This is a genomic window from Candidatus Zixiibacteriota bacterium, assembly GCA_020853795.1.
Lineage (GTDB): Bacteria > Zixibacteria > MSB-5A5 > CAIYYT01 > CAIYYT01 > JADJGC01.
The window spans coordinates 1-57,671 of the sequence record JADYYF010000042.1 but is presented as its reverse complement, the minus strand read 5'-3'; the positions used below and the strand labels follow the sequence as shown (position 1 = coordinate 57,671).

Here is a 57,671-nt window from a genome sequence, read left to right as displayed (position 1 = left end):
GCAATTGCAGACGCATCGTCCGGACGCCATCTATGCCTATCCGAACATGCTCGCCGTCATTGCCGAGCAGATTCGCGAGTCTGGCGCTCACGTGCCGCCGGTGCTGCGCATCATCACCACTGCCGAACCGACGTATGATTGGCAACGCGAGCTGTTTCGTGCGGTCTTTGCCTGTGATACCTACGAGCGTTATGGCGCGCGCGAGATCGGCACCGTCGCTGCTGCGGGGCCGGAACACAACGGAATGGTCGTCTTCGAGCCGACATACTACTTGGAGGTCCTTGACGAGCAAGGCCGGACAGTCGCGGGGAACGGCATGGGCGAGCTGGTGGTTACCGATCTCTACAATCTTGCCATGCCGCTGATTCGATACCGCACTGGCGATTTGGTCAAGCTCGAAGCGGCATCTCCCGCCGCCGAATCCAGTTGGCGGCGGATCACGGCGGTCGGCGGCCGCGTGGTTGATTTGATCATCCGTCCGGACGGTGCGCGAATCGCCGGGGAGGCGATCATCATGGCGCTTCGCACCAGCGGCCTGCAACAGAAGGTGCAGGTTGTGCAGACCGCGCCGCAGGCGTTTCGGGTCCGCCACTTGTCCGGTGCAGTGATCGCGGATGACGTTAAGAGCCGCTTTCGATCACGGCTGGAAGGGCTTCTAGGGGGAGCAGTGACGATTGATTATCAGGCGGTTGGGGAGTTGAAGTACGACAAGTCCGGCAAGTACCGTTATGTTACGAGCGAGTGCAATGTCCGCCGTTAGGCCTATCAGTGAGCGCTTGAATGGCGTGCGCATACTCATTGTTGCGCCGTCGCTCAACATCATGGGCGGCCAGGCCGTGCAGGCCGACCTCCTGCTGCGCAACTTCCGCCGAGAAGACGTCGCTGCAGATTTCCAGCCGCACGATCCGGTTCCGTGGTGGCCGCTGAACTATCTGACGCGCATCAAGTATCTGCGTACGGTGATCGTCTCGGTCTTCTACCTTGGCGGGCTGCTGCAGCGCATTCCGCGTCATGATGTCATCCACGTCTTCAGCGCTTCGTACTTGTCGTTTCTGCTGGCGCCGGCGCCGGCGATTTTGATCGCCAAGCTCTTCGGCAAGAGGTGCATTCTCAACTACCGTTCCGGTGAGGCCGACGACCACCTTACGCGCTGGCGGCGAAGCTGCCATCGGATCATTCGCAAGGCCGACCTGATCGTTGTGCCTTCAGGATACCTGGTCGAAATCTTCGGCCGGCACGGCTTTCGAGCGGAGGCGATCTTCAACATCTCCGACTTCAACATTTTCAAATTCCGCGATCGCGCGAGCGTCGCGCCACGGGTGCTGGTGGCGCGCAACCTCGAACCGCTGTACGATATCGAAACGGCTCTGCGCGCGTTTGCCCGCTTCCGCGACCGCTATCCACAGGCCACAATCAAGATTGTCGGCAGCGGCTCCGACGAGAAACACCTGCGCCGCTTGGTTGCCGAGGAAAGAATCGCGGGAGTGACCTTCACCGGTCGAGTCGAGCGCGAAGCCATGGCCCGTCTGTTCGACGAAGCCGACATTTTCCTGAACGCCTCTGTCATCGACAACATGCCGGTCGCGATCATTGAGGCTTTCTACTGCGGCCTGCCGGTCGTCACGACCAATGCCGGCGGCATTCCGTATGTCGTGCGCGATCGGGAGAACGGCCTGCTGTGCGCAATGCGTGACGACGATGCGCTGGCGCAGGCACTAGTTACAGTTATGGAAGATTCGCAACTGCGTGCGGCAATCATCGCCGGCGGCCGCGCCGACGCTGCCCGCTTCAGCTGGGAGCAGGTGCGCGAGCAATGGGCCGGCGTCTACTTGAAGGTGCTTGGCCGAACATGAGCAAATTCGCCAAAGTGCTGCGCAAGGTCGCCGCGGGCAATTTCCGTGAATTGACGTTTCGGGCGCGCGAACAACTGAACCGCCGGCGCGAACGCCGACATCATGCTGCCGGGCGTTCGTGGTTCTGTCCCGAGAACTATCGTGAGATTTTCACGGAAGCGTTCTCGCGTACTTACGGTGGCGTCGAGAGCCTCGATCTCCGGCAGGCGCTGCGAGACAAGGACCCAGCTCGCTTCTTTCCCGGGTTCTCGCGATCGACCGAGTTTCCGGAATTCGTCCGTCGTCACGCGCCGGATGATCAGGCCCGAATCCAGGATTATGCCCATAGCATTCTCCAAGGCTCCTTTCCGGTTTTTCACCGGCCGCCGATTTCTTATGGATCGCCGACCTCGTGGAATTTCGACCCCGACGCGCGTCGGTCGGCGCCGGAGGCGTTTTATGCCGAGGTTCCGTATTTAGACTCCGATCTTGCCGGCGATTCGAAGATCATCTGGGAGCTGTCGCGCCTGCAGTTTGTGTATGACTTGGCGCAAGCCTACCTCCTGACTGGCGAAGAGCAGTTTTCGGCGCACTTTTGGACATTATTGTCCGATTGGAACCGACACAATCGCGACTATCACGGGATCAACTTCTGTTCCGCGCTCGAGTTTGCGTTTCGCGCACAGTCGGTCGCGTGGGCGGTCTTCGCCTTCCGCGGGAGCGAGTCGGTCACGCCTGCGGTGGCGGCGGACGCGTATCGGCTGCTTCATATAAGCGGCCGCTTCCTGCGTGATCATCTTTCGGTCTATTTCGCGCCCAATACGCATCTATTGGGTGAAGCCTACGGCCTATACCTCCTCGGTACGGTGTTTCCCGAATTTTGCGAAGCCGCCGAATGGCGCTCATGTGGCCGTCGGCTGCTCCTCCAGGAGCTTGATCGCCAATTCACTCACGACGACCTGCACGCGGAAATGACGACCTGTTATCATGCCTATGCGCTGGAATTTACACTGTCGTTCCTCCTTCTGGCCGAGCGCAACGGCGATCCTCTGCCGCCGGCTGTCCGCCGACGGTTGACGGGAATGGTCGAAACCCTGCGCCTTCTGCAGCGCCCCGACGGCCGCTGGCCGGCGATCGGCGATGACGATGGCGGCCGCCTTTACTTTCTCTCGCGGCCGGCGGCCCAAGACTACTCGCCGATTCTGACCGCCGCCACCCGTTATCTTGGCATTCATCAGGCGGATGAAGCAGTTTCACTCGAAGCCTTCTGGCTTGCCCCCAAAGCGGAGACGGTTGGAAGCGGCGAACAAATCGCATCAGCACTGCTGAAGGACAGCGGTCTGTTAGTGTCGCGTGCTCAAGACTGCTATTCGGTGTTCCAGTTCGGCCGGTTTGGCTATCTGGATTCGCCGCATTCGCACGCCGATCACCTGCACCTGGAGATCGCTGTCGGCGAAGATGCGCTGTTAATCGACCCCGGCACGTATAGCTACACCGGTAATCGGGCCGGCCGCAATCAATTCCGTTCGTGCCTGGCCCATAACGGTCCGCGCATTTTTGGCGCCGAGTATTACGATCCGGAGGACGTATTTGCCTGGACAGCCCAGCCGGCTTGTCGACTGTCCGCCTATTTGCGCTGTGACGCGTCGGAATACTTCCGCGCCGCATATTCGGTAAATCTTGATGGCGGGAACTTGGTCGAGTTGGAGCGCGCGGTGATTTTCCTGAGCGAAGGCGGCTGGCTGGTAGCCGATTCTGTAATTGCGCAGAAGCCGGTGCAGGCGGCCTGGGATTTTCGTGCCGCGCAACCGATACAGTGGAAGGAAAAGACCGGCATCATTGCCGGTCGGCGATCCAGCCTGACGATACTTCCTTTTGGTCTCTATTCCTGCGATGTCGAGATGACCAATTCCTGGGTACCAATCGATTATGGCCGCGGACACTGGGGCGGATCGTTGCGCGTCATTGCCCACTTCGCCAGAGAGACTCACCTCGGCTGGGTACTGCTTCCCGGAGCTGCTGCTCCCGGCCGTCGAAGCGGCGCAGAACCGGCACAACTCTACGAACGAACGCAAACCAACGCCCCGGAAAACGAGGCCGAGCAGTTCTATCTTTTCCGCTTCGAAGAAAGCCCGGACCAGCGCCTTGATACCGACGCGGAATTCGGCTATGCCTCTTTCGGCCCGCTGGAAGCCGCGCACATTGTCCTTGTCAACGCTTCACGACTGAAGTTCAATGGAGGCGAGCTCTTTCGCGCAGCTCATCCGCTGCAGTATGTCGACCTGACCTTCGACGGTGCCGTCTGGGTCTTGCGCGTCAGTCGTGCCGACGGCATCATCGCACCTGACCCGTCAATGAGTCGCATCGTTACCGTTGGGAACGAGGCATAGCAATCATGTGCGGAATTTGCGGACTGGTTTACAAAGATCCTGATCGGCACGTTGAGCCCGACACCGTTAAGCGCATGACGGCAAAACTCGTCCATCGCGGCCCCGACGACCACGGCTACTACTTCGACCGCAACGTCGGTTTCGGTCACCGTCGCCTCTCCATTGTTGATCTGGCGGGAGGACATCAGCCGATGACCAATGCCGACGAGACGATCTGGATTGTTTACAACGGCGAGATCTATAATCACCGCGATTTACGCCGCGACTTGGAAACCCGGGGTTATCGCTACCGCACGCTCTCCGACACCGAGACGATCATAAACACCATTGCCGCCGACGGCAGCGCCGGACTGCACAAGCTGCGCGGCATGTTTGTCTTTGCGCTGCATGATCGGCGCGTCAATTCCGTCTTCATCGCGCGCGACCGGCTTGGAATCAAGCCGCTCTACTACGTCGACACACCGGAATTTTTCGGTTTCGCGTCCGAAATCAAAGCCTTGCTGGAGCTGCCGGGAATCTGCCGCGAGTTGAATCACCGGGCACTCCTGCAAGTATTGGCGCTCAAGTACACCTGCGACGACACGACGCTCTTCTGCGGAATCCATAAACTCGAACCAGGCCACTATCTGGAGCTCAAGGACGGGATCGTCAGCATCGTCCGCTATTGGGATTGCGGGCAGATTCAAATTGACCCGGCCATCTCCGAGCAAGACGCTGCCACACGCTTACGCGAACTGCTGGACGAATCGATCAGTCTCCGGTTAATGGCGGACGTGCCGCTCGGCATGTTTCTCTCCGGCGGAATCGACTCCACAATAATCGCCGCCCGGATGGCCCGGATGGTCGAACGTCCGATCGCAACCTTCAGCGTTGCTTTCGCGGAACGAGAGGCTAACGAGCTTGAGTACGCCCGACTCGCTGCCCGCCACGCCGGTGCCGATCAGCACGAAGTGACGATGTCGACCGAGGACTTCTTTCAGCTCCTCCCGCGCATGATTTATCACGAAGACGAGCCGATGGCTCACCCGTCATCGGTCGCGCTCTACAAAGTCTCTGAATTGGCCGGCAAACATGTCAAGGTGGTATTGACCGGGGAAGGTTCCGATGAGCTCTTCGGCGGCTACGAGCGGTACTATCAGACCTTGTACAACTTCCGCGCCGATCGTCTGCTGCGCTGGGTGCTGCCGGCCTCGCTCCGACGTCGGGTGATCCGGCCGATGATCGACGCGCTGCCGTACAAGCTGCCATATCGCAACAAGGCCGTCCGCACGGCGATGTATCTCGATGCCGATTTGGAGTCGCTACTGCTCGACAACTATTCAACCTTCTCGCGCGCCTGGCTGAAGCGGCTTCTGTCCGGCCCCTTGTGGCAGGGCATCGACCCCGGGACCGTCTATGCGGCCTACTTCGAACACCACTCTCGCTCCAGTTCTGATTCGCCGCTCGCGCGCATGCTCTACGCCGATGTCAAGACCTACTTGGTGGAACTGCTGATGAAGCAGGATCAGATGTCGATGGCAGCCTCAATCGAGTCACGCGTGCCGTTTCTCGATCACAAACTGGTCGAGTTCGCGTTTCAACTGCCCGATCACATGAAGATCAAACGCTTTAACACGAAGCGAGTTCTCCGACAAGCCTTCAGGAAAGACATCCCGCAAGCGATCCTCACTCGTTCCAAAGCCGGCTTTCCGGTTCCGATCCGACGATGGTTTGCCGAGGAGTATCATGATGCAGCTCGGCAAATGATCCTGGGCGATGACTCGCTCTGCCTCGAGCTCTTCGACCGCAGCGTCATCGAGCAGATGTTCCAACTGCATCGGGCAGGGAAGTACAATTACTCCGATCAGATTTGGACCCTTCTGAATCTCGAGATCTGGCACTCAATCTTTTTCAAAGGCTGCACTCCGGAAGCCATAAGGATTTGTCCGTGAGAGTCCTCTGGATCAAGTCTGACTTTCCGCTGCCCGCCGATACTGGCGGCAAAATTCGCACGAAGCACCTGCTGGTCGAACTCGCCCGGCGCGCCGACGTCACCTTTCTCTGCTATGTCCCGCCCGACCATCCGAAGCGGTATATCGACGAATTGGAAGCGACCGGCGTTCGCGTGGAGGCGATTCCGCGCGGGGAGGAGATCAAGTCCGGCCCCGGTTTCTATTTCCGCGTCTTGCGCAATCTGACATCACAGCGGCCTTACATTGTCAAGAAATACATGTCTCCGGAAATGACTGCGCTCGTCCGCGAATTGGGGACACCTGACAGGCACGATGTCGCCCTCTGTGATTTCCTGGAGATGGCCTGGTGCGCCGAGCACGTCCAAGGCCTGCCGACGGTGCTCTTCGAGCACAACGTCGAGACCATGATCTGGCGACGGTACCACCAAGTGGAGTCAAACTTTCTGAAGCGGCTCTATTTTGACTACGAGCAGGGAAGAGTCGCACGGACGGAACGTGCGGCCTGCGCCGAATTTGACGTAGTACTGACAGTATCCAGGGATGACGGCGAACTTCTGAAGCAGGACTTTGGTCTGAAAACATACACGATGTTGCCGACCGGCGTCGACGTGGAGTATTTTCAACCTCAGACCGGCGAGATCGCTGGACGCCTGGTGTTTTGCGGATCGATGGATTGGATGCCGAATATCGACGGCTTTTGGTGGTTCTATCGGTCAATCTACCCGCGAATCCGAAAGGCCTTCCCTGCAGTATCCTTTGCAGTTGTTGGGAGGCGTCCCGGACCGGAGATAGTGGCCACTACGCACGCCGACAGAGACACTTTGGTTACCGGCACAGTTGATGATGTGCGTCCGTATGTCGCGGCGGCGCAGCTCTATCTGGTACCACTGCGGGTCGGCGGCGGGACAAGAATCAAGATCTATGAAGCGATGGCCATGAAGAAATGCGTCATCTCCACCTCGATCGGTGCCGAGGGACTGCCGTTAGTCAATGGCGAGCACCTGGTTATCGCCGACGGCGAGGAGGCATTTGCCGATGCCGTCAAGGAATTGTTGCTTGACGCCAACAAACGTAGTAGAATTGCCGAAGCCGGATACCGGCTGGTGACGGAACACTATTCCTGGAGCCGGGCCGCGAGTGTGTTGTATGACGCCCTGAAAGCGCTGGTGGCGTCCAGAACTTCGTCCTGAATTGCGGGGGCAATGAGGCGGTCATGAGAATCTCGATCTTCGGCATGGGTTACGTAGGTGCGGTCACGGCGGCCTGCTTGGCGAAAGAGGGGCACCGCGTCATCGGCGTCGAAATCAGCAAAGACAAGGTCGAGCAGATCACTGCGGGCAAAAGCCCGCTCGTTGAAGACAAGATCGTTGAGATCATCAGCGATGTGGTGCGTCAAGGTACGCTCTCCGCGACTATGGACGCGCGTTCTGCGATCAACGAGACCGATGTCTCCATGATTTGTGTCGGTACGCCGTCGCGTCCGAACGGCGACGTCGACCTCACGTTCGTTACCCGGGTCAGCGAGAAGATCGGCCAGGTGCTGAAGAATAAGTCGGGCTTCCATACCCTGATTTATCGTTCGACAATTCCGCCCGGCACAACCGAAGAGGTGGTCATCCCGATTTTGGAGGAACATTCCGGCAAGCGCGTGTATCTCGATTTTGATGTCTGCTTCAATCCGGAATTTCTGCGCGAGGGCTCGGCCGTCGACGATCTCTATCATCCGCCCTTTACGGTCGTGGGCGTTCAATCCGAAGGTGCCGCGGAGGTTGTCAAGCAGTTGTTTTCCTTCGTGAACGCACCGTTTGAAGTCACAACGATCCGCACCGCCGAGATGGTCAAGTATGTCTGTAACGTGTTCCACGCGCTCAAGATCTGTTTTGCCAATGAAATCGGCACACTGGCACGCCGATTCGGAATCGACGGCCACGAAGTGATGCGCTTGTTCGCCCTGGACACCAAACAGAATATTTCGCCGATGTACCTCAAACCCGGTTTCGCTTATGGCGGCTCCTGTCTGCCCAAAGATGTGCGCGGGTTGTTGTATCAAGCTCGGAAGATGGACTACGCGGCGCCGCTGATTGCGGCCATTCCGCCGTCCAACGACCAGCAGTTGGACGAAGGTTTTCAACTGGTGACTTCATTCAAGAAGAAGAAGATCGGCTTTCTCGGACTGGCGTTCAAGGGCGGCACTGATGATTTACGCGAATCGGCGTTGGTGCGGCTCGCCGAACGCCTGATCGGCAAAGGCTATGAACTGCTGATCTATGATCGTCACGTCAATCTCGCGCGCATCTTCGGCTCCAACAAGGCGTTCATCGAGAAAGAAATTCCCCACATCGAAAAGCTGTTCGCCACCTCGATCGACGAAGTCGTGTACGGGTCGGAAGTCATCGTTGTCGGTAACTACGACCCCGAGTACGCCTTGGCCCTCAAGGCCGCGCGCGACCGCCGGATTGTCGATCTGGTGCGCATCAGCGACAACCCCGCGGCTTTGGGTGACAATTATCATGGTATCTGCTGGTAGCGACACGATCCTGGTTACGGTCGTCTTGCCCGTGCGTAATGAGGGGCGCTACATTCAATCAGTTCTCGAGGATCTGGCGGGGCAGTCGCTGTCGCTCGATCAGGTCGAGGTTCTCGTCGTCGACGGCTCCTCCACCGACAACACCAAGGCCGTCGCCGAAAACTATCGCACCGTTTTTCCTCACTTTCGAATTCTCGACAATCCCGGTCGGCTGGCCTCCAAAGCGCGCAACATCGGCGCCTGCGCCGCCCAAGGCAAGTACATCGCATTCGTCGACGGGCACTGCCATATCGTCTCGCCGACGATGCTGGCCGATATGGTCGCGCTTTTCGAGAAGACTGGCTCGGATGTCCTCTGTCGCCCGCAGCCGCTGACCATGAGCCCGCAGTCGACGTTCCAGAAGGCTGTTGCCTTGGCACGCGCCTCCACCTTGGGCCATGCACTTGACTCGACCATCTACTCCAATCGCGAACGCCCGGTGCGGGCCGCCTCCTCCGGCGCCATGTATCGCCGCGAGGTTTTTAAGACCATCGGCTACTTCGACGAATCGTTCGATGCCTGTGAGGACGTCGAATTCAACACTCGCGCCGACAAAGCAGGACTGGAAGCATACATCTCACCGAAGCTGACTGTCGAATATGTTGCCCGTCGTAATCTGGCCTCGTTGTTCAAGCAGCTCTATCGCTATGGCTTGGGTCGCTGGCGGCTCTACCGCAAACACCCCAGCACGCTGGGAGAAGGCGCCCTGATCACGGCTGCCTTTACCTTCGGCGTTATCTTCTTTCCGCTCACTTGGATGCTCTCACCCAAGCTCGGCGCTCTGGCAAGTGCGATCGTTGTTCTCTACTTGTTAATCGTGTTGATCACATCGCTGCTCATCGTCCGCCGCAAGGCCGCCGGATGGCTGATCTTCTACTTGCCCACCATCTTCTTCGTCATTCACTTCGCCCTCGGCTATGGTTTCCTGACCGGCATCATGCGCAGCCGCACCTGAGCAAAGGGCCAAGATGAGCGCCGGCAAGTTCGTCGTCATGTACGTCATCGGCTCGCTCGGCAACGGCCGCGCCGGCACCGAACGCAGCCTCCTGACACTTGCCTCGTCGCTTGATCGTGCTCGCTTCGAGCCAATCATCGTCAGCCTGCAGGACTGCGAATTTGTCCGCGCCGGCGATGCGCAAGTCGAGACCCACTGTCTCGACCTCGACCGGATGTTTACCCCGAAGTTCCTGCGTCAACGTGCCAAGCTTGCTGTCCTGATGAGCTCGCGCAACGTCGCCGTTGTCCAGACCTTCTTTACCGAGGCGCACCTGGTGGGCGGCTCTGCCGCGCGCCGGGCACAGGTGCCGGTCATCATCTCTTCCCGCCGCAATCTTGGCTATAGTTTCGGTTGGAAGGAACGGTGCTACCTGCGCCTCGCCAATCGCTACCCCCATCGCTTTCTGGCGAACTCCGAAGCTGTAGCTGACTCCATTGCCTGCCTCGAGCATCTGCCGCGCGACCGCTTTGATGTTATCTACAACGGCGTCGACCTTGCGCCGGTGCTGCACGGTTCGCGTCCCGCACGGCCAATTGTCATCATGACGGCAAACCTCCGGCCAATAAAGGCTGTCGACACCTTGATTGATGCCGCAAGGATCGTGAGTGTGAGTCGTACCGATGTGGCATTCAGGATCATCGGCGATGGGCCGGAACGAGGTCGTCTGATGGCGCGGGCTGAAGCGCTTGGGGTTGGCGGCCAAGCGCAGTTTCTTGGAAGCCTGAACGATGTCCGTGCCGAGATAGCCTCCGCCACGATTGGTGTCTTGACTTCACGCTCGGAGGGGTTCTCGAATTCAATCCTTGAATACATGTGCCAGGGGCTGCCGGTGATCGCAACCGACGTCGGCGGCAATCGGGAAGTCATCGACGACGGCCGCACTGGCTGCCTGATTCCAGTCGACAATCCCGCCGCCCTCGCAGAGAAGATTCTCTACTTGGTCAACCACCCCGAGATAGCCGGCGAAATGGGGCGGCGGGGCCGTGCCTTGGTGATGGAGAAATTCTCGCTGCAGTCAATGGTTCGCAATCACGAAGATTACTACTGCCGCCTGCTGGCTGCGGCTGGTCGGTGAGTTGCGCCCGTGAGCGTTCCCTCCCTGTTGCACTTCATCTGGTCACAGCGCGCACTGCGCTACTTGGCCGTAACCGTCTCTGTCCTTTTCGTCCTGGCGATCCTTTACGCTCTTTTCGCGCACGATCTCATCCGCTCGGCTTACGAGGCCAGCGTGGCTGGGCACAAGACGGTCGCGTTTATTGATTTTGCCCGGCACGATCTGCCGTACTATCTGGCGCGTGCCGACCTGATCTTCTGGCAATATCTCTTCGTCGGGATCCCGCTTACTGTCTTGTTCTGGTACGGCTTGTGGCGTGTATCCAAATGGTTGCTGGCGCAGTCGAGTATCGGTGTGGAGCGCCCTGATTCCGCCGCTTCATTCCGCTACGATTGGCTGGTGGCATGCTTCGCCTATTGCGTGCTCACGGCGATCTACTTCTTCCCGACACTCGGCACGATCAACACCGCCCTGATCGGACCGCCGGAAGACAACCTTGCCGGCTACTGGAGCTTGTGGTGGGCTAACGACCAAGTACTGCTCGGCCCGCAATCGTTGAGCTTCAGCAATTCCATCTACTTCCCTGAAGGGTCAACCCTCTACTACTTCGCCTGGTCGTTCTACAATCTGTTGTTCACCTTCTTAATGCGATTGTTTTTCGATGGCGTGACCGTCTTCAATCTGGTGTTGCTTCACGGCTATCCGCTGGCCGGGCTGGGAGCATTCCTGTTGGTCAAACGCGTGACCGGCAACTCGGCTGCCGCGCTGGTTGGCGGGTTTTTGTTCGCCTTCAATCCCAACCATTTCCAGCACTCGCAACACCATATCCACATCAACTCAATTCAATTCATACCGTTCTTTGTCCTGACCTTCTGGGATGCTGTCCGGTTTCGCAAGACCTCCAGCCTCGTCTTCGCCGCGGCGTTGTTCCTTCTGAACACACTCTGCGACTGGACTTACATGATCATGGCGGGCTACTTCATGGCGTTTGCCTATCTCTATCTGGCGCTGTGCAATCGTCGTTGGTGGTTAGGTGATTTTATTAAGCGCTCAGTCGTCATCGTCGGTGCCACCGTGTTGCTGCTCTCACCGTGGCTGGTACCGATGGTGAAGATTGCGCTCTCAACCGCCGAGTCGGATGTTGGCGGCCGCAACACATTCGTGACGGACTTTGGCGGTCTCGTCGTGCCGGGTTTGGCGCACCCGCTCGGTGACTGGGAGCCAATTCGGGCAGCGAATACCAGCTACACCGGTAACCATCACGAGGCCGCCGCCTACCTGGGAATCATTACGATCCTGCTCGTTCTGTCGGCAGGCCGGCAGATAGTTCGGGTGGCGGCGCGTTGGTGGCTGGGATTCACCGCGTTCGCGGTACTGGCCTTGGGCCCGCAACTGCATCTCTTCGGGAAGTCGCTGCCGATCGGCCTGCCGTATACCGTCATCGCCTACATCCCGTTCCTGGCAAATCTCCGCGCACCGGCGCGCTTCATCGTCTATGTCTACTTGTTCTGGGCAGTTATCGTCGCCAATGCACTCTCGATTCATTGGCGTTGGCTTAGCGGCTCTTCCAAAGGCCGCCTGCTATTTGCTGCTCTTGTTGTCTTGCTTGGAGTTGACTTTTTCTCAGTCTGTCGTGAGACGACACCGGTCACGTCGCCCTCGATCCTCGTACCTCGCGCTGACGAACCGGCGCCGCGCGCATACATGAATCTGCCGAACGACTACGTGCCCACCATGTACTACATGATGCAACAGACCATTCACGGCATTCCGATCGTTGAGGGCGCAGCCACCCGCAAGATCGGCCGGTCGCTGATCGACCGTCTTGATTTCGCGGACCTCGACCACCAGCAACGACAACTTGACTCTGCCGGTGTCACGCATGTCGTCGTCCACAAGTATCTTCTTCCCGACACCGCAATGACGGCAACGTATTATCGGGCGAAATATGCCACCTTGCGTGAGGACGACTCCTGTCTGGTGCTGCTGGTCAATCGGCCACTGTAGCAGTGCGTCCGAAGGACGCCTCCCGAGTTATTTTGATTGCCGATCGCGTTGTTTGACTTCAAAATCTGACTTGTGAACTTTGTCAGACCTAAGGTTTTGCTGATTCTCGTGACCGCGCTGTTCCTCGTCGCAGCTATGGCGGTACCCGCATCGGCAGTGACCGGCTTCGGCTTCGGCGCCAAATTGGGCCAGGTCACGGAATACGACAACCCGGATATCAAGATCTCGAACTTGAAATTCGACGACTTCAAGTTCTTTGGTGTCTTCGCCAAGTTCGGACGCAGTGCTTTCGACCTGGAGGTTGGCTTCGAACGTTTCGATGACCGTGAGAAGCTGGAGCTGTTTGGGGAAGAAGTCGAGGCGGAGACCAAGGACTGGATCGTACATACGACGGGGAAGTTCGTCTTTGCGTTTCCGCTGCTAAAGCCTTTCGTCGGCGCCGGCGTGGCTTCGCACTCGGTTAGCTACCGCTACTCCGGTCCGTTGGGCGAGTATGAGGATGTGACCATATCGATTCCCGCCGATAAAACCCACTTTGGCTACCATCTTGTGGCCGGCGTCAAGTTGGATATGCGTGCCCTTCCGGTCGACCTGTTTGTGGAAGGGAAGTTCCAGAAGGTCAACAGCAATCCCGACACCGATTTTACTACACTTTCGGCCGGCATCAGCGTCGACTTCCTCTGAAGCGGCGCTGCCCGGCAAGTCCGCCAAGATTTTTTGTGATTGTTTCGCGGCTGTAATCTGATTAGGTTTGCGCGGTGTAAAACCGGGTGAAAACATGCCGCAAATCGATCTGCATAAGACCTATCGCAATCTCGGACGTTATCGCCAAATTGTTGCCGTTCTGGTGAAATACGGTTTTGGCGAAATCCTCGACCGCATGAATATCATCGGCTACCTGCAGATCGGCAGCCGCAAGTTGTTCGCGCGCCAGCACGAAATCGCCTCGCTCAACTGGGCCGAACGGATCCGCCGGGCGCTCGAAGAATTGGGGCCAACCTTTGTCAAAATGGGGCAAATCCTGTCGACGCGTCCCTTTCTGATTCCCGCCGAACTGACCCTCGAATTGACCAAATTGCAGGACCGGGTGGCGCCGTTTGAGTTCGCAGAAGTCAAACGGATCGTTGAGCATGAGTGGGGACGGCCCATCGATGAGGTGTGCGCCACCTTCGACGAAGATTCGAGCGCATCCGCGTCGCTCTCGCAAGTCCATCGCGCTACGCTGAAAGACGGTTCGCCCGTGGCTGTCAAAGTGCAGCGGCCTAACGTCTCGGAGATTCTGGAGAAGGATTTGGCGATTCTGCGCGACCTGGCCGGCTTGCTGGCGCGATACGTGCCGGAGACGCGCCCGTTCGACCCGGTCGCCATCGTCGACGAAGTCTGGAAGACTGCGCGGCAAGAGGTCGACTTCGGCGTCGAGGCGCGCAATCTCGAAATCTTTGCCCGCAATTTTGCCGACGACAGCCGTATCGTTCTACCGGAAATCCACTGGGAATTGTGTACCAGCAAGGTCTTAACGACGAGTTATATCGACGGCATCAAGATTTCCGAGATCGACCGGCTCCGTGCCGCCGGTATCGATCCAGCGGAGATCACCCGCATCGGCGGCCAAATCGTCGCCCGGCAAATCTTCGAGCACGGGTTCTTCCATGCCGACCCGCACCCGGGCAACCTCTTTGCCTTGCCGGGGAATCGTATCGCTGTCGTTGATTTCGGCATGATGGGACGCCTCTCCCGCAGCTCGCTGGAACTGGTTTCCGATTTGGTGGTGGCCGCTACCGGCGACGATTCGCGCCGCCTGGTGAGGGTTTTGCAGAATCACGAACTTCTCACCGACGACATCGTGCCCACCGTCCTGGAGAGCGACCTGTCGATGTTTCTGCACCGCTACAATGGGGTGCCGCTCGCCAAGCTGGATATGCGCTCGATGCTGCTCGACGCCTATCGCATCATCACCGCCCACCACATCAAGTTTCCACCGGAGTTGCTGATGCTGGGCAAGGCGCTCGGCACCTACGAGGAAGTCGGTCGCAAACTCAACCCCGAGTATAATCTCGTCTCAGAACTCAGCCCCGCGATCAAGAAGCTGGCCTCGCGCAAGTTCGAGCCACGCCAAATCGTTTCGGAGATCGGTTCTTACTTCGCCGACCTGCGCGAGTTGATGATTAACGTCCCGTTTGAAATGCGGCGGATCGCCCGCAATCTTCGGCGCGGTGAGCTTTCGATCGCCTTCGAGCACAAGGGATTGGAACGACTGATCCTCGAACTCGAAAAGGCATCCAATCGCCTCGCCTTCGCCATGATTATCGCCGCGATTATCGTCGGCTCGTCACTGATCATGACCCGCCAAATCGGCATGACAGTGTACGGCTTTCCCATCCTCGGCCTGATCGGCTTCGTTACCGCCGCCGTGCTCGGCTTCTGGCTGGTCATCGCCATCTTGCGATCGGGGAAGTTGTAGTATGACCGCCTCGGGAATGACTTATTCGCATTCGCGGCTCGAGACCTACGAGTCGTGCCCGCTCAAGTTTAAATTCCAGTATATCGACAAAGTCGAAGTTCCTAAACGCGATTCGGTCGAGGCATTCCTTGGCTCGCGTGTGCACGAAGCCCTGGAAGCACTCTACCGCGGCGTCCTGATGGGGAAGATCTGGTCAAAAGAAGAGTTCCTTAAGGCTTACGCCGATGTTTGGGAAAAGGAAAAACACGAAGACATCTTCATCGTCAATAAGCAGTACACAATCGATGATTACTTCCGCCAGGGACATAAGGCGCTCTCCGACTATTGGGAGCGCTACCATCCGTTTGATGCCGAGCAGACCATCGCCCTTGAAGAACGTGTGACTCTAAGTCTTGATGACACCGATACCTTCAAAATCCAGGGGTTCATCGACCGCATCTCCAAGACCAAGGACGGCGTCTGGCAAATCCGCGACTACAAGACCAAGCGGCGGTTGGCAACCCAACAGGATGCGGATCAGGATCGCCAATTGGCGCTCTACCAAATCGGCCTCCGGAGACGCTTCCCCCAAGCCGACAAGATCGAATTGATCTGGCACTATTTGCTCTTTGATGAGGAAGTGAAAGCGATCCGTGAACGGACCGACCTCGAGAAACTCAAGATCGAAACCATCCACTTGATTCAGGATGTTGAGGAAGCGATCAAGGCCGATCGTTTCCCGTATCGTGAATCCGCTCTTTGTGATTGGTGCGATTACTTCGACATCTGCCCCGCAAAGCGCCATCTGGCCCAGGTGCGCCTGCTGGAGCCGACGGAGTTCAAGAAGGATGACGGTGTCCAACTCGCCGACCGGTTCACCGAAGCCTATTCCCGAAAATCCGAATTGCAGAGGCAAATCCGCGAAATTGAAGAAGAGCTGGATAGTATCAAAGAAGAAATCTACCGCTACGCCCAGCAATTCATGATGACGAAAATCTACGGATCCAGCCGCCATGTCAATGTGACCGTCAAGCCTACCGTACGGCTGCCCGCCAGCGATGACAAGCGTGAGAAACCGGTGCGTAAACAGCTTGAAGAATATCTCAAGAACACCAAACTCTGGGAAGAAGTCTCCCAGTTGACACCGGCGCGATTAGTCAAGCTCTATGAAACCGGGGAACTGGCTGATCGGGTCCGGGCCGAATTATCGCGCTTCCTGATTCCGACCATCGAGAAACGAGTTCGGATTGGTTCGGCCAAGGACTACGACGAAAACTTCGAGATGTAACTCCGCTTTCGACTACAACTCTCAAGAATATGAGTGGGCGCGACGCAGGCCGTATCTCTAAGTCGGTGTTAGATAATAAATTACAGAGACAATGCCCTGCCTGAGCTCCGCGAGCGCGTCAGCTCTGTTCGCTTTTGATACATCCCCGACGGTCGCTTTCACCTTGACTTTCGCGCGGTGTTTTCTATATTCCAACCGTCTGCGTAAGTGTACTTCTCGCGTTGCTCTATTCACCGGAATAGGGCCGAGCTAAATGAAATCTATTCGTCTGAAAGGTATCGGCTTTTGACCACGCAAGGCCGGTTTACGCGAGAGTGAGTTCTTCCTCAAGTTACGGAGAGCTTTTGTGAGCATCCTACGATCGATTGCGACGCTCGTCTTCTGCCTGGCTGCACTCCCTTCATTCGCCTTAGCCGCTGGTGGAGACCATCCCTGGAGCGACTCGTTGGCCGCCAAAACGGCGCTGGCGGGGCCAAGCCTTCAGGAAGTCCTGAGCACTTTGGGTTATTCGATCAACATTGCCACCGACGAAGTCAACGCTACGGTCTTTAAACCGCAGGCAAGCGCTACGTCGGCGGAAGTGACCTTGAAGTACCGCGGGTCGGCTTCGTTGTCGAATTTCGGCTGGTATCCGCGAACGACGCCGGCGGCTAAGACGCTGTTGATTGCCGCCAACGCTCCGGTCGGCACGATGGTGTCGGTCCCAACCGAGTCCGACTCGGTGGGGCTGTACCTCGGCCCGACCTTGTTCGATGATACCTGGTACACGACGAAGGGCCTGAATTGGGACGGCTTCAAACACGCCCGCATCTTCGCTACCGGCGAAGTCGGTCACTATGTGATTGCGTGGGAAGATCTGGCCGACGGCGGCGATCAGGACTATGAGGATGCGGTCTATGATCTGCTTTTCGTCAATCCCAACGCTCTCCATCTCTCGTTCGTCGGGCAAACCGAGTACTTGTTCTGCACCGAGCAGGAAATCTGCTTTGATGTCAACGTCACCGGCGGTATCGGCCAAGTCACACTGCAGCAGGAAATTGGCGGCAATTTCCTGACGATTCAGTCGGGGCTGACACCGATTTCGTATCAGTCCTGCTTCCTGCCGTGGCCGGTCGACTCCGTGCATCGCTTCGTCTTCAAGGCGACGGATGCGGAGAACAACACGATTGTCGACACATTCGCAGTTACCGTCAATTTCCGCGAGAATCCGATCCTGACCCTGACCGACGACTTTGTCGATACGACCATCTGCGACCTCGATTCGATCTGCATCGATGTCGCCGAAGCGCTCGATTACGACAACGATCTCTTGCAGTTTACACTTTTTGATAGCCCGCCGGCGTCGATTGACTCGGCTACCGGCAAAGTCTGCTTTCTGCCGACCACGGCCGACTCGGCGTTGTATCAGTTTATCATTGTCGCCTTTGACTCGTGTTGCCAGTCCTTCGGCTTCCCGGCGGAACCAGGCGAAATCCTGCCCTGTCCGCGCGACACTCTGTATGTGATCGTGCGCTATCAGGCCAAACCGATCATTACAACAATTCCCGATACGACCATCGCGCTCTGCTCCACTTCCTCGAGCCAGATCTGCTTCCCAGTGACCGCCGCGACTGAGAATCAGCCGGTTCCGGTCGATCTGGAATGCGGTCCGGGCGCGATTAGCGACGGGCAACTGTGCTTCAATGCCACCTCGTCAGGTGACTACACATTTTGCTTCTCTGTGCCTGATGCTTGCGGCGGCTTCGTCCGCGACACTGTTCATGTCAATGTGATCATCGACAATCTTCCGCCGGTTGCGAACGCCGGACGGGATTCCACACTGAGCCTGTGTGCCCCGCAGCCGATTTGCTGGAATGCCGGCTGTTCCGGCGCCGATCTGGCGACCTGCGAACTGGTCTCACCCATCGGCACTTTCAACGGCAGCCAGATTTGCTTCACTCCCGCAGCGACCGGAATCTACACGTTCGTCCTCCGGGCAACCGACCTGTGCGGCAACGTCGATCTGGATACGGCGATTGTCAACGTCACTGTCAAGCAGCCGCCGGTTGCGCTGGTTGCAGACACGACGCTGAAACTCTGTCAGCCGCAGTCAGTCTGTCTGCCGGCCTCCTGCAGCGACCCTGACGGCGATCTGACCTCCTGCTATCTGATGAGCGGGCCGGGGACCTACACCGGCAGCCAGATCTGCTTCACTCCGGATACTTCCGGCACTTACCGCTTTGTCGTCCGTGCCCTCGACGCCTGTGGCCTGGCCGATTGGGATACCGGCTATGCCGTGGTGACGGTCAACCGCCGGCCCGATGTTCAGCCCGGCGGCGGCAGCTACGTGCTCTGCGAGCCCGGACTGATCTGCGTACCGATTAACGCCAGCGATCCGGACGGCAATCCGCTGACCTTCACGACGACCATGGGCACCGTGCAGGGCAATCAGGTCTGCATTAATTCCGGTGGCCCGGGCACGCGCTTGTTCAATTATCAGGTGATCGCGCGCGACTCCTGCAACCGTGCGGATACCGCGCTTTACACGGTCAACGTCAGAGTGAACATGGTGCCGATTCTGACGGCGCCGACTCCGACGCCGCAGAAGCTGTGCGATCCGCAGCAACTTTGCTTCAACGTCACGACCGTTGACTCGATCATCACCAAGCTTGCCTACAGCCTGCTTTCCGGTCCCGGAACCATCAACCCGAATACCGGCCAGGTGTGTTTCACGCCCACCGCTGACGGCAATTACTCCTGGTCGATCGTCGTGCGCGACAGTTGCGGCAAGGCCGACACGGCGCAGACGACCTGGAATGTCGACTTTACCGACCCGCCGACCCCGGTGGTTGTCGGCCCCGATCGCGATACTGTCGTCTGCCTTGATTCGGTGGTGACCAATATCTGCGTACCGATCTCGTATAATGTTATTCCAAACACCACCCTCTACGCCCGCTCGCTTGACCCGGCCGTCGCCTTCAACTTCGAGTCGTTATCAGGATCGGGGACCCTGTGCTTCGATCCGCTGCCGAATGTCGACCGCACTTACACCTTCGCCTTTATTCGCAAGAATGAATGTGGTGATTCAACCATGGCCGAGTGGGATTTTACGATCGACTGGGTCGACTGTGATTCTTCGTGCATTGTGCTCAAAATTGACAAGACGGAATGCGTGAACCTCGGATCAAATGTCACTGTCAACGTTAGCTATGAAGGACGCTTCCCGATCGGCGGCTTCGACATGATGTTTACTTATGATGTCTCCGCCTTCTCCTTCCTCAACGCCTCGCTGGGCCCGGCCGTCAATGCCTGGGAGTACTTTACGTACCGCCTGGGACCCTTCGGCAACTGCACCGGCTCGTGTCCTTCGGGATTGGTCAAAGTGGTCGCTATTGCCGACGCCAATAACGGCGCGCACCATCCGCCGACCGCGCAGTTGACCCCGACCGGCGGCATCGTGCGGCTGACATTCCGGGCGACATCGAACGCGACCTTTGAGGGACAGGTTTACCCGGTCAGCTTCTTCTGGATCGACTGCGGCGACAACGCGTTCTCCACAGTCTCCGGCGATACACTGCTGATCGACAAGATCATCATCGATGCCTACGATGTAACGATTTGGGACGAAGATGATGATGCGCTCTTCCCCGAGGCCAATCGCTACGAGCACATCGGTGCGCCCGACTCGTGTCTGATCGGCGACAAATACGAGCCTTTGCGCTGTGTGGAACTGCGGAACGGCTATATCTGCATCATCGACTCTGACTCGATTGATGCCCGCGGCGACCTGAATCTGAACGGCATCGCGAATGAGATCGCCGACGCCGTCCTCTATACGAATTTCTTCCTGCGCGGCATCGGTGTCTTTAACATCAGTCTGGCGGCCCAGGTCGCAGCGTCCGATATCAACAACGATGGCATTACCTTGACCGTCGGCGATCTGATCTACCTGCTGCGGATCATCGTCGGTGATGTCCAGCCGATTCCCAAGTTGTCTCCGTTCGGCAACACGGCGGCATTCTCCGTGGCCGCCGAGTCCGGCACAACCACGATCTGGTCGGAATCGACCTCCGACATCGGCGGTGTGTTCCTCCAGGCGCGGCTGCCTCAGGGCACCACGGCTGCTGCAGTCGTGTCCGAGTTGGCGGCTGCCGGCCTGAAACTCGACTACGCAGTTGCGGGCGACCAGGTGAACGTGTTGCTGTATTCCGACACGCAGGGCGCCAGGATTGCCGCCGGCAAAGCGCCGATCCTGCGCATCAATGCACCGCTCGAGATCGAGCATCTTGAAGCGGCCGATTACGACGGCAACATGTTGCGCGCATCGTTCGGCAAGCAGATTCTGCCGGAGCAGTTTGCGCTCGGCCAGAATTATCCGAATCCGTTTAATCCGACCACGACCATCAGTTTCTCGCTGCCCCGCGCCACCGACTGGACGCTGACGATCGTGAATGTCAGCGGCCAGGTCGTGAAGCGATTTACCGGCTCGTCTCCGGCTGGCGAGGTTAGTCTGACTTGGGATGCCACTGATATGAACGGCCTGACGGCCGCCACCGGCGTCTACTTCTACCGATTGGATGCTGGCGAATTCAGTGCCACCCGCAAGATGGTCTTGATGAAATAGCCCGCTATGCCGGGCGGCGCCAGTCGTCGCCCGGCCTTGATGCGCAAAGTTCCGATACCGTTTCTTGGGCTAATGGTTTAGAAGATCAAGATCCACTACGTTTGCCCCCACACACTTACGCTAAGGCAAGCGGCGTCCACTCCCTCACCGGACGCCGCTTGCTGTTTTTTCGCAATGCCTTAGTCCTCGATGCGTCGGGACTACTGTGGTTCACTCTGCAAGATCTGCCTCAACTCGTCAGAGAGTTCCTGGCTCATCACCCCTGCGCCGGTCGCAAACTGCAGCACTTGTGACCAGTAGATGTTGCCTTCCAGCAGTACTGGTCCGTCCTGCGTGATCGCAATATCCCAGCCGAGCGACCGCAATTGCGGCGCCAGACTCTGACACGTCAAGGCCATCGCCATGATCTCGCGGAAGTGGGGAAGTTGTTCTCCTGCAATCGCCGCACCGGTTTCCGGATGCGCCGCATAGTGCACGATGCCGGTCTTCGTGATTTGCGCCGCCTCCCCCAGCACGCCATTCTCGTTGATTGGCGCCGCAAACCCCGTGGTGCCGACGTTGTCGATGTACTTGCCGGCGCGCGCAATCTTGAGTAGACGCATCAACACTTCGATTTGGCCGGAGCGGGTGATGTAGGTTACGATCCGTGCGGTTTGCGTAGCGTCGGTCGTGTAACGGTCAAGAAACGGATGCTGTCGGACTCGCTCCTGGATCAGCCATGAATCCGCCACCGCGCCGGCGTTTTCGTCGTACTTCGTGACGGCGATCTTGTCAAACAACTGGAAGAGACTGATCTCGCCATCGACACTGGAGAAGATCTTTCCGCCCTCGAGCTTGCGGCAGACGCGCACTCCTTCGCCGCGATTGGCCCCCACGGCCTTCAGCACAAAGTCCGTAAACGTTCCCGTCTCGATCAGTCGGACGAACTGCTCCCGCGTCTGCAGCGGCGCACCCTGGACATCGTGCCCGCTGAAGCGATCGTAGAAGCCATAGAGCACCGGCATCCGCACGCCCATGGCCGTGAAGAAGCGCTGTGCGACCATTTTCTGAAGTAATCCGTACTCGAATTTGGGGTTAATCGTGCGGTGAATCAGAAAAGCGTGGTTTTTGCTTAAATACCGCCGCTTCTGCTCCCAGCTTAGTTCTCGTCGGCACAGCTCATAGCGGTAGTATTCATGCGGTTCCAGTCCGTTCTCGCGCTGGAGACGATAGACCTCGCAGAGCTGTTTTACGAAGCCAATGCGGTCACGCTTGGCCAGACTGCGGTTGCCATCAGAACAGCGACGTATGAATCGGATGATCGCGGCGGGCGTCGGCTTCATCGGTTCTCCATTGACCTCCAGTCGAGCCATGGTAACCAGATTGAGGCGCGGCCGACAACAAAAAAGGCCGCACGTCGGTGCGGCCTTTCGCGATCGCTTGAGATTTTAGCTTATCGGCGGCGGCGCAGGAATATCCCGCTTCCCAGCAAACCGGCGCCCAACAGGATCATCGTTCCCGGCTCCGGTATGACGGTCAAAGCGTGCGTCTCCTTCAAGACGTCGTTGCCGCAGCCCAGCGTATTCGTGAAATTGATCGCCGAGTAGTCGAAGATGTTGAAATCGGGGCCGAACAGGCTCAAGTCAACACACCACTCAAATACCCAGGTATTGCCGTTGGTCTGACTCGGATTGGCCGGAATCAGCGGATTCGGCTCGAGGTTCTCGGTAAATGTCGCTTCGAACAAGTCCAGACCCAGGTTCTCGCCCTGGCTGACGCGCCATGGGCCGACCGCATTCCGGATCGCCGCATGGTTTCCAAAGCCGCCCGGTACATTCGGAATATCCAGGTAACTCTGCACGCGGTAGAGCCCGCCGTCGCCGGCTTGCGACTGCGCCCGCAGCGCATACTGGCGGTCACTGCCGTCGAATCCGAAGAACAGATCGCCGGCGCCGTAAGTGACATTCCAAACCGACGAATAGGCGCCGTAACCGAAGCTGGAAGTCAGCGACACGTACATCTTGCTGCCGTCAATGGCAAAGTTAAGCCCTTCGATGTCAAACCGCTCGCCACCCAGTCCGGCAGTGCCCGGATTCGGCTGGAACGGATTCGGCTGACCCGGGTAGCCCGGCGCCGGAATGTCCGCTGTGTTGTTGTGTTCATCGAAGTAATTGTTGCCGAAGTCATAGATTGCCCACGAGTAGGCCGGTGCGCTAATCAGAGCAACTGCCATAATCACCAGCAACGTCAGTTTGTTTATCTTCATTTTATCCTCCAAATCACAAAGACAGGATTTCTCTGCCTTATGTGCAAGCAAGGGGTGTGCCGGATGAGCGCATTTTGAACAGTCAGTATCCTTATATGCAACAATGGATTGCGACGACGAGGGGAGCTCGGATCGAATACGACTTCCGTGGGAATTGAGAGGATGTAATCAATCTCGACACCCCGGATTGTCGCCGGATTTTCAAATTCAATATCCCCTTGATTAACAAAGACTTGAGGGGTATCAGCGTGTGTCGATTCCTCTAACAAAAAAGGCTCCCCGTTCGAGGAGCCTTGTAAATCACCGAATTGCTTGCTGCTAAATCACTTGCAGCCAGCCGGCTGTCCGTTTGGACCACTCTTCAGAACGGAAAAGGCAGGGTAAACGTTGCCAGTGCCGTCCGGAGTCACGCCGTAAAGCGAGTTTGACGGGGCAATGAAGCAAGTATCTACCAACACATTGCACACGTCGATTGCACTCTTGGCATCGGCGCTGAAATACAGCGTAGCCAGTTTGCCTTTGGCCTCCGCCAACGGCGGCTTGCCATCGCCGAGGCTGGCAAACATGCCGACCAACACCTGCTGCAGCGAGTCGATCGGCCGAACCGACTTCACGGCGAAGTAGTCCGTCCGCGACGTCCACTGCACGGAGTCGTAGTGCATGCGGAAGCCGTTCCCGCGCACAACGAGCGGGTAGGCAAACGCCGCCAATTTCTGATCATTGTCCCAATTCAGGTCAACCGCGAAGTGGTTCGGCTTCACCTGATGCACAACGACATCGACCTTGTCCGGGCGACCAAATGGATCGCGCGGTTTTCCTTGGGCAAGCAGCATCGCCGAAGCCACCAGCATCACCAACGCCAACAAGACCAAAACTTTAGCTTTTGTCATTAATCTCCTCCCTGTGCTACAAGTCGCTCTATGGAGTTTGCTCCAATTTCCGAATTTCGTTTTCAACAGTCGATCTTACACGCGACTGCGGGTATTGTTTCAGGAATTCGCGATAGGTTTCCAGCGCCCGCGCCTTATCGTTGAGATCTTTGTCGTAGGTCACAGCGATCTTCATCAATGCGGTCGCGGCCTCCTGCGTATTCGGGAAATCCTGGCGCAGTGTTTCAAGTTGAACAATCGCGTCGTGGAACCGCTTCTGTCGAATCAGGAACGTGCCGAGATAGCTGGAAGCCTGCAACCCCAGTTGATTGTTTTTCTGCGAATCAACGATCTTCCGCAATTCCTGCTCGGCGCGCTCGGTCCACTCCTGCTGGAAGCGCGGCTGGCCGATGCGTTCAAAGTAATCGGGCAAATAGACCAGGACATCGAGCGCCTGTGCTGTCAGCGGATACTCGTTCAACAGCGCAACGTACTCCTGCCGGGCGCGCTCGTTATTGCCCTCTTCCTCAAAGCTGCGCGCGCGCGCCAACTGGGCTTGCGCCTGCAAGCCGCTGACTGTGCGGAACCGCTCTTTGAGCCGGTCCAGATAATTGCGTCCTTCCTGATAGCGGCCATCGGCGAAGGCCAGCATCGCCAGCTTTAAGTGTGCGACGGCAATCGTGTTGGAGTCGATCCCGCCGGTGATGATCTCGTTATACATGCGCACCGCGTCCTGCGGGCGGTTCAGCTGGGTCAGATACAGGTCGGCGATCATCGCCTTGGCCGGATCGAAGATGCGGCCGGTCGAATCGACGACCGTCTCCAGCGTCGCCACCGCCGCGCGGTAGTCGCCGACGGATTCATACATCTCCGCCAACAGCCGGGTCGCCATCATCGTCATCGGGATCTTCGGGAAGGAATCAACAATGCCCTTGTAGTACGCGATGGCACGGCGGGCGCAGTCGCGGGCGGTGACGGAATCCGGCAACTGAACGTAATGTTCGGTGATGTATTTGGGCAACTCGATCACGGTCTCGATCGGGTAGTAGCCGCGTTCTAACGGCGGATATGCCTCCTGCAGAAGGGTGTTGTAAAGCGACTCGGCGGCAGCCCAGCGGTCGTCGCGCTCGGCAAGCTTGCCGGCGGCATACAGTGCATCATGGCGGTGACGCGGCTGGATCGCCGGCGAGGTCAAGAGCAGGTCGAAGATCGAGCGGGCGCTGTCGATCGCTTCCGCCGACAGCAACAGAGCTGAGGCCGCCAACAGCGATCGGCCGGCCAAAAACGAGGCTTCTGCGCTCGCTTTCGAAGTCGTATCGCGCGCATCGGCGTTGGGGAAGTTGCGCTTGAAGATGTCATAGACTTTGACATAGACATCCACCAGCCGCAAGTAGTCCTGCGGCGTGCGCAGTTCCGGTTTGACCGAGTAGTCCTTTGCTGTTTTGTCTGCCAGGAAGTAAGCCTGCTCAACCTCGTAGCGTCGCGCTTCCTCGTCATAGCTGCCGCAGCCGGCAAACCCCAGCGCGCAGGCCAGAAGCCATACTCCCAGGAAATAGATTGGTCTCATCATCACTTCTTTAAGCTGTACCTGAATGTTATCGTCGCTTCCGTGCTTTTTCTCAAATGGACCTGTCGAGTCCAGGAAGGTTGCATTTCCGTGAATTGCTGCCGTCCGGATCGATCGGTCGAGCGGCTACCGGCGCAAATGGTAACAGGTCGCTGCGGCGATGTCAAGATGAATGCCGGTGCCGCGCAGGCTCTTGCCCAATCACAGATTTCCACTATCTTGGCGCTATGAACAACCTCGACACCAGGACGCTTGAGTCGCTCGAGTATCCGCGCATCAAAGCGGCCATCGCCCGCCACTGCCTCTGCGACGGTGGTCGACGGCTGGTCGATGAACTCAAGCCTTCACTCGAAGCACTAATCATCGAGTCCAATCTGCTCGAAACGCTGGAGATGAAGGAGATTCGCGAATACGAAGAGGTCTTTCCACTCGAAAGTGTCGAGCGCTTCGAGCCTCTCGTCGACAAAATTCGCGTGGCCGGCTCGATCCTCGATCCCGAGCAGCTCAAGCGCGTCGCTGACTTCCAGCGGACCATCGTCGCTCTGTCCCAGTATCGCCAGCACAAAGCCGAAAAGTATCCGCGCGTCTGCGCCTATCTTCAGCGCTTGCAGCCGCTGCAGGATCTGATCCACCGGATCGACCACGCCATCGATCGCGGCGGCGAAATCAAGGACTCGGCTTCCGACCGGCTTCGCCGTATCCGCGCCGAAAAAGTTAATGCCCGGGCACAGATACTGACGCGGCTGCAGAAGGTCCTCGGCGAGAAATCGCATCGCTCCGATCGGCTGGACGACATCGTCACCGTTCGCGACGGCCGCTACGTCATCTCCATCCTCGACAGCGATTTTAATCCCAAGACCGCCGTCGTCCACGATCGCTCGCGTACCGGCGCGACGCTGTACGTTGAGCCGACGGAAGCCATCGAGCTCAACAACAAGCTCAAGCAGTTGCTGATCGACGAAACCCACGAAATCGAGCGGATCCTGCTCGAGTTGTCGGAGCTGGCGCGCTCGCACGCCGCGGAACTGACGGAGAATTGGGCGGTGTACTCGCGGCTCGATTTCCTTCATGCCAAGGCAGCTTTTGCGGCGCAGATTGACGGTGTCATGCCGCTGCTGCGTCCGGAGCCGCAAATCAGTCTGCAGGCCGCTTACCATCCGCTCTTGCTGCTGGGTGCGAAGCAGAAATCCGAGGTTGTGCCGCTGTCGGTGGAACTTGGCTTTGATCACAGCGTGATCATCATCACCGGCCCGAACACCGGCGGCAAGACGGTGGCCATGAAGACCGTCGGACTGCTGATCCTGATGGCGCAGTCGGGGATCCTGATCCCTGCCGACGCCAAGTCGCAATTGGGGATTTTCCAGCGCGTCTTCGCCGACATTGGCGACGAACAGTCGATCGAGTTATCACTCTCCACCTATTCGGCGCACATCGCCCGCATCACCCAGGCGCTCGAACACGCCAACCCTCAGACGCTGCTGCTGTTTGACGAATTGGGCGTCGGTACCGACCCGAAAGAGGGTGCCGCACTGGCGGAGGCCATCATCGATCACGTGGTCCGCTCCGGTGCCAAGTGTATCGTCACGACCCACTACTCGGCGCTGAAAGCCATTGCCGTCGGCAATCCCAAGGTGGAGAATGCGTCGATGGAATTCAATCGCGAAACGCTACAACCGACTTATCGATTCCGCACCGGCTTGCCAGGGTCGAGTTACGCCCTTGAAGTCGCTTCGCGACTCGGTATGCCGCCGACCGTGCTCAGGCGTGCGCATGAATTGGTCGGCTCGCAAGAGCGCTCCTTGGCGGATTTGATTGCCAAGCTTGAGGCGGAATTGATGGCGGCCGATGCCGACCGCTTGGAACTACGCGAGCGGCTCCAGCGGGCCGATGCCCTGGAAAGTTCTCGTCGCGCTGAGAAAGAGAAGCTCGATGCCCGCGAAAAACAATTGCTCAAAGAAGGTTATGACGACGCCAACCGCCTGGTCGAAGACACCCGCAAGCGCCTCGAAGCGCTGATGACAGAGATCAAATCCGAGTCCGCAACCAAAGCCGATCTGAAGCGTGCGCAGAAGTCGATTGACGAGCTGCGCCGGGAGCTGTATGAAGGCGCACGGCGAATGGAGCCGCAACGCGAAGCCGGCGCGCCACCGGCCGCCGGCGACCGGGTATTCATCGAACGGCTGCAGACCGACGGCGAACTTCTCGAAATCTTTCCGGGCGGCAAGCGCGGCAAGGTGCGCGTGGGCAAGGTGCTCTATACGATGGAGCTGGCCGACCTGCGCAAGTTGGAGAGCGATCTCGCGGCGCCCCAGCTCCCCGAAGGCGTGAACTACCAGCCGTTTAAGGACGACGTTGAATTGGAGATTTCGCTGCGCGGACTGACCGTGGACGAAGCCCGCGACCGCCTCGACAAATACTTCGATGAATTGGCGCTGTCGCACGCACCGTACGTGCGCATCGTTCACGGCAAAGGCACCGGTGCGTTGCGCCGACTGGTGCGCGAATATCTCTCCAAGAACAAGATGGTGGAGTCGTTCCAATTGGGCGAGTGGAACGAGGGTTCCTACGGGGTCACGGTCGTCAAACTAAAATCGTGAGCGTCATCAACCCTCTTGACGCAAGTGACGAATCTCCTTCAGGTAAAACTCAATCTGCTTGTCGTCCTTGGCTGTTTCGGCTTGCACCAGCAGGCGCTTGAGCTCAGCCATCCGTCGGTCGCGGTGACGGCGATGGAAGCCGTTGACCAAATCGGTGAATAGAGTATCGAGATCAGCGTTGTGGAAGTCAAGCGCGGCCAGCTCGGCCAGAAGTTGTTTGCGAACCAGGCTGTCAACCTTGTCGATGAGATGTGAGGCCGACACCGGCAGCTCTTCCTCACGCCAGAGCTGGATCAGGCTGTAGAGTTCGGCCAGGTCCTGATCCTCGAAATCAGATGGCGCGACCTTCTCCGCTGCCGCATCGATCAAATCCTCGCGCTGGAGCAACAACGCAATCATGTCGCGATCGAGCGGCGGTCGTGCCTGCTCGCGTGGCCGCGCAATCGGCTTGCGCACCTCAACCCGCACTCCACGCCGCAGCAAATCAATTCCGATGTTGTAGTGCCGGGCGACGTCCTGCAGAAACAACTCGCGCCGAATCGAGTCGTCGATTTTGCCCGCTAATGCCGCCAGCCGTTTAATGGCGCGATCGCGGTCATCCAGCGTCAGATCGTCAAACCGCCGTCCCAACAGCGTCAGGGAGAACTCGACAAACGACTGCGCGCGTGCCAATTGCTCCAGCACTGCCGCCTTGCCACCCTTGCGCGCGATCGAGTCGGGATCCTCCCCCTTCGGCAGCAGGACGACCCGAACATCCAATCCCGCCTCGAACAAAAAGTCCACCGAGCGCACTGCGGCCTGTTGTCCCGCCGAATCGGAATCGAACATTAGAATTACACTTCCCGCCGAACGCGTCAGTAACTGCGCCTGCTCGGGCGTGAACGCCGTTCCGGAGGATGCGACCACGTTTGTGACCCCGCATTGATACAGCGACAGGAAATCAAAGTAACCCTCAACCACGATGGCGGCTTCCGCGCGGCGGATCTCCCCGCGCGAGTGCGACAATCCGTACAGCACTGACGCCTTGTGATACAGCGGGGTCTCGGGTGAATTAATGTACCTGGCCGATTCCGCAGGGTTGAGCGTGCGCGCACCAAAGGCAATCGGTTTCTGCGCCAGGTTGAATACGGGGAACATCAGACGGTCGCGGAAGCGATCATAGATGCGGCCGCTGTCGCTGCGAACAACCAGTCCGGCCTTCTCAAGATCGTCTTCGCTGATCGATTTCTGCTTCGCCAGCGCCATCAATGCATCCCAGCTGTCGAGGGAATACCCCAGGCCGAAGCGCTCGATCGTGGCGTCAACAATTCCGCGCTCCTTGAGATACTGCAGCGTCTTGCGCGAATCCTTTAGCTGCTCGTGGAAGAACTTCATCGCGATCTCGTGCGCAAAGTAGAGCTGATCGTGCTCTCGTGCATCACGTTGTGTCGACTTCTCGGGCAGGGGGATGTTCGCGCGAGCCGCCAACAGCTTGAGCGCCTCGACAAACGGCACGTGTTCGTACTCCATCACGAACGTGAATACGTTGCCGCCCTTATGGCAGCCAAAGCAGTGAAAAATCTGCTTGTCGGCGCTGACCGAAAACGAGGCGGTCTTCTCCTGATGAAACGGGCAGCGCGCCCAATAATTGCGCCCTTTGCGCTTCAACGGCAGATAGCCGGACACCACATCAACGATGTCGGTGGCTTCGCGCACGCGATCAACGATTTCGTCGCCGTAAAACGCCATGGCGGGAATCTACAACAATTGGCGTGTTTCTCAAACAGCTTGCTGCAAAGCCGGAGTATTCAGGTCGATATCGGCCGCACAACTCCGATGCATCCCCGCCGCTGCTATTGACCTGATCCTGTGCGCCGTCTTGACCCTGGCGCGATTCGGCGATTGATTCCACGCAACTTTCCGCCGTTCGGTACGGTAGTTGCTTGAAGGCGGCATGACGGGGTCTCGTGATGGAGGGAGTTGATTCGTGTTTCGTTTTCTCATTGCGGCAACTTTGGCGGTGAGCCTGCTCGGGGACAACCCGCTTTTTGGGCAGGCCGTCACGGGGAAGATCACGGATGCGGAATCCGGCGAGGCTTTGCCCTTTGCCACCGTGCAACTGGCCGGCACGGGTAGGTCGACAGTCGCCAATGTCGACGGCCAATATCGAATCCTCGCGGCGGCCGGACTGGTCGTCATCAAGTTCAGCCACATTGGCTACTTCTCGGTCGTCGACACCATCGAAGTCACCGCGACCGGGGCCGTGCTGGACATCGCACTCCGCAGCTCGCTGGTCATCGTCCCGGGCACGACCGTCTACAGCCGTCAATACGACCCGGCGCAACTGATCATTCTCGAGGCGATCAAACGCAAGCAGGAGATCCTGAATCGGCTCGGCGCCTACGATTATCGGGCCTACACCAAGATGGTGGTCCGCAACCTCAGTCGCCCCGATTCGGTCGAGATTATGGCGATCACCGAATCGCAATCGCAGTCGTTCTGGGAACGCCCCGACAAGTACAAGGAGATCATCATCACCCGGCGGCAGAGCGCCAATCTGGACGCCGTCGACAACCTGGTTGCAATTGGTGAATTCCTGAACTTCAACAAGAACCGCCTCGAGATCGGCCAGTACTCCGTGGTCTCGCCCGTCGCCGAAGACGCGCTGAAGTACTACAATTACTACCTGCTCGATTCTACCTGGGTCGATGGGAAAAAAGTCTTCAAGCTTGAGGCCGAGCCCAGGAACCAGGCCGACGCGCTGGTCGCGGGATATGTCTACATAGCGGATTCGACGTACGATGTTGTCGATGTGGAGGTTGGTTTCAACGAAGGTGTGCGTCTGCCCTTCGTGTCCGGGCTCAAGTATTCCCAGCGCGTGGCGCCGTTTGCGAACCAATATTGGATGCCGGTTGAAATCAAATTCGGCGCCACGGTTGAAATCGACTTCCCGGGCATCCCGGACAAGATTGGCATCGACCTGACGGCTTCCATCTACGATTACAGCTTTGAGATCGATCATCCCGACCACACGTTCGACGAATTCGTATTTGAGGTTGCGGATAGTGCCGATCGCACGGATTCGCTCGCCTGGTCAGCCCGCCAGACGATTCCATTGTCGCTGGAAGAACTTCGCGGTTACGCCCGGATTGACTCGCTCGAAAAGGCGCCTAAACCGCTGGGCAAGCGCCTGGCGACGCTCGGTCTTGGTGCAGCTGCGATCGTGACTTTCGGCGCCGAGGATCTGTTCCGCTTCAATCGCGTTGAGGGCGCCTACGTCGGACTCGCCACCGACCTGACCCCGCATCGCAACCTCGAACTGAAGGTAGGGAGTGGCTTCGCTTTCGCTGCGGAGGAATATCAATATCAGGCAAGCGCGCGCTATCGCGTGCCGGGCCGACCCAAGTTCACCATCGGCGGCGAATACCACCGCCGCGTTGATCAAACGCCGATCGTCGACGCTGATCGCTGCAATCCGACGTTCTCGAGCCTCTTCTTCAAGATCGATCCGGCCAACTACTATTACGAGCGCGGCGGCTCTCTGACGTTGACGTTGAATCCAACGTGGTTTGCGACGCTCAAGACGTCGGCACACGACCTGAAATATCGTTCGTTGTCACAAAATACCGATTACTCGTTGTTCGGCGGGGAAGACCCGTTTCGCGAAAACCCGCCGGTCGTCGCCGGAAATCTGCGCCTGCTCTCTGCCGGGTTAGAGCTGGACTCGCGCAAACTCTGGCGCAACAAGGGCCGCGAGCGCAAACTCGAGACTGTTCAGTACAGCCTGTTGAAAGTGGGCGCCGAACTCAGCGATCCCGATCTTCTTTCCAGTGATTTTGAATACCGCCGCTACTGGGCTTCCTTCAGCCGTCGCCAGCGTACCGCCGGACTGGGCATGACTCAAATCGATCTCTTCGCCGGTGCTGCTACGCGGAGTCTTCCGACGCAGCGCTACTATTACCTCAGCGATTACTCTGAAGTGCTCGCGCCCGAAGAGTCCAAGTTCTTGACGATTGGAGAAAACTTCTTCGCCGGCAATCGTGCCGCCTTCGTCTATGTCCGTCACGACTTCGGGCAATACCTTTTCCTTAGAAGCGGCCTGCCGCTGATTAGGCGTCTGCCGTTTACGCTGGGTGTCCACGGCGGAGTCTTCTGGACGGAGTTCAGGAATCACACGGTCAATTCCGGCGATGATATTTATCTGACGGCTGCGCATCCGTATCAGGAGATTGGATTCAGCCTGGGGAATCTGACCCCCTTCTTGTCGGTCTTCAATTTCGCCGCGTTCTTCACGTGGCAACTTTCTGACTACGACACGAACAAGTTTACGACGCGATTGGGAATTCGATTCTGAGACAGATTGGCTGCTGCGGCAGCGGGGGAATTGCGGACGGATTATTTGACTTCGAACTTGGTAATCTTCCAGCCACCGTCGTTGACGAGATAGAGGAACGAAAAATTCGAATCGGCCGGATCGGATGAGCGCGTAAATGAAACGGTCGCCCGCTTCTCATCGATGCTGAATTTGCGGTTGTACATTACGAACGCCGAGTCCCCGTGCGCCAGTAGGGCAACCAGGCGATTGGGGCCGGAACCTTCCGTAACCGGCCTGGCGAAGTACTTGTCCAATGTGGCCAGATCGCCGGCGTTGATGGCAGTCGTAATCGCTCCGAGGGCATCCTTGATCTGATTGCGTTCAAGATTGGGATCCTTCTCTTTCACACACGCCGCAAAGGCGACAAACAAACCCACCAGAACGAACACCCCCTTCAACTGCCACAACTTCATCAGCATCCGTGCCTCCTACACCACGATTCGAAACGTGGTCGGTTCACCCTCAAGCAACTCGATCGTACCGCCATGATCGGCGACAATCCTTCGGCAAATCGCCAACCCCAGGCCGGTTCCATCGGCCCGCGTTGTAAAATACGGCTGGAAAATGCGTGCGCGCACTTCCGGCACAATCGGTTCCCCCGAATTCGAGATCTCGATTTGAGCGCGGTTGGCGTCGGCCCTCTTCCCTCTAATTGTTATATCGCCCGCTCCCCTAAAGGACTGTAGGGCATTCTGAATCAGGTTGTGAAAAACCTTCTTCATCTCGGCCTGATCGATACTCGCCTTCAGTCCGGGAGCAATCTCGGTTCGAATTTCGATACCGCGCTTCTCGGCTTCCAGCCGCGCTAATACCACTATTTCGTTGACGAAGTCCTGCAAATCAACCAAAACTTTTCCAAGTCGTTGTCCGCGAGCGAGGGAGAGGAAATCCTTAATGATCGAATTCAGCCTGTCGATTTCCTCACCGATCGTTTTGAGAAATCCGCTGTACTCCGCTTGGTTCTCCGTCGGTTTAAACTCCAACCGCAGTCTTTGTGTGGCAATCGCGATGGCGTTCAACGGGTTGCGAATTTCGTGCGCGACCCCGGCCGCCAGCGTTCCTAACTCTGACAGTCGCTCCGCCGCCCGCGCATTTTCCTCGAGTTTCTTTAATTCGGTCAGGTCGTACGCCAACGCCACAGCGCCAGAGTATCGGCCTTCGGCACTCACGATCGGCGTTGACGAGACCAGCAGTTGTCTTTGGTCTCCCTGCGATTGTTGATACTGAAGCTCACCCCGGAACCGTTGTGTGACATCGGTCGAAATCCGCGTCAAGACGAGGGCATCATCGGGGAAAGCGTCGCTGTAAGCTTGGCCCGTCAGCGCCTTTGCCGTCTTGCCAAATAGCTTCTTCGCCTGGGGATTGAAGACGGTGATTCGCCCCTGCTCGTTGACTGCGACGACTGCAGCCTCCAGCGACTGCACGATCTCATCCGTCAGCGAACGTAGTTGCTCGAGACTGCCGGTGGTTACCTGGAGCCTTTTTAGCGAGGTTGCGGCGTAAGCCCCCACGACTCCCAGTGCGAACAAGACTGCGGAGAGGATCGCCAGTTGCTTCAGCGAGTCGGCGTACAGCTCGTGATAGGCATCGAGCGCCATTCCGATGCGCAAGAGGCCCGACGGCATCACATCCGACTTAAACGAGCGCACGACCTCCAGCACCTCCCGGTCCTCGAATTCATACAGCCGGTGGACGATCTCCTCGTGTTCCATCGCTCCGGCCAGGAAGGGATCGGCTTGGATCGCCATCATCCGGCCGATATCGCGCGAGGCCAGCACGATGCCGGAGTCATTCTGGAGCACCACGTAATCAATGGCCTTTTGCCCGCCCATCTTCCGCACAACAAACCCGATACCGAGCGATTCCTGGTAATCGTAGAGCTTGCGCGCTGGAGCGGTGATCAGCAAAGCCCCGGCCTTCACGCGCACGGCGACATAAATCTCGTCGTCGCGCGGAAGGGCGGAAGGCAGCGGTGCCGCAATTGCAAAATATCTGTCGCCGGAGAGGACCGAATCGACCACCACCGCCTGGACGCTGCTGTCGGCAATGGCCGTGCCTGCGGCCTCCGGCCACGATGAAGCGACAATCTCGCGCTCGTTATTCACCACAATAATCTGCCTACACTGATAGCGGCGCTCCCAGACGCCGAGAGAATCGGCCGGGCGCGGATTGCCGTCGAGGATCTGTCCCATCAACTCGGCGATCTCCGCCAGTCGCGAGGAGGAAATCTCTTCCACGATGGTTGACGCGGAGAGGTTGTTCCCGGCCGACGTTACCAGCGCCTGCATCATCGACTCCCCCTCTTGGGCAATCAGCTTCAGCATATTCTCGCGGCTGGACTCGATGCCCGAATAGGCCAGCACCAGGATGATTACGCCGACGATCGCCGTCAGCGCCAGCACCAGTCGCCGTTGAATCATGCCGCGCCCTCTGCCGGCTTTCCATTTGTGTTCATCGCGCCCATGTTATACCTTTTCAAGACGTCGCGAAAGTGCTAATGAAGATCGGATTTCTGCAATTCAAAGTCAGCTTCGGTGAGCCGGAGCGCAATTATCGCCGTGTGGAGAGTCTCCTCGGCGCCGAGCGCTTCGACCTTCTGGTCCTGCCGGAACTGTGTTTCTCCGGCTACTTCATGCCGTCCCGCGCCGAAGCCTTCAGGCTGGCCGAGCCGTTCGAGACCGGCCCAAGCTTCGACTTCGTCCGCAGAATCGCTCGCGACAACGGCGGCGCGGTCGTGTTTGGATTCCCGGAGCGCGCCGGCGACAAGGTCTATAATTCCGCCGCACTGGTTCGTCCCGATGGAACGTGTGCGTTGTATCGAAAGACGCATCTCTTCTACTTTGAGAAGGAATGGTTCGATCCGGGCGACACGGGCCTCAACGTTGTCTCTTACCGGGACATCCGCATCGGAATCATGATCTGCTTCGACTGGGTGTTTCCGGAGGCGATGCGCACCTTAATGCTGCGCGGCGCCGATATCGTCTGCCATCCTTCGAACTTGGTCTTGCCTTATTGTCAGGATGCCATGGTTACTCGCTGCCTTGAAAACCGCGTCTTTGCCGTTACCTGCAACCGCGTCGGTGCGGATCAGCAGGGAGAAGATGAATTCCTATTCACCGGCCGCAGCCAGATTACCGCCACCAAGGGGGAGATCCTCGAGCGCGCCGAAGCCGAAAACGAGATTGCGGTATTCGCCGAGGTCGATCCCCTCCGCGCCCGCGACAAGTCCGTAACCACCCTGAACGATATTCTGTCCGACCGCCGCCCCGACCTGTACTTTTAACAAGACCAACTTCCTGCTCATTTCTGAAGTGGCCAGTTGCGCTGCCACTCAACCGGCTGTTGCCATAGCGATTGACGGTTAGTCTGCTGGGCACTTTTCCGCTAAAGACCCGACTCCCCATGTCCGATAACTTCAAGGAACAATGACAAATCGGAAGTGCCAGCATGGCTGTTAAGAAAGCAAAAATCCTTGTAGTCGACGACGAGCCGGAGATTACCGACATCCTTGAGGCGTTTCTCACGAATGCCGGCCATACGGTAGTCGCCGAAAATTCCGCCGTGATGGGGTTGGAGCGTGCCAAGACCTTCAAGCCGGACATGATCTTTCTGGACATCATGATGCCCCAAATGGACGGCTATGAGATCTGCAACGAACTCAAGAAGGATCCGCTGACCGAGAACATCCCGGTCATCTTCCTGACCGGCAAGGATACCTCCGATGACCAGGGGCGCGGTTTCAAGGCTGGCGGCGATATGTTTATCAAGAAACCGTTTGTCTGCGAACGACTTTTGGAAATCGTCAACGTTGTGCTCCTAAGTTTCGCAAAGGTATAGCTCCTATACCTGAAACTTAAGGGTTGCTGGAAGGATGGTTGTTTGGTGGCAGCCATCCTTTTTTTCTTGACATCTTTTGTGCGGTGCACAAATTGACTCTATGCGAACGATTCGCCGCTATCCCAACCGCCTGCTTTACGATACAACTGTCAGTCGGTTTGTCACTGGCGAGGACTTGCGAGCATACATTCGCGCAGGAGATTCGTTTGCCGTCGTTGACAGCCGCTCCGGCGAAGACCAAACCGCCGCCGTGCTCGCCCAGCTATTCGTTGACGAAATCACGCAAAAACCCAATCAGCAATCCGTCATTGAAACTTTGCGGGGCTTTATCGCCCTCGGAGGAGGATTAGACATGGACATTCTCAAGAAGACTGTGCTGGCTTCAATCGGCGTCTTTGAAATCACCAAGAGCAAGGCCGAAGAAATCGTCGACACGTTGATCAAGCAGGGGGAAGTCGCCAAGTCGAAGCGTTCGGAAGCGATCCTGGAATTGCTCGACAAGGCGGAATCCTCGACCAAGGACTTCAAGGAACGCGTCTCGAAAGACATCGAGACCGCCATCGAAAATATGAAGGTGGCGCGGAAGAAGGATTTGGAGGACCTCAGCAAGAAGGTCGATGATCTGGCCGATTCGGTGCGCCGTCTGGCGGAGAAGATTGGGTCTTAAGGCCGAAGTGCTGTCAGATGGGGGGCCGTACCACGTCGCCTGTCACAACTGACAAAAGAGTGGGGACCACGGCAATGCCTCGGCGCATGTCACCGGATTGCATCCCGCTCCATTGATTTCCGTTGCTTCATTACAGCCGATTTGCTATTTATCCACCGGTTTGGATTAATGCTTTTGGAGGAGTGAATGTCCGGTCATTCTAAATGGTCGACGATTAAACGTAAGAAAGGCAAAGCTGACGCCGAACGCGGGCGTCTGTTCACAAAGCTGATCAAGGAAATCACGGTGGCGGCGCGATTTGGCGGTGGTGATCCCGAGTCGAACCCGCGTTTGCGTACAGCCGTCTTGAATGCCAAGTCCAACAGCATGCCGGCGGATAATATCAAGCGCGCAATCCAGAAAGGTACCGGTGAGCTCGAAGGTACCAGCTACGATGAGATTACCTACGAAGGCTACGGCCCCGGCGGTGTCGCCGTTATGGTCGAGGTCGTTACTGACAACAAGAATCGCACGGTCGCCGAAATCCGGCATCTGTTCAGCAAGTATGGCGGGAATCTCGGCGAATCGGGCTCGGTCGGCTGGATCTTCGCCAAGAAGGGGTTGATCGAAGTCGAAACCGCCAAGGCCAACGAAGACACTCTGCTCGAGCTGGCGCTGGAACACGGTGCGTCCGACATGACGACCGAGGGCGACCTGTTCGAGATCACCACGCCGCCAGAGCTGTTCGAAGCTGTCCGCGCGGCGCTGGAGTCCAAGGGGATTCCGATGGCGAGCGCCGAAATCACGCTGATTCCATCGACCTCTGTCCGGATCGAGGGCAAACACGCCGAGTCGATGATCAAACTCTACGAAGCCCTTGAAGATCACGACGACATCCAGAAGGCTTACGCCAACTTCGATATCGACGACGCCGTTCTGGAGCAACTCAGCGCTCAATGAGAATTCTCGGACTCGATCCCGGCCTGGCCGTGACTGGGTTCGGGCTTGTCGAGATAGATCAACGCGGAACACGGCTGCTCGACGCGGGGACGTTCTCGACCTCCACCGGCAGAATGGCCGAGCGATTGCGCGAGATCTTCCGTCGTACGTCTGAACTGTTGGAACGCGAAAGTCCGGACGAAGTGGCGCTGGAAGAAGGGTTCTACGGCAAGAACGTTAAGGTCGCGCTCAGTCTCGGTCAGGCGCGCGGCGCGATACTGCTTGCTTGCAGTCTGAAGAACATTCCGATTTTTGAATATGCGCCGCGCGAAGTCAAGCAGTCAGTGGTTGGACGCGGCGCGGCCTCCAAAGAACAAGTGAACTACATGGTAAAGGCTCTGCTCAACATTAAGGAACTTCCGGCCGCTTTGGACGTCTCCGACGCCCTCGCTGTAGCGTATTGCCACTTCCAGAGACGAGAGCAGCGGCTGTGATTTCTTCGTTGACCGGCAGACTCAGCTCCAAACACCCGGATCACCTGGAAGTCATCGTCGGTGGGGTCGGGTTCAAACTGCTGGTGCCGATCTCGACCGCGCAGGCGATGCCGCCGAACGGCTCGGAAGTCACATTGTACACTTCCATGCAGGTTCGTGAAAATGCGATTGACTTAATCGGATTTGCGACCCAATCTGAACGAGAGGTTTTCGAGATGCTGATCCAAGTCTCGGGGATCGGCGTCAAGTTGGCACTCACGATTCTTTCTGGAATCAAGGTGGATGACCTGCTGCGATCGATCATCGAAGAGGACAAGTCGCTGCTGTCCACGATCTCCGGAATTGGACCGAAAACTTCGGGAAGATTAGTGCTTGAGTTGAAGGATAAAGTTACCAAGATTATCTCGACCAGCGGCATCGGTGTGACCCAGAAACTGGGTCACGTCGAGGAAGCCGTGCTGGCGTTGGAAGCACTCGGCTACAGCCGGTATGAGGCGCGCAAAGCGGTCGAGGCTGCCGTGGCCGCCATCGGCTCGAATCAAGGTTCGGACGCATTGATTCGCGCGGCCTTGCAGGCCGGCGTCCGTTAGCATGTTCGCAGGGGCAGTATACCACTTGTGAAGAAAGGTCGGGGCCGACTTCGGTCGGCCCATTCTATCGTGGCATGAAAGAGCGGATCACCAATCCCGAGATCATTCAGGGCGAGCGCGATTTCGACGCGACATTGCGACCTGTCCGTTTTGACGAGTTCATCGGGCAGGGCAAGGTCGTGGAGAATCTCAAAGTGTTCATTCAAGCCGCCAAGCAACGGGGCGAGGCGCTCGATCACGTCCTCTTCTACGGACCTCCGGGTCTGGGCAAGACGACGCTGGCGTATGTGATCGCCAACGAACTCGGCGTCGGGATCAAGTCCACTTCGGGTCCGATCCTCGAGAAAGCCGCCGACCTGGCCGGCATTCTTACCAATCTGGCCGAGCGCGATGTCATCTTCATTGACGAAATCCACCGCATCAACCGCGTCGTCGAGGAGTACCTCTATCCGGCCATGGAGGATTTCACGCTCGACATCATGATCGATCGCGGTCCCGCCGCACGATCGGTGAAACTGCCGCTCAAACCGTTCACGCTGATCGGCGCCACGACCCGCGCCGGCTTGCTCACTTCGCCGATGCGCGCGCGCTTTGGCGTCGTCGGTCGCCTGGACTACTACAGCGCCGACGACATCGCCCGCGTCATCCGTCGCTCGGCGCGCATTCTCAAGGTTGAAATTGACGACCCCGGCTGCAGCCAGATCGCCTCGCGCTCGCGCGGCACACCGCGCATCGCCAACCGGCTGCTGCGCCGTATTCGCGATTTCGCCGAGGTCACTGGCGACGGCCGTATCACCGAGGCATTGGCCCACGACAGCCTCGAACGCCTCGACGTCGATGAACTCGGCCTCGACGATATGGACAAACGTATTCTCAATGTGTTGATCGAAAAATTCCGCGGCGGCCCGGTCGGGCTGAGCACGCTGGCCGTAGCCGTCGGCGAGGAAGCGGAAACACTGGAAGAAATCTACGAACCGTTCTTGATACAGGAGGGACTGCTGGAACGCACGCCGCGGGGACGGACCGCGACGACCGCCGCGTTCAATCACCTCAAATCCGAAGTCAAACCGTCACGTCAGGGTAAATTGCTTTAGCATCGGTTGATGCCGAAGCCACTTGGTAACACGCTGTCAAAGATGGGTTATGGAGAAAATTACATACGAGCTTCCTGAGGAACTGATCGCGCAACATCCGTTGGAGAAGCGCGAACGCTGTCGCCTCTTGCACCTCGATCGCGCCAGCGGCGCGATCGCCGACTATGTCTTCGCCGACATCGTCAGCCTTCTGCGCGCCGGCGATCTACTGGTGCTCAACGACACCAAAGTTGCGCGTGCCCGCCTCTTCGGGGTCGGCGGCCAGGCCGGTCGCAAAGTCGAGATCTTCTTGATGGACAAACTCAAAGAAGACGAATGGGTCTGTCTGGTTCGTCCCGGCAAGAAGGCGCATCAGCACGACAAATTCTACTTCTCGGCCCGCGAATACGCGGAAATCGTCGCCGTCCTGCCGGACGGATCACGCCATGTTCGCTTCTACGGCGGCGCCGCCACCGAGTTAATGGAGAAGTACGGCCATATGCCGCTGCCACCCTACATCAAGCGGGAAGACACTTCGGTCGATCGCAAGATGTACCAGACGGTCTATGCCCGCGAGGGCTTTTCGATCGCTGCGCCAACCGCCGGCCTGCACTTTTCCGAGGAGTTGATGACCGACTTGGAAAGACTGGGCGTCGAAATCGCTTACGTCCGTCTGGACGTCGGCCGCGGTACGTTTAAGCCGATCGAAGCCAAACACTACGAAAAGCATGTCATGGATCCGGAGGAATTCTGGATCAGCACCGAGTCTGCGGCGCGAATTAACCAGGCAATGGTAGAAAGACGCCGCATTGTGGCGGTCGGCTCGACCGTCGTCCGCACGCTCGAAGGCAGCTTCGCCAAATTCAACACGATCGCGGCGACGCACGACGAAACCGACGTCTTCGTCTATCCCGGTTTCGAATTCAAGGTCGTCAATGCCATGATCACGAATTTCCATTTGCCGGAGTCGTCGCTTTTGGCTATGGTGGCGGCATTCGCTTCGCCGGAGCAGATACTCGCCGCCTACGGCCATGCCGTCGACAACAAGTATCGGTTCTACTCTTATGGCGATGCGATGTTGATTACATGAAGAACTACGCCATTATCACCGCTGCCGGAGCGGGCTCGCGCCTGCCCGGCGCCGTTGCCAAGCAATATCGTCCCGTCGGTTCCAAACCAATTCTGGCTTGGACCATCGAGCGCTTTGAGCAGGCGTCCTGCATCGACGCGATCCATCTGGTCGTCGCGGGGAATGACCTCAACTACGCCTACGAGTCGATCGTGGCCCGTCACGGCTTCAAGAAAGTCGAGCGGATCGTCGCCGGCGGCAAGACGCGCTTCGACTCAATCCTTTGCGGCCTGCGCTCCGTTCCGGAGAATGCCAATCTGGTCTTCATTCACGATGGTGTTCGGCCGCTTGTCAGTGTACAGGAGATCGAGGCGGTCGGGCGGGAGGCCGAAGCCCACGACGCCGCCATCCTCGCCACTCACCAGACGGAAACGCTCAAACGGGTCGAGGACGGCTTCGTGATTGCCACCCTCGACCGCGACAAGATCTGGGTTGCCCAGACGCCGCAGGTCTTCAAGTACGAGGCCATCATCTCGGCCTATATCCAGGCACTGGAATCAAACCGTACTTTTACCGACGATGCTTCAGTCTGTGAAGCCTTCGGCATCGGTGTCCGGGTGGTGGAGGGCTCCTCCGTTAACATCAAGATCACCACGCCCGAAGACCTCGAATTGGCGCGCCGGCTCCTGGTCGGGACCGCAACCTGAGAGGACTGTATGCCGGCTTTTCGCGTTGGCTCTGGATTTGACGTGCATCCCTTCGTCGCTGGACGACGGCTGGTACTGGGCGGTGAGTTGATCGAGTATCCGCTGGGTCTACAGGGACATTCGGACGCCGACGTCGTCCTGCATGCCCTTTGCGACGCGCTCCTGGGCGCGGTCGCCAAAGGCGATATCGGCCGGCACTTTCCCCCGAGCGACCAGCAATTCAAAGATGTATCATCAACTTTGCTCTTGAACCGCGTCGTGGAGATACTGCGCAGCGACGGCTGGGCGTTGGTCAACGCCGATATCACAATCATTTGCGAGCAGCCAAAGATTGCTCCCTATGTCGATAAGATGCGCGCCAATATTGCCCGCGTTTGTCGCATCGATGATGATGCCGTCTCGATCAAGGCCACGACGACCGAAAGACTGGGTTTTACCGGCCGCGAAGAAGGAATCGCGGCGATGGCGGTCGCGCTCGTTCAACGCTAAATGGAAGTCTTCTTCTCCAAAGCCGACGAAATCCTCAATCTCGTCACGGCTCACAGTCCTCTCTGGATCTACCTCTTCGTCTTCGTCTCCATGCTGATCGAGAACTTCTTTCCGCCGTATCCGGGGGATACTATCGTTTTCATCTGCGGCGTCTATGCCGCCGGCGGTCACGTCTCGTGGGGGTCGATTTACGGGCTGTCGGTGATCGGCACCCTGGCGTCAGTGATGGCGCTTTACTATTTCGGCCGCACACACGGCCGCTCGGCCTTCTCCAGCCACAGCATGCGCTGGCTCGGGGTGCGGCGATTGGAGCACGTCGAGCATTGGTTTGAACGCTGGCACGACAAGGTGCTGTTGGCTTCGCGCTACTTGACCGGCGTCCGCGCGCTGATCGCCGTAATGGCCGGCGTTGGCCGCGTTGGCGCCTGGCGGATGCTTATTTACAGCACCATCTCAACTTTGACCTGGAACTTCATCGTGCTTTATCTGGCGCTACGCCTGCGGCTCGACTGGCACAAGATCGACGGCTGGCTGGCAACCTATAATTCCCTTATTATCGCTGCGCTTTTGATTGTGCTTGCCTTTGTGGCCTATAAAATTGTCCAGCGCAAACGACGCCGGGAGAACGCGTGAAGATTTTGGTATTGGCCGGGGGCGAGTCACAAGAGCGTGAGGTCTCGCTCAACTCCGGCAAGGCTGTAGCCGCTGCCCTGCAATCGGCCGGACACGAAATCAAGATTGTCGACACCTTGAACGGCCGCGACTTGCTCGGTGGCGGCGCCGTGGCTCAAGGCGATTTGCAGACCGGGTCAGCATCCGCACTTGCGCGCAGTAGCCGGTTCGACCTGGCGCTGCCGCAATCGCTGGACGACTGCGATGTCGTCTTCATCGCGCTCCACGGCGGACTCGGCGAGAACGGCACCCTGCAGGCGCTTTTTGATCTCGCCAAAATCCCCTACACCGGCTCCGGCGTGCTGGCCTCGGCACTGGCAATGGACAAACAACGCGCGAAACTGATCATGGATTCGGTCGGCGTCCCCACCCCCCAAACCATCTTCTTCGGTAAGGAGGCTGATCTCTTCCGGTTCTGTGGCGGCGACGAGATCACTGCAGCCGACTACCCAATCGTCGTCAAACCAAATTCCGAAGGTTCAACAGTCGGCATTACCATCGCCGGAAACTACGAGGAACTGATTCACGGCATTCGACTGGCCCTCGATTACGATGATTTCATTCTTCTTGAAGAATATATCCCCGGCCGCGAATTGACCGTTGCCGTGCTCGGCGACGAGGCACTACCCGTGGTCGAGATCGTGCCGAAGGAGGGCTTCTACGACTACGCCCACAAGTATACGTCTGGTGCCTCGGAGTACATCTGTCCGGCGCCGCTGGATCCGCAGGTTGAGGCCGACGTCAAGGAGTACGCTCTGACCGCCTTCCAGGTGCTCGGCTGTCACGGCTACGCGCGCGCCGATTTTCGCCTGAATCCGAAGAATCAACTCTTCTGTCTTGAAATGAACACGCTCCCCGGCATGACCTCGACCTCGCTGGTACCGAAGGCGGCAAAAGCGGCCGGAATCTCTTTCGAGCAGTTGCTGACGCGGATTGTCGAACTCGCCCTCAAGAAGTAGATCGAAATAGTCCGAATGGCAGAACCGGTACGCACGCGACCGCCGCGACGAAACGTTTCCGCCTTGATAATCGTAACTCCAAGTATTATCGTGACCGCACTCCCTCATGGTGGGGAGGGAAAAGTGGACTGCTTGACTCAACCGTTGGAGGTATTGTCGTGGACAAGACTGATCTGCTGCTTGAAGAACTAACGAACGCCTATGGGCCGCCGGGGCACGAATCGGCCGTCGCCGAGATCTTTAAGAAACATGTCGCCAGACTGGCCAAAGTCTCGTTTGACAAGATGGGCTCGATCATCGCCGAACGCAAAGGCACGGCCGCCGATCCGAAGATCATCGTGGCCGGCCACCTCGACGAAATCGGCTTCATGGTCACCGAAATTACCCCCAACGGCTTCCTGAAATTCCTGCCTCTCGGCGGGTGGTGGGGACACGTCGCCCTGGCCCAGCGCGTGCTCGTGGTGGGGAAGAAAGGTCCGGTGCTGGGCGTAATCGGCTCGACACCACCGCACATCCTTGAACCGGAAGCGCGCAAGAAGGTGCTCGACGTCACCGACATGTACATCGACTGCGGTGTGCGCGGAAAGATGGACGTGACCAAGAAACTTGGCATCGGCGTCGGCGACGTTATCGTTCCGGACTCCAAGTTCACGCTGATGGCCGATAACCAGATGATCATGGCCAAGGCGATTGACAACCGCTTCGGCTGCGCCGCGGCGATTGAGACGCTTTGGCGGCTGGAGAAGCAGAAACATCCCAACACCGTCTACGCCGTCGGCACGGTGCAAGAAGAAGTCGGCTGCCGCGGCGCCGGGACCGCCGCCTGGATGATCGATCCTGATTTGGCCATCATTCTCGACACCGGCATCGCCCGCGATACGCCCGGTATTTCCGGCGAACCCAAGGAACGTGTGGGCAACGGCCCCTCGATTCTCGTCTTCGACGGCGGCATGATTCCCAATGTGAAACTGCGTCACTTCGTCCAGGCCACTGCCGACCGGCTCAAAATCAAGTACCACCTGTCGAGCATTCGCGGCGGCACGACCGATGGCAGCCGTATTCATATGTCGCGCGTCGGTGTCCCGACCGTCGTGATCGGTCCGGCCGTCCGCTACATCCATGGCCATAACGCCATCATGTACCGCGGCGATTACGAGGCCTCGGTCAAGCTCGTCGTCGAATTGATCAAGAAGCTTGACGCCAAGACCGTCAAGTCGTTTACGCAGGTTTAGACAACTTCACCGCGCGGTCTCCTCGTCACCGGGGGGACCGTCTGCGCCCGGGGAGATTATGGCACTCAAGTTCTACAATACCTTGACTCGCAAATTGGAAGAGTTCAATTCCATCCACCCCGGCGAGGTGCGCTTGTACACCTGCGGCCCCACGGTCTACAATCACGCGCACATCGGCAACTTCCGCGCTTACATGTTCGAGGACTTGCTCCGCCGTTACCTCAAGTATCGCGGCTACAAGGTTACGCAGGTGATGAACCTGACCGACATTGATGACAAGACGATCAAAGGCTCGATTGCCAAGGGGGTCAGTCTCGACGAATACACGGCCGTCTATATCCAGGGTTTCTTTGAGGACATCGATGCGCTTCGCATCGAGCGTGCCGAGCACTATCCGCCGGCGACGACCCACGTTCCCGAAATGGTGGCACTGGTCAAGAAGCTGCTTGACCGCGGCGTCGCCTACCGGGCCGGCAACGACATCTACTTCTCGATCGCCAAGTTCCCGCACTACGGCAAGCTCTCGCACATGGATCTCTCCCAATTACAGGCCGGTGCTTCCCAGCGTGTCGCTGCCGACGAGTACGAGAAAGAGCAGGTCTCTGATTTCGCGCTCTGGAAGGGCTGGGATCCGGCCGACGGCAACGTCTTCTGGGAGACCGAAATCGGCAAGGGCCGTCCCGGCTGGCATCTCGAGTGCTCGGCCATGTCGATGAAGTATCTCGGTGAGCAGTTCGACATTCACACCGGCGGTGTCGACAACATGTTCCCGCACCACGAAAATGAAATCGCGCAGTCGGAGGCCGCAACCGGAAAACCGTTCGTCAACTACTGGCTCCATTGCGCCCATCTCGTGGTCGACGGCAAAAAGATGTCGAAATCGCTCGGCAATTTCTATACGGTACGCGAGTTGCTCGACCAAGGCCATCCGGCGGTCGCGATCCGCTTTCTATTGATGTCCACGCACTATCGCGCCTCCCTCAACTTCACCTTTGACGGCCTCGACGGCGCCAAGGCGGCGATTCAACGCTTGCGCGACTTCATCGACAACTTGCCCAACGGTATCAAGAATGTCCCTTCCGGCAAAGTTGACGAGTACGTTGACCGCGTCAAACAGGGCTTCACCGACGGACTCGACGACGATCTCAATATTTCGCCTGCACTGGCCGCCATTTTCGACTTTGTGCGCGACATCAACCGCCTCATTGTTGAGGGCGGTATCTCCAGTGACGATGCGGCCAAGGTGATCGCCACCATGGAAGGTTTCGACTCCGTCCTCGGCGTGCTGCACAAGGAAACGGTCTCGCTCGATCAGGAAGTCGAGGCGCTCATCGCTGAACGCATCGCGGCTCGCAAAGCCCGCGATTTCAAGCGGTCGGATGCCATCCGCGACCAGCTGCTCGCCATGGGGATCGTCCTCGAGGACACCCCCCAGGGCACCGTCTGGAAGAAGAAGTTGTAGGCGCCGTAGCTCGGGTCATCAGCGTCCTGAAGTTGAGTCTCCAGGATTCGTTCGCAAGCGCGTAACCCGGCATGCCACCCGGATTGACATTATCGTCACTGGCGCCACCAGATTTTTCCCTTGCTAATTATCGCTTACGAAACCTCCTTTGTAGCGGCGACCCCAGCAAGCCATCTTGCAGACTCAGGAGCTGCGCGTGCAAATTCCCAATGCCTCCACCCCTGCCGACCTGGCCGGCGCTGCCGCCCAGATCGTACTTGACTCCTTCATCGATTACCAACGGCGCTTCGTTGTCATCACCCGTCGTGCTCGCAAACGCTTCGAAGAGCGCGACTGGCCCGGAATTCGAGCGGATTCTGTCGAGCGCATGGATCTCTACGAGGTCTGCCTCACGGAAACCGAGTCCCGCCTCGATGAGCTTTTGCACGACCGTCTCCACGAGCGTCCTCTCTGGCTCGAGATGAAGAGTGCGTTTCCGGCGCTCCTGAGCGGCCGCCACGACGGCGATTTGGCCAAGACCTTCTTTAACTCTGTCACGCGCAAGGTCTTCTCTACCGTCGGTGTTGACCGCGAAATCGAGTACTTCCGCCTCTCAGCCCCGCATCGGACAGCCGTTGCGATGACGGAGATCTGCACGCGCCATCCCGGGAGCCGCCCCACCGCCGAAGCGGTTCGCGAGCTGCTGATTGGCCAGAATTTCAGCATCGCTTGGGAAGACCTCGACCGCGATGCCGCCCTCGTCGCTCAGGAAATCGACTTGTTTCTTTGGCCGATCATCAGCTACGGTGATTTCGAGGCTATTGAAATGATCAAGGCTCCCTTCTTCCGCAACAAGGTCGCCTATCTTGTCGGCCGCATCTGTATCGGCAAGCGCAGTTGTTTGCCCCTCGTGTTGCCGGTTTATCACGGCGATCGCGGCATTTACGTTGATACCGCGCTCCTTGCTGAACGCGACGTCAGCGTGGTCTTCAGCTTCGCCTTCTCCTACTTCCTCGTCGAAATCAATCGCCACGATGCACTGATCCAATTCATCCGCAGCATCCTGCCCGAGAAACCGGTCGCGGAACTCTATGTCTCCATCGGTTACAACCGCCACGGCAAGACCGAGTTCTATCGTGACCTGCATCGCTTTGTTCACCGCTCGCACGAGCAGTTCGTCGTCGCACCGGGACGCGAAGGCTCGGTCATGATTGTGTTCACGCTGCCCGACTACGATTTTGTCTTCAAAGTCGTCAAGGACTACCCCTGTTATCTGCGCTCGCGCGACGAAACCTCGAAAACGACTGATCGCCAAGATGTCATGGAGCGCTATAGTCTGGTTCGTCACCGCGATCGCGTCGGCCGGATGGTGGACACGCAGGAATTTGAAAATCTGCGTTTTCGCAAGTGGCGTTTCTCCGAGCAACTCCTGACCGAATTCGCCGCGGCTGCCCACGATGCCGTCACTCTGGAGCCGCATCACGTCGTCATTCATCACCTCTACCTCCAACGCAAAGTCACGCCGTTGCTGATGTACTTGATGCAGGAAAAAGACCCCGAGCAGGTGCGGCGCGTCGTACTGGATTTCGGCTATTTCCTCAAGGACTTGGCCGCCACCGGCATTTTCCCCAGCGACTTGTTCAACATCTGGAACTACGGCGTTACCCGGCGCGGCCGCGTCGTGCTTTTCGATTACGACGATGTCTGGCCCCTGGAAAAACCGAACTTCCGCGACAAGCCGCTGCCGCGCGACGAATTCGAGGAGATGGAATCGGAGCAGGAGTGGATCGTCGCCATGCCGGATGACTACTTCATGGACGAAATCGAACGCTATTCCGGTATGCCCGATCGCCTCCGCGCCGCATTTCGCCAGGTGCATGGCGATCTGTTCACCGCCGACTTCTGGCGTGACATGCAGCGCCGCGTCCGCGCCGGGGAAGTGGTCGACATCACCCCCTACGACCGCAGCCGCCGCTTTGTTCGTTAGCGCGCCGATTCCGCCCGCCGCCGGCCCTGTCGCTTTGCTGTTGACTTTCGCCGGGGCGCGGCACATTTTACCGCGCGCCTGGGCACAGTTTTCAAACTCCGGGTAAACTCCAAGCCGGTGTAGCTCAGTTGGTAGAGCAGCTGATTTGTAATCAGCTGGTCGGGGGTTCGAGTCCCTTCACCGGCTTTTCATTGGGTTACCAACCGCTATCGTTAGTCTGATATTGTCGTGACTCTGGTTCGCTTCTGTTACGATCTCAGCCTGCTAACACGCGGCGCACGGCGCCGGACCACCGGAAAAAATGTACGCGATTAAGTAGACAACGTCCGAAATCGTCGCGATCCCGCTGCAATCAACGTCACCCGCGAGCGGTGGATTCGGTGCCGGACCACCGCTGAAGATGTACGCGATCAAGAAGACTGCATCTGATATCGATACACCGCCGCTCCCATCAGCATCACCACAGATGTACAGCGGCGGCAGAACGACAATGCTCAGACTGGCTGTGTCGGCCTTGGCCGGTGCGCCGGCATCCACTGTACCGATCGAAAAGAAATATTCGGCCGGATAGGTCGGTTTGCCGTGAATCCGTCCTGTCGTCCCCAGATCCAGTTCGAGACCAAAGGGCAGGTCACCGCCGAATAGGCTCCAGGTATACGGGGGAGTCCCGCCAACCGCCTTTAAATAGTACTCGAAATTGACAGCGGCATAGATGGTGTCGACAAGATCCTGGGCGTGGATGTGCACGAAGCCGTCGCAGGCATCGCCCGTTCCGTCATGGTTTTCGTCAGTTTGGTCGCGGTTGGAGATCATGGGACAATTATCGCAGGCATCACCAATCGAGTCAACATCAGCGTCTTGCTGACCGAGATTACTGACAAGCGGGCAGTTGTCGGACCCATTGAGAAGTCCATCGCCGTCGGCGTCGGGATCGCAAGCATCCCCCAGGAGGTCGCCATCGGTATCAAGCTGATTTGCGTTGGCTACAAGCGGGCAGTTGTCGCACGCATCTCCCAAGCCGTCCCCGTCTTGCTCCAATTGCGAGGTATTAGCAGTGGTTTTGCAGTTGTCAAAACGGTCAGGAATCGAATCCGCGTCGTCGTCGAATGCGAGGTCCAGAAGTTCGTCAAATACATCATAAAAACGATTCTCAAAATCCTGGTCGCCGGTATAGCGCGTGTTAATCATGAGTACTGCTCCGGAACGTCCTGCCGGCGAGAAGTACTCCTGTGTTCGAACCCCCGGATACGATCCGCCATGCCCCCAGAGTATCTGCGTTCCGTGCGTCTGCGTGAACCACGACTGCCGATGCCAGGCGACACCGGCGCTACCGGACGTGGTCACCAGCATCATGGCAATGGTTGCGCTGTCAAGCACTCGTGATCCATCGAGGATGCCCGACTCGGTATACGCCGACACAAAGCGTGCCAACTCGGTCGCGGTTGTGACAAACGAAACGGCAGGATACCACGGCATATTGTAGTTGAAGTCGGGCACAAATCCGCTTCCGTTCCAGACGTAAGGTGTAACAAGATTCGACTGGTTGATCTCTGCCAATAACCATCCCGAACGGGTCATTCCCAAAGGCGTGAAGATCGAATCGCGGCAGTAAATATTGAATGGAATGCCACTGATGACCTCGACAAGATATCCCCCGACGGCATTGCCAACGTTAGTGTAGTAGTACTGGCTTCCCGGAACAGTATTGCGGTAGTTGGCACTGGCATCATAGTAGGCACCACCGGGCACGAGATAATCGTTCAGAAAGCTGCCCAGGGAGATGGGCGAGTCGCCGCCGGTCGTCGTTGTCGCCACCAATACATTCCAATTGTCCTGAATCGAAGAGGAATGATTCATTAACATCCGAAACGTGATCGGCGTGCCAGGGAAGTTCGGGTTGGTGACGGCAAAGGGAAGATATGAGTTGATGGGATCATCAAGCTCGAATAACCCGCGCTCCCATAGTTGCATGAGCGCCGTTGCCGTCACCGTCTTCGATATTGATGCCTGGCGGAAGAGGGAAGTGTCGTATACCGGTCGAGAACCCGGGATATTTGCCATTCCGTATCCCTTGCTCCAGAGAGTCTTGCCATGCGAAACAACAGCAGCCGACAGCCCCGGCGTCGGCAAGGTCGACAGCGCGGAGTTCAGGTAAGTGTCCAGGTCAGCCCAATTATTGATTACTACCGCCGGTCTCTTCTCGGACGCTCGCGTTTCTGGGGCGACTGAAGGTTGCGGATCGCCGGGGCCGTTTTGAGAGAATGTCACAGATGTAGCAAGCAATTGGTGAACGAGCAGGGCGATAAGCAATCGGAGAACAGGCATCGGATACTCCTCTGGAATGGATTTCAGTTTACATCGCCGCAACGCGGCAAAGCAGCTATGTCGTTCCACATATCCATGATGGTTGGCGCTTTCAAACAACGCGCTTGATCATGGTCTTGCCCTCAATCCATCGAAGTTCCGTCCACCGGTAGCAGACTTAGCGAACTTCAACCTTGGAGCTATATAGATGTCGAGAATATGGATTGCCTGTCTGTATAGTTTACCGTTTTGACCGTTTTTGTCAACTACTTTCCTCACGTATGCCATGAAGGGGCATAAGTTGACCGTGTGGTACAGGTTCAAGCCGACAGCAACCGATTGAGGGACATGCGACTGCGCTCAACTTCGAAGATGGAAAAACCATTAGGAAAATTGACAGTAGTGGTGTATTTTATATTGATTTATGATTGCTGATTGACGATCACGGAACTAGAGCCATGATCGCGAACCGTCAGTGAAAAGGAGATCGTGCGATGAATCCAACTGCCATCTCAGTCATCATCCCTACCTACAACCGCGCCCATCTCATCTGCCGTGCGATCGACTCGGTCGTGCCACAACTTGAAGCAGATGATGAGCTGATTGTTGTCGATGATGGTTCGGCTGATAACACTGCGGACGTGGTGGCCCGATATGGCGATCGCATCAAGTACGTTCGCCAGCGTAACGGCGGCTGCGGCGCTGCCCGTAATCGCGGCGTGCAGGAAGCCAGTCGTCCGCTGCTCACTTTTCTCGATTCTGACGACGAATGGATGCCGGATCATAACCTGATACTGCGGGCGATCATGGCGGCCCGTCCCGATGTGCTCTTCTGCTTCACGAACTTTCGCACCCGCTTCAGCGATGGGACCATTCGCCACTTCTCATTGGAGTCGCAGCACAACCGCGATCTCGATTGGGAAGAAATCGTGGGGCCGGCGCGCAAGCTTTCTTCCTTCATGAAGCTCCCGCCCGGCGTCAGCGATTACACCTGTCACGAGACCGAGAACCTCTATCGTTCGCTTTGCGGCACCAGCTATATGTCGGCTGATACGATGATAGTCCGCAAGCAGGAAGCCGGCGCGGCCCTTTGGTTTGCCGACGATACCAAAGTCGCGGAAGAACTCGAGTGCGGCGCGCGACTCGCGGCCGCCGGCAAGGGGCTTTACGTTCACTACGAAAGCACGCTGGTCCACCATCATCAGGGCGATCAGCTGGTCGATCACAGCTGGTTCGACATGGCCGACTCGCGCATCACTGTCATGCAGCGGATTTGGGGGAAAGACCACACCTTTCTTCAAAACCACGGCCACTACTACCGTCAGCAGTTGCGCGCCGATCGCATGGTTCGCGTGGGCGGCTACCTGGTGCAGGGCAAGACCCGCGAAGCGCGTCAGGAAATCGCACTGACTCACGATGTGCCGCATTCCTATCGCTTGCTGGCACAACTTCCCGGCAATGTTGCGAGGGGACTGCTCTCGTTCCGCCGTGCACTTAAGTCTGTCTTGAAGAGTGTCGCGATTGTGGTCAGCTTGCTGCCGATTGATGGAGTCGCGCCGGAAACTGACTTGGCTGCGGTCTCAGAACTTGTGACGCAGTCTGCCCAGTTTTGCTCGACGGTTCTGAGCCTGGCAGTCTAAGCGCTCCCGCAGGGTCGTCGCCTTCGCGGTCTCATTCATCTCTCCGCGCTTTCGCTGCCAGCTCGCATCCTGCCGTAATCAGGATTTCAGGGTCGATTAGTCCTTGATCATTCGTTGCTGGAGAGCTATAATGCGCATCGCGATCATCCGGGCAAACTGCGCCGGACGATCAGAGGAGGATTGTCCAATGAAAAGACAACATCGAGAGGGCTCTCTGTGGCTGGTTGCGCTCGCACTCCTGACCGCGGTCGGGATACCGGCGTCGATCGCAATTGCGCAGACACCCGCCAAAGCGATACTCACTGATCCGCGGCTGGTCGTCATTCCGTCGCGCAACCTTGACTACGTCAGCAGCGACCTGGCCTATGCCCAGGAGTCTAAGCAAATGGCGCAAGAGCGCCGGACGCAGGCCGAAGTGCGGCTGCGTGAAATCGATGGCGCCATCGAATCGCGCCAGGCTGCCGAGAAAGACATTAAGCGTCGCATGGACGATGCCAAGAAAGCCAAGCGCGAGACCGAGGCGGTTGCCTTGAAAATCGAGGCACAGGTCAGCAAGCAGGCCGTCGACCTGCTCAAGAAGCTCAAGGATCTGCGCAAAGCTGAATTGGAGGCCGCCGAAATCGAAATCGAAGCCGCTGACCTCTCGGCACGGCTGTATCAGACCGAGAGTGAATTGCTGCGCAAGCGTGCGGAATACGATTCCTTTGCCTCGGCCGGCGTCGAACCCCTGACGTTGACGGCCGCCGGGCAGGTGATTCGCGAACTCGAAGTCAATTACCTCAAGGTCGATGAGCAGCGGGCCGGTTTGGCACAGAAGCTGGCCGCGAAGGAAAGAGATATCGCATCCCGGCGGCTCAAGCTTCATGAAGCTCAGCTCAAACTCGGGTCACCTCGCGCCTGACCTCGGAATTAAATCGGACCGAATGCTTGGACCGGCAGCCATCGCTCACGGCCGGTTCGCTTTTCCGGAAGGCCGCCTCACTCAGGTGGATTGTTGTTGACTTTTGACCGTAGTCGGCCTAAAATAGTTCAGATTCATTCACGACCAAACCTTGTCCAATGTCGGTGATCCTGCGTGTGCCGCGAACTCCTGTCGATTCGCGCGCCGATGCCGCGTTGGCCTTGAGTCTGCGCCCGGTAAACCACAAGGAGTCAAGGATGATTACTGCGATGTCCGGTCCTCGCATCGCGACAGTGCTGCTTCTGTCGGTGGCCGTCTTCATCGGTTCAACCGCGCTTGTCGCCGCCAAAAACTACCGTTCAGCCGACGTACGTTCAGTGCACGTTTCCGCACAGCCGCAGCTTTTGCCGGCGGTATCCGAACAGACGGTTTCCTTCAGCGATTTCCAACACCAGTGGTCTTCCCTCAATCTTTTGGCTGCTCAACGGTGGCGTCACCCGTCAGTCGCCGCCAATGGCCTTGGCGTCATGGCGCGAATGTACGAATACTATGATGGCGTTTTTGATTCCAGCTATACCTATCTCAATGGCTCGGTGAATTTCGGTACCTCCTGGACCGGCTGTTGCTTCCTCGACCTGTACGGGGGGAGCTATCCGTCGGTCGACTACTATGGCACCGCCACCCAGATGTACGGCACCTTCGTTCCGCCGTCCTCGTTTCAAGGCGGTGCGGCCTTTATGCTGGTCAACATCCCCGATCCCGGCAATTCCGCCTCCTGGTCAGTGACCTACTTCAGCCTTTTTGGCCTCGGCTGGAACACGATGCGGGCCACGGATCTTGCTGCCGACAACGGCCAGCAGTCATGGAATTGGGGTTTTCAGTCGGCGATTCTCAACCACGCGTCCGATCCCGCCGTCAACAATATCCCGACCCTTTTTGGCCGCCAGAACAACATGCCATTTGGAAGTTACTATGGCCAATTTCCCAATTGCCAGACGACCGCGGCCGCGATCGATCATCAAACGGGCAAGACTTACGCGGTCTACGACTATATCGACTCGACCGATTTGCAGTACAAATTGTTCCTGCGCCAGGATCAACTGAACAACTGGACTCTGCCTACCGATGCGGCGGTCAAAGAACTCGCCGATAACGACGAGCATCTCCGTTACCCCGATATCTCGGCCGACAGCGGGTATATCGTTGTGGCTGCCGCGGTCTACCATGATTCGGCCGCTGCGGATTTTGACATTGTCGCCTTTCGCACTGCCGATGGCGATGTCGACAACCTCAGCAGCATCTCCGTCATCGCCGATTCTCCGGATCCCGAGAACTACCCGGTCCTGACGGATATCGTCGGCGACACGGTCGGATGCGTCTTCGAAAAGCTGAACCGTCTGTATGCCTCATGGTCGTTTGACAAAGGCGCCACGTGGACGCCGCCGATACAGGTGAGCGCCGCCGGAGACTCGATCGTCTCCGAGTATCGCACCACGCATTTCAACGTCGGTCTGCGCGGCCATGTCTATGCCCAGCGCTATGTCGTCGGCAACCCCGCTGTCTCCATCGAGCTGGCCGAATACGATCTCGGCCTTCCCGATTCCGACATCGACGGCGTGATCGACCTGGTCGATAATTGCCCGACCAATCCTAACCCGGGGCAGGAAGACGCCGACAATGACGGTATGGGGGATGTCTGCGACTTCTGCCCGAATGATTCCCTCAACGATGCCGATGCCGACGGCGCCTGCGGCGACGTAGACAATTGCCTCGGGGTCTGGAACCCATCGCAGGCGGATCTCGATGCCGATCTCGTCGGCGACGATTGTGACAATTGCCCCGGCAACGCCAATCCCGGCCAGGCCGATGCGGATGGCGACGCTATTGGCGATCTCTGCGACACCTGCACCGACACCGATGGCGACGGCTACGGCAATCCCGGATTTGCAGGCAATACCTGTCCGACTGACAATTGCCCGTACGCCGCCAACCCCCTCCAGACGGACTCCGATCTTGATGGCATTGGCGATGTCTGTGATGTCTGTGGCGATGCTGACGGCAACGGTCTCCACAACATTTCCGACGCGGTGTTCCTAGTCAATTACATCTTCATAGGTGGTCTGCCGCCCGTGCCGACACTGATCGCTGATTGCGATTGCAGCGGTATCGTCAACATCTCCGATGTGGTTTATCTGATCAATTACATCTTCAGCGCCGGTCCTGCGCCTTGTGCCACCTGCCCGTGAAATGACATGCTGCGCCGGTCGGAATCGTGTCGATCCCGACCGGCGCAGACTTTCCAGTGGTTGTCATTGACAACGAGCGATTTCACACTACATTAGTTCAGGCGTCTTACTTTCGATTGGCCGGTTTGTTCATGAAGACATCTCGATTTACACTGCTTTTCATCGTTGCTCTCTTTTGCTCATCCTCGACTGCCGCACGGGCCTACGATTGGAACAACCTCAGCGAAAAAGACATTGAGGAGATTAAGGCTCAGCGCCTGCAGTTCTTCGCTGAACACACCCGTGGGCGCGGCGAAGCGATCGCTGAGAACCAGGGTGGCGGTCTGCGTCTTGACGGCAACCAGGCCGACTTCGACGTCAAGCACTATGCCATCAATCTCGATCTTGACTTCACCACCGAAACCATCAGCGCCTCGGTCGCCTGCCAGGTTCGTTCGTTAGTCGCCGCTCTGACAGCGATCGACCTCAATTTGCGCAACGAACTCACGGTCGATTCGGTGCAGGTCGCGGGTGCCAACGTCGCATTTACGCACACAAACCACCTGCTCTCGATCGCGCTCCCCGCTCCCGTTGGTCTCGACCAGTTGGTTACAGCCGAAGTCTTTTATCATGGCACGCCTTACTACGACGGCGCTGCCGGCATGGATTTCACCTTCGAATTCGGCACGCAGCTCTGTTGGACCAAGGCCACGCCGTTTCGCGCGCGATACTGGTGGCCGTGCAAGGATTTTCCCGAAGATAAGGCCGATTCGCTTGACCTCTATATCGAGTGTCCCGAAATCTATGACGTCGCCACCAACGGCGTTCGCGTCTCGACCACTTCTCTTGGCGGGGGACGAAAAATCGAGCACTGGCAGCATCGCTATCCGATCGTCACTTATCTGGTCGCCCTCTGCGTCGCCGACTACGTCATGAATGTCTCCAGTTGGAGCCACGCTGGTGACACAATTCCGTTTCTATGTTACTCGCTGCCGGGCAACGCTGCGGCCATGTCCGCCTTCCAAACCTATGGCCCGCAATCGCTCACAATTCTCAGCGACCGGTTTGGAACCTATCCGTTCATCACCGAGAAGATGGGACACGCCGACTTCGGTTGGACCGGCGCCATGGAACACCAGACCTTCTGCATGTACTCGACCGACTTTCATACCGACTGGGTGATTGCGCATGAGTCGAGCCATCAATGGTGGGGCGACATGATTACCTGTCGCACCTTCAATCATATCTGGATCAACGAAGGATTCGCCTCCTATTGCGAAGCTCTGTTCATGGAGGCCACCGCCGGTACGAACGCCTACCACAACTACATGCAGACGATGAAATACCTCGGCCCTGGCTCGATCTATGTCGAAAACCTCACCTATGCCGAAATCTACGATGGTAATCTTTCTTACAACAAAGCCGGCTGGGTGCTCCACATGCTGCGCGGCGTCCTCGGTGATTCGCTCTTTTTCGCTGGTGTGCGTGCCTTCGCCAATTCTCAGTTCCGGCACGGCACCGCCAATACGCAGGATTTTATCGATGTCGTCTCGCCGGCAGTCGGTCAGGACATCTCGTGGTTCATCAATGAGTGGATCTACGGGGAAGGGAACCCGTATTACGACCTCGGTTACGAGTGCCGCCCCGATGGCCTTGGTGATTACCAGTTGACGTTTTTCATTGAACAGGTGCAGACCTATCCGAC

At 57.8% G+C, this 57,671-nt stretch carries 42 protein-coding genes and 1 tRNA gene (1 of these 43 running past the window's edge); 35 read left to right on the top strand and 8 right to left on the bottom strand.

All coding sequences use genetic code 11. The annotated features are described in order from the left end of the window. From IT585_02645 to IT585_02585, 13 genes are all read left to right on the top strand, one after another. A protein-coding gene (locus IT585_02645; GenBank protein MCC6962127.1) for a phenylacetate--CoA ligase family protein crosses the window boundary here: on the top strand, positions 1-760 show its 3' portion. The gene continues 608 nt to the left of window position 1, outside the view; 760 of the gene's 1,368 nt are visible here — the last part of the coding sequence; its start codon lies beyond the left edge, outside the window; its stop codon occupies positions 758-760. 25 nt (positions 761-785) lie between these two features. Next, positions 786-1,853, top strand: a complete 1,068-nt coding sequence (locus tag IT585_02640) for a glycosyltransferase family 4 protein (GenBank protein MCC6962126.1) — start codon at positions 786-788, stop codon at positions 1,851-1,853. Then, positions 1,850-4,222: a heparinase II/III family protein gene (locus IT585_02635; GenBank protein MCC6962125.1), complete on the top strand. Its 2,373-nt coding sequence runs from the start codon at positions 1,850-1,852 to the stop codon at positions 4,220-4,222. The genes IT585_02640 and IT585_02635 overlap by 4 nt, the downstream gene beginning before the upstream one ends. Positions 4,223-4,227: 5 nt before the next feature. Beyond that, positions 4,228-6,153, top strand: coding sequence for an asparagine synthase (glutamine-hydrolyzing) (gene asnB / locus IT585_02630; GenBank protein ID MCC6962124.1), 1,926 nt, complete (start codon positions 4,228-4,230; stop codon positions 6,151-6,153). Further along, a complete protein-coding gene (locus tag IT585_02625; GenBank protein ID MCC6962123.1) occupies positions 6,150-7,364 on the top strand; it encodes a glycosyltransferase in 1,215 nt (404 codons plus the stop codon). Before asnB ends, IT585_02625 begins: the two co-directional genes overlap by 4 nt. Before the next feature lie 23 nt (positions 7,365-7,387). Further along, a complete protein-coding gene (locus IT585_02620) occupies positions 7,388-8,701 on the top strand; it encodes a nucleotide sugar dehydrogenase (protein MCC6962122.1) in 1,314 nt (437 codons plus the stop codon). Beyond that, positions 8,685-9,695, top strand: a complete 1,011-nt coding sequence (locus IT585_02615) for a glycosyltransferase family 2 protein (GenBank protein ID MCC6962121.1) — start codon at positions 8,685-8,687, stop codon at positions 9,693-9,695. The genes IT585_02620 and IT585_02615 overlap by 17 nt, the downstream gene beginning before the upstream one ends. Before the next feature lie 13 nt (positions 9,696-9,708). Beyond that, complete coding sequence (locus tag IT585_02610; protein MCC6962120.1) at positions 9,709-10,812, top strand: glycosyltransferase; 1,104 nt, start codon at positions 9,709-9,711, stop codon at positions 10,810-10,812. Between the two features lie 9 nt (positions 10,813-10,821). Continuing rightward, a complete protein-coding gene (locus tag IT585_02605; GenBank protein MCC6962119.1) occupies positions 10,822-12,798 on the top strand; it encodes a hypothetical protein in 1,977 nt (658 codons plus the stop codon). Between the two features lie 96 nt (positions 12,799-12,894). Continuing rightward, positions 12,895-13,482, top strand: coding sequence for an outer membrane beta-barrel protein (locus tag IT585_02600; GenBank protein ID MCC6962118.1), 588 nt, complete (start codon positions 12,895-12,897; stop codon positions 13,480-13,482). 94 nt (positions 13,483-13,576) lie between these two features. Beyond that, positions 13,577-15,259, top strand: a complete 1,683-nt coding sequence (locus IT585_02595) for an AarF/ABC1/UbiB kinase family protein (protein MCC6962117.1) — start codon at positions 13,577-13,579, stop codon at positions 15,257-15,259. A gap of 16 nt (positions 15,260-15,275) precedes the next feature. After that, positions 15,276-16,526 carry a PD-(D/E)XK nuclease family protein gene (locus IT585_02590; protein ID MCC6962116.1) on the top strand — a complete coding sequence of 417 codons (1,251 nt, stop codon included), beginning with the start codon at positions 15,276-15,278 and terminating at the stop codon, positions 16,524-16,526. Between the two features lie 346 nt (positions 16,527-16,872). Further along, positions 16,873-21,129, top strand: a complete 4,257-nt coding sequence (locus IT585_02585; protein MCC6962115.1) for a T9SS type A sorting domain-containing protein — start codon at positions 16,873-16,875, stop codon at positions 21,127-21,129. Between the two features lie 200 nt (positions 21,130-21,329). Here IT585_02585 and IT585_02580 read toward each other — a convergent pair whose 3' ends face one another. From IT585_02580 to IT585_02565, 4 genes are all read right to left on the bottom strand, one after another. Next, a complete protein-coding gene (locus IT585_02580) occupies positions 21,330-22,451 on the bottom strand; it encodes a hypothetical protein (protein ID MCC6962114.1) in 1,122 nt (373 codons plus the stop codon). A 110-nt stretch (positions 22,452-22,561) separates the two neighbouring features. After that, positions 22,562-23,128 carry a PEP-CTERM sorting domain-containing protein gene (locus IT585_02575; GenBank protein MCC6962113.1) on the bottom strand — a complete coding sequence of 189 codons (567 nt, stop codon included), beginning with the start codon at positions 23,126-23,128 and terminating at the stop codon, positions 22,562-22,564. A gap of 569 nt (positions 23,129-23,697) precedes the next feature. Further along, positions 23,698-24,264 (bottom strand): hypothetical protein, encoded by a 567-nt coding sequence (locus tag IT585_02570; protein ID MCC6962112.1) that lies wholly within the window; start codon positions 24,262-24,264, stop codon positions 23,698-23,700. Between the two features lie 28 nt (positions 24,265-24,292). Beyond that, positions 24,293-25,813, bottom strand: a complete 1,521-nt coding sequence (locus IT585_02565; protein MCC6962111.1) for a tetratricopeptide repeat protein — start codon at positions 25,811-25,813, stop codon at positions 24,293-24,295. A gap of 224 nt (positions 25,814-26,037) precedes the next feature. Here IT585_02565 and IT585_02560 point away from each other — a divergent pair, with 224 nt between their 5' ends. After that, on the top strand, positions 26,038-28,407 hold the full coding sequence (locus IT585_02560; GenBank protein MCC6962110.1) for an endonuclease MutS2: 2,370 nt from the start codon (positions 26,038-26,040) through the stop codon (positions 28,405-28,407). Between the two features lie 6 nt (positions 28,408-28,413). Here the strand turns inward: IT585_02560 and IT585_02555 are convergent, their stop codons facing one another. Beyond that, complete coding sequence (locus IT585_02555; GenBank protein ID MCC6962109.1) at positions 28,414-30,135, bottom strand: DNA primase; 1,722 nt, start codon at positions 30,133-30,135, stop codon at positions 28,414-28,416. Positions 30,136-30,373: 238 nt separating this feature from the next. Between IT585_02555 and IT585_02550 the strand changes: the two genes are divergently transcribed. After that, complete coding sequence (locus tag IT585_02550) at positions 30,374-32,740, top strand: carboxypeptidase-like regulatory domain-containing protein (GenBank protein ID MCC6962108.1); 2,367 nt, start codon at positions 30,374-30,376, stop codon at positions 32,738-32,740. Between the two features lie 41 nt (positions 32,741-32,781). Here the strand turns inward: IT585_02550 and IT585_02545 are convergent, their stop codons facing one another. Continuing rightward, the gene (locus IT585_02545) at positions 32,782-33,180 is read right to left on the bottom strand and encodes a hypothetical protein (protein ID MCC6962107.1); all 399 of its coding nucleotides are present in this window, start codon (positions 33,178-33,180) and stop codon (positions 32,782-32,784) included. A 9-nt stretch (positions 33,181-33,189) separates the two neighbouring features. Further along, entirely contained in the window at positions 33,190-35,181 is a 1,992-nt protein-coding gene (locus tag IT585_02540; GenBank protein MCC6962106.1) for a PAS domain S-box protein, read from the bottom strand. 77 nt (positions 35,182-35,258) lie between these two features. Between IT585_02540 and IT585_02535 the strand changes: the two genes are divergently transcribed. The 16 genes from IT585_02535 to IT585_02460 all read left to right on the top strand — a co-directional run bounded on the left by IT585_02535 (position 35,259) and on the right by IT585_02460 (position 49,082). Further along, positions 35,259-36,044, top strand: a complete 786-nt coding sequence (locus IT585_02535) for a hypothetical protein (protein ID MCC6962105.1) — start codon at positions 35,259-35,261, stop codon at positions 36,042-36,044. 164 nt (positions 36,045-36,208) lie between these two features. Next, positions 36,209-36,598 carry a response regulator gene (locus tag IT585_02530; GenBank protein MCC6962104.1) on the top strand — a complete coding sequence of 130 codons (390 nt, stop codon included), beginning with the start codon at positions 36,209-36,211 and terminating at the stop codon, positions 36,596-36,598. A 100-nt stretch (positions 36,599-36,698) separates the two neighbouring features. Continuing rightward, positions 36,699-37,265, top strand: a complete 567-nt coding sequence (locus tag IT585_02525; GenBank protein MCC6962103.1) for a phasin family protein — start codon at positions 36,699-36,701, stop codon at positions 37,263-37,265. Positions 37,266-37,451: 186 nt separating this feature from the next. Beyond that, the gene (locus IT585_02520) at positions 37,452-38,204 is read left to right on the top strand and encodes a YebC/PmpR family DNA-binding transcriptional regulator (protein MCC6962102.1); all 753 of its coding nucleotides are present in this window, start codon (positions 37,452-37,454) and stop codon (positions 38,202-38,204) included. Next, positions 38,201-38,677 (top strand): crossover junction endodeoxyribonuclease RuvC, encoded by a 477-nt coding sequence (ruvC, locus tag IT585_02515; GenBank protein ID MCC6962101.1) that lies wholly within the window; start codon positions 38,201-38,203, stop codon positions 38,675-38,677. The genes IT585_02520 and ruvC overlap by 4 nt, the downstream gene beginning before the upstream one ends. Beyond that, complete coding sequence (ruvA, locus tag IT585_02510; protein MCC6962100.1) at positions 38,674-39,267, top strand: Holliday junction branch migration protein RuvA; 594 nt, start codon at positions 38,674-38,676, stop codon at positions 39,265-39,267. Before ruvC ends, ruvA begins: the two co-directional genes overlap by 4 nt. Positions 39,268-39,341: 74 nt before the next feature. Beyond that, the gene (ruvB, locus tag IT585_02505; protein ID MCC6962099.1) at positions 39,342-40,361 is read left to right on the top strand and encodes a Holliday junction branch migration DNA helicase RuvB; all 1,020 of its coding nucleotides are present in this window, start codon (positions 39,342-39,344) and stop codon (positions 40,359-40,361) included. A gap of 49 nt (positions 40,362-40,410) precedes the next feature. Then, entirely contained in the window at positions 40,411-41,430 is a 1,020-nt protein-coding gene (gene queA, locus IT585_02500) for a tRNA preQ1(34) S-adenosylmethionine ribosyltransferase-isomerase QueA (protein MCC6962098.1), read from the top strand. After that, positions 41,427-42,116: a 2-C-methyl-D-erythritol 4-phosphate cytidylyltransferase gene (ispD, locus tag IT585_02495; protein ID MCC6962097.1), complete on the top strand. Its 690-nt coding sequence runs from the start codon at positions 41,427-41,429 to the stop codon at positions 42,114-42,116. Before queA ends, ispD begins: the two co-directional genes overlap by 4 nt. A gap of 9 nt (positions 42,117-42,125) precedes the next feature. Next, a complete protein-coding gene (locus IT585_02490; protein MCC6962096.1) occupies positions 42,126-42,605 on the top strand; it encodes a 2-C-methyl-D-erythritol 2,4-cyclodiphosphate synthase in 480 nt (159 codons plus the stop codon). Beyond that, entirely contained in the window at positions 42,606-43,238 is a 633-nt protein-coding gene (locus tag IT585_02485) for a DedA family protein (protein ID MCC6962095.1), read from the top strand. It abuts the gene before it with no gap. After that, positions 43,235-44,236 (top strand): D-alanine--D-alanine ligase, encoded by a 1,002-nt coding sequence (locus IT585_02480; protein ID MCC6962094.1) that lies wholly within the window; start codon positions 43,235-43,237, stop codon positions 44,234-44,236. The genes IT585_02485 and IT585_02480 overlap by 4 nt, the downstream gene beginning before the upstream one ends. Before the next feature lie 158 nt (positions 44,237-44,394). Next, on the top strand, positions 44,395-45,468 hold the full coding sequence (locus tag IT585_02475) for a M42 family metallopeptidase (GenBank protein ID MCC6962093.1): 1,074 nt from the start codon (positions 44,395-44,397) through the stop codon (positions 45,466-45,468). 58 nt (positions 45,469-45,526) lie between these two features. Continuing rightward, positions 45,527-46,930: a cysteine--tRNA ligase gene (locus IT585_02470; GenBank protein MCC6962092.1), complete on the top strand. Its 1,404-nt coding sequence runs from the start codon at positions 45,527-45,529 to the stop codon at positions 46,928-46,930. A gap of 196 nt (positions 46,931-47,126) precedes the next feature. Further along, entirely contained in the window at positions 47,127-48,896 is a 1,770-nt protein-coding gene (aceK, locus tag IT585_02465; protein MCC6962091.1) for a bifunctional isocitrate dehydrogenase kinase/phosphatase, read from the top strand. 113 nt (positions 48,897-49,009) lie between these two features. Next, a tRNA-Thr gene (locus IT585_02460) sits at positions 49,010-49,082 on the top strand. 78 nt (positions 49,083-49,160) lie between these two features. On the opposite strand, the gene IT585_02455 is transcribed toward IT585_02460, so the two are convergent. Then, positions 49,161-51,221: a serine hydrolase gene (locus IT585_02455; protein ID MCC6962090.1), complete on the bottom strand. Its 2,061-nt coding sequence runs from the start codon at positions 51,219-51,221 to the stop codon at positions 49,161-49,163. A gap of 473 nt (positions 51,222-51,694) precedes the next feature. On the opposite strand from IT585_02455, the gene IT585_02450 reads away from it, so the two are divergent. The 4 genes from IT585_02450 to IT585_02435 all read left to right on the top strand — a co-directional run. Then, positions 51,695-52,840, top strand: coding sequence for a glycosyltransferase family 2 protein (locus tag IT585_02450; GenBank protein ID MCC6962089.1), 1,146 nt, complete (start codon positions 51,695-51,697; stop codon positions 52,838-52,840). Between the two features lie 187 nt (positions 52,841-53,027). Then, positions 53,028-53,741 (top strand): hypothetical protein, encoded by a 714-nt coding sequence (locus IT585_02445; protein ID MCC6962088.1) that lies wholly within the window; start codon positions 53,028-53,030, stop codon positions 53,739-53,741. A 158-nt stretch (positions 53,742-53,899) separates the two neighbouring features. Beyond that, positions 53,900-55,987, top strand: a complete 2,088-nt coding sequence (locus tag IT585_02440) for a thrombospondin type 3 repeat-containing protein (protein ID MCC6962087.1) — start codon at positions 53,900-53,902, stop codon at positions 55,985-55,987. Positions 55,988-56,118: 131 nt separating this feature from the next. Continuing rightward, positions 56,119-57,671: M1 family metallopeptidase (locus IT585_02435; GenBank protein MCC6962086.1), on the top strand; the 1,553-nt coding region annotated here is incomplete at its 3' end.

Coding starts and splice junctions, on each gene's coding strand:
- IT585_02455 (MCC6962090.1), bottom strand. CDS start 51,221: ATGCCTGTTCTCCGATTGCTTATCGCCCTGCTCGTTCACCAATTGCTT.
- IT585_02535 (MCC6962105.1), top strand. CDS start 35,259: ATGAAGATCGGATTTCTGCAATTCAAAGTCAGCTTCGGTGAGCCGGAG.
- IT585_02610 (MCC6962120.1), top strand. CDS start 9,709: ATGAGCGCCGGCAAGTTCGTCGTCATGTACGTCATCGGCTCGCTCGGC.
- ruvB (MCC6962099.1), top strand. CDS start 39,342: ATGAAAGAGCGGATCACCAATCCCGAGATCATTCAGGGCGAGCGCGAT.
- IT585_02445 (MCC6962088.1), top strand. CDS start 53,028: ATGAAAAGACAACATCGAGAGGGCTCTCTGTGGCTGGTTGCGCTCGCA.
- IT585_02590 (MCC6962116.1), top strand. CDS start 15,276: ATGACTTATTCGCATTCGCGGCTCGAGACCTACGAGTCGTGCCCGCTC.
- IT585_02620 (MCC6962122.1), top strand. CDS start 7,388: ATGAGAATCTCGATCTTCGGCATGGGTTACGTAGGTGCGGTCACGGCG.
- IT585_02575 (MCC6962113.1), bottom strand. CDS start 23,128: ATGTACGTGTCGCTGACTTCCAGCTTCGGTTACGGCGCCTATTCGTCG.
- IT585_02485 (MCC6962095.1), top strand. CDS start 42,606: ATGGAAGTCTTCTTCTCCAAAGCCGACGAAATCCTCAATCTCGTCACG.
- IT585_02555 (MCC6962109.1), bottom strand. CDS start 30,135: ATGGCGTTTTACGGCGACGAAATCGTTGATCGCGTGCGCGAAGCCACC.
- IT585_02560 (MCC6962110.1), top strand. CDS start 26,038: ATGAACAACCTCGACACCAGGACGCTTGAGTCGCTCGAGTATCCGCGC.
- IT585_02570 (MCC6962112.1), bottom strand. CDS start 24,264: ATGACAAAAGCTAAAGTTTTGGTCTTGTTGGCGTTGGTGATGCTGGTG.
- IT585_02545 (MCC6962107.1), bottom strand. CDS start 33,180: ATGCTGATGAAGTTGTGGCAGTTGAAGGGGGTGTTCGTTCTGGTGGGT.
- ispD (MCC6962097.1), top strand. CDS start 41,427: ATGAAGAACTACGCCATTATCACCGCTGCCGGAGCGGGCTCGCGCCTG.
- IT585_02595 (MCC6962117.1), top strand. CDS start 13,577: ATGCCGCAAATCGATCTGCATAAGACCTATCGCAATCTCGGACGTTAT.
- IT585_02580 (MCC6962114.1), bottom strand. CDS start 22,451: ATGAAGCCGACGCCCGCCGCGATCATCCGATTCATACGTCGCTGTTCT.
- IT585_02520 (MCC6962102.1), top strand. CDS start 37,452: ATGTCCGGTCATTCTAAATGGTCGACGATTAAACGTAAGAAAGGCAAA.
- asnB (MCC6962124.1), top strand. CDS start 4,228: ATGTGCGGAATTTGCGGACTGGTTTACAAAGATCCTGATCGGCACGTT.
- queA (MCC6962098.1), top strand. CDS start 40,411: ATGGAGAAAATTACATACGAGCTTCCTGAGGAACTGATCGCGCAACAT.
- ruvC (MCC6962101.1), top strand. CDS start 38,201: ATGAGAATTCTCGGACTCGATCCCGGCCTGGCCGTGACTGGGTTCGGG.
- IT585_02440 (MCC6962087.1), top strand. CDS start 53,900: ATGTCGGTGATCCTGCGTGTGCCGCGAACTCCTGTCGATTCGCGCGCC.
- IT585_02530 (MCC6962104.1), top strand. CDS start 36,209: ATGGCTGTTAAGAAAGCAAAAATCCTTGTAGTCGACGACGAGCCGGAG.
- IT585_02615 (MCC6962121.1), top strand. CDS start 8,685: ATGGTATCTGCTGGTAGCGACACGATCCTGGTTACGGTCGTCTTGCCC.
- IT585_02490 (MCC6962096.1), top strand. CDS start 42,126: ATGCCGGCTTTTCGCGTTGGCTCTGGATTTGACGTGCATCCCTTCGTC.
- IT585_02450 (MCC6962089.1), top strand. CDS start 51,695: ATGAATCCAACTGCCATCTCAGTCATCATCCCTACCTACAACCGCGCC.
- IT585_02635 (MCC6962125.1), top strand. CDS start 1,850: ATGAGCAAATTCGCCAAAGTGCTGCGCAAGGTCGCCGCGGGCAATTTC.
- IT585_02540 (MCC6962106.1), bottom strand. CDS start 35,181: ATGATTCAACGGCGACTGGTGCTGGCGCTGACGGCGATCGTCGGCGTA.
- IT585_02470 (MCC6962092.1), top strand. CDS start 45,527: ATGGCACTCAAGTTCTACAATACCTTGACTCGCAAATTGGAAGAGTTC.
- IT585_02565 (MCC6962111.1), bottom strand. CDS start 25,813: ATGATGAGACCAATCTATTTCCTGGGAGTATGGCTTCTGGCCTGCGCG.
- IT585_02525 (MCC6962103.1), top strand. CDS start 36,699: ATGCGAACGATTCGCCGCTATCCCAACCGCCTGCTTTACGATACAACT.